The organism is Sphingomonas sp. SUN039 (assembly GCF_024758725.1).
GTDB lineage: Bacteria > Pseudomonadota > Alphaproteobacteria > Sphingomonadales > Sphingomonadaceae > Sphingomonas_O.
This window is the reverse complement of the sequence record NZ_CP096972.1, coordinates 166269-222813: the sequence shown is the minus strand read 5'-3', so window position 1 is coordinate 222813 and position 56545 is coordinate 166269. Positions and strand designations below refer to the sequence as shown.

Below are 56545 nucleotides of genomic sequence, written 5' to 3'. Positions count from 1 at the left end.
GCGCCACCCCGCACGGCTCGAATTTCTCGATATGGCCAGCGGAGCCATGTCCCGTCTGCGCGCCCGCGTTGCCTGAATACGACGATTCCGGCGGATAATCGGGCAGACAACAAAAAATATCGTTTTGACGCAGCGGAATAGGTCGTTTGAAACGTTAGCGGCAGGTGCGTCGGCGGCCTCTCCCGGATCTCACCGCCGACGTACGACCGCTTTCGTCCGCCACACCTCTTGGCATCGCCCCAAGCCGTCCTATATGACTAACACAGTCAAAGGAGATGTCATGGCTATGATCGACCGCAACCGCGCCAATGCCGACGCTACCGGTACGACCATCCTCGTCTATGTCGCGTGGTTTTTCCTCGGCATGTTCGGCGTCCACCGGTTCCTGACCGGCCATGTCGGCAGCGGCGTCGGGATGCTGCTGCTCAACGGCCTCGGCTGGCTGACCTTCTGGTTCGGCCTCGGCTTCCTGATCTGGGGCGTGCTCGGTATCTGGTGGCTTGTCGACGCGATCCTGATCCCCGGCATGGTCCGGGGATAGGACGACGCGCTACTTCGCGTAGAAATCCTGCACGACCTGCCACGCTTCCTCCGCGCTTTCGACGAAGGTCATCAACTCGATATCCTTGGCGGAAATCACCCCCTCGGCGGCAAGCGCGTCGAAATTCACCACCCGGTGCCAGAATTCCTTGCCGAACATGATCACGGGCATCGGCTTGATCTTGCCGGTCTGGATCAGGGTCAGCAGTTCGAACGTTTCGTCGAACGTCCCGAACCCGCCGGGAAACACCGCGACGGCGCGCGCGCGCAACAGGAAGTGCATCTTCCTCAGCGCAAAATAGTGGAACTGGAACGACAGGCCCGGCGTCACATATTCGTTCGGGGCCTGCTCGTGCGGCAGGACGATGTTGAGCCCGACCGATTCGGCCCCGACGTCCAGCGCGCCGCGGTTGGCGGCCTCCATGATCGACGGCCCGCCACCTGAACAGACAACGAAGTGACGCATGCCCGCTTCATCGACGGGCGTGGTGCTGGCGAGCGCCGCAAGTTTGCGCGCTTCGTCATAGTAACGCGATTTGGCCTCCAGACTCGCAGCGACTTGCGGGTCGGGATTGGTCGATTTCACGCCGGGTTCGGGAATGCGCGCCGAACCATAGAATACCATCATCGACCCGATCTTCGCCTCGTCGAGCAGCAGCTCGGGCTTGAGCAGTTCGAGCTGGAACCTGACCGGACGCAATTCCTCGCTAAGCAGGAAATCCATGTCCTGAAAGGCGAGCTTATAGGCCGGATGTTCGGTCTGCGGTGTGGAGACGCCGTGCTTGGCAGTTTCGGCTTCGGTGGCGGCGCGCGGAAAAACCCGCGACGGGATACGTGTTTCTGTCATTTGCACCGCCCTAGCGGCAGAATGGCCGTCCGCCCATATCGAAATGCAGATGGTCGTGGTGCTGGGCGTTGTAGTCCGGGCTGAGCACGGTGGTGAAGCGGCGGCATCCGCTCGCACGGACGGCACGCAGGAACATCGCCGCCTCGCCGTCGCCGAACCACCAGTCCTTGACCGACAGCCGCCGCCCGTCGTCGAGCACGAACGCACCGATATCGACCGCATTGGCATGGGCGTGCTCGGACAATTTGCCGGTCGCGGCGCCGTTGACGTTGCGGCACGAATAGGTGCCCATGCTTTCGATCCGCACGACCCGCGCGTTCAGAAACTGGCGCGCCGGACCCTGGATGTCCTGCTGCACCCAGTTGGTGAACGCCTCGCCCAGGCCGCACGTCATCGCACCCAGATTGGCGACCGGCGTGCCGATGTCCGTCAGCTGGATCGCCCCGACCGCATCGCAGCCGCCGCCGAACGTCCGGTCGGGCAGCAAGGTGTAGCGCGACACGATCCGGTCCATCCGCGCGATGCACTGGCGGAGCGCAACGGGGTCGCCCCCCCGCACCGGTGCCTGCACCACCGGACGGCGCGACGGCGGGCGCGGGCCGGAAATACATGCGGCAAGGGCAAACGGGAGCAAGAGAGCGGCGCGGCGCATGGCAATGGTCTAGCTACGCTTTCAGTCTTCGTCATTCCCGCGAAAGCGGGAATCCAGCTTCTTCTTCTTTCAACCGGTCGCAAACAAGAAGCTGGACCCCCGCTTTCGCGGGGGTGACGGGAAGGAGGTTGACCTCCCCTCACCAGTCTCTATGAGCGCCCCCGGGCCACGCGGTCCCAACGCCGCGCTGCTCTCTGTGAGGAGAGAATACATGACTGAGTTACCCCGTCCCGACGCCACACCTGCGCGTCCCCATTTCAGCTCCGGACCCTGTGCCAAGCCGCCCGGCTGGGATGCTGCACGTCTGGCGACCGAATCGCTCGGCCGCTCGCATCGCTCCAAAATCGGCAAGGCGCGGCTGCAGCGCGCAATCGACCTGACCCGCGAAGTGCTCGGCGTCCCCGACACGCACCGCATCGGCATCGTCCCCGGCAGCGACACCGGCGCGTTCGAAATGGCGATGTGGACGATGCTCGGTGCGCGGGGTGTGACCACGCTGGCGTGGGAGAGCTTCGGCGAAGGCTGGGTGACCGATGCGGTCAAGCAGCTGAAGCTCGATCCCGTCATCCTGCGCGCCGATTACGGGTCGCTGCCCGATTTAGGTGCGGTCGATTGGGATACCGATGTGCTGTTCACTTGGAACGGCACGACCAGCGGCGTCCGCGTGCCCGATGGCGAATGGATCGACGCGAACCGCGCGGGCCTGTCGTTCTGCGACGCGACCAGTGCTGTGTTCGCCTACGACCTGCCGTGGGACAAGCTCGATGTCACGACCTTCTCGTGGCAGAAAGTGCTGGGCGGCGAAGGCGCGCACGGCGTCATCATCCTCGGGCCGCGCGCGGTCGAGCGACTGGAGAGTTACACCCCCGCCTGGCCGTTGCCGAAGGTGTTCCGGCTCGTGTCGAAAGGCGCGCTGGCCGAAGGCGTGTTCAAGGGTGAGACGATCAACACGCCCTCGATGCTCGCGGTCGAGGATGTTATTTTTGCGCTCGAATGGGCGCAGTCGCTCGGCGGGCTCAGCGGCCTGATGGCGCGCAGCGATGCCAATGCGGCGGCGCTGGACAACATTGTGCGCGAGCGCTCGTGGCTGCGGCATCTTGCCGCCGACCCGGCGACACGGTCGAAGACGAGCGTGTGCCTGCTGGTGGAGGGCGCTGACGAGGCGCTCATCAAGAAGTTCGCGGGCCTGCTCGAGGCCGAGCATGCCGCCTACGACATTGCCGGATACCGCGATGCACCGCCGGGCTTGCGGATTTGGTGCGGGGCAACGGTCGATACGGCCGATGTCGAAGCGCTGGGGCCGTGGCTCGATTGGGCCTGGGCGCAGGTCAAGCAATAGGCCTGTGCTCGTGCGAAAGCAGGAGCCGTGGAACCGCAGCACAATTTCCCGTCGACAGGGCTCCTGCTTTCGCAGGAGCACAGCAATTCGAAAGATATCATCATGCCAAAAGTCCTTATTTCCGACAAAATGGATCCCAAAGCCGCACAGATTTTCCGCGAGCGCGGCGTCGAGGTCGACGAGATCACCGGCAAAACCAAAGACGAGCTGATCGCGATCATCGACCAGTACGACGGTCTGGCGATCCGGTCCGCCACCAAGGCGACCAAGGAAGTCATTGCGGCGGCCAAGAACCTGAAGGTCATCGGCCGCGCCGGGATCGGCGTCGATAACGTCGATATCCCGGCGGCCTCCGCTGCGGGCATCGTCGTCATGAACACGCCGTTCGGCAATTCGATCACCACCGCCGAACACGCGATTGCGCTGATGTTCGCGCTCGCGCGGCAGCTGCCCGAGGCGGATGCATCGACCCAGGCGGGCAAGTGGGAAAAAAACCGCTTCATGGGCGTCGAGCTGACGTCGAAGACGCTCGGCCTCATCGGCGCGGGTAATATCGGCTCGATCGTTGCCGACCGGGCGCTGGGCCTCAAGATGAAGGTCGTAGCGTACGATCCGTTCCTCACCCCCGAGCGCGCGGTCGTGCTCGGCATCGAGAAGGTCACGCTCGACGAGCTGCTGGCGCGTGCCGATTTCATCACGCTGCACACACCGCTGACCAACGAGACGCGCAACATCCTGTCGGCGGAGGCGCTCGCCAAGACCAAGAAGGGCGTCCGCATCATCAATTGCGCGCGCGGCGGCCTGATCGACGAAGCGGCGCTCAAGGCGGCAATGGATTCGGGGCAAGTCGGCGGCGCGGCACTCGACGTGTTCGTCGAGGAACCCGCGACGGCCTCGCCACTGTTCGGCACGCCGAACTTCATCTCGACCCCGCATCTCGGCGCATCGACCAGCGAAGCACAGGTCAATGTCGCGATCCAGGTCGCCGAGCAGATGGCCGATTTCCTGATGACGGGCGGCGTTACCAATGCGCTCAACATGCCGAGCCTGTCCGCCGAGGAAGCGCCGAAGCTGAAACCCTATATGGCGCTCGCCGAACGGCTGGGTAGCCTTGTCGGCCAGCTCGCGCACGACAATCTGACCAAGATTTCGATCGAGGTCGAGGGAGCGGCGGCGCAGCTCAACATCAAGCCGATTACGGGCGCGGTGCTGGCGGGCCTCATGCGGCGCTATTCGGACACGGTGAACATGGTCAACGCGCCATTCCTCGCTAAGGAACGCGGGCTGGACGTGCGCGAAGTACGGCATGACCGCGAAGGCACCTACCACACGCTGATCCGCGTTTCGGTCCAGACCGAAGCGGGTGAAAAGTCGGTGGCGGGCACGCTGTTCGGGAATGAAAGCCCGCGCCTGACCGAAATCTTCGGCATCAAGGTCGAGGCCGATCTGGCGGGCGACATGCTGTATATCGTCAACGAGGACGCGCCTGGCTTCATTGGCCGGCTGGGTTCCACCTTGGGTGAGGCGGCGATCAACATCGGCACCTTCCACCTCGGGCGGCGCGATGCGGGCGGCGAGGCGGTCGTCCTTCTGTCGGTCGATGCGCCGATCCCCGAACCCGTGCTATGGCAGCTGTGCAAACTGCCGGGGGTGAAGACGGTGAAGGCGCTTAAATTCTGATGGGCGCAGGCGGACTCCTGCCGCAAGGCCTGCGCGACCGCCTCCCCGGTGAGGCGGCGACGCAGGCGCGCACCGTACGCGCGTTGCTCGATAGCATCGAGGGGCGCGGGTACAACCGCGTGTCGCCGCCGCTTGCCGAGTATGAAGACGGGCTGGCCGCGCGGCTGAAATCGTCGCGCACCGACCTGGCGCGCTTCGTCGATCCGCTGTCGCAGCGCACGCTGGCGATCCGGCCCGATATTACGCCGCAGATCGCCCGGATCGTCTCGACGCAACTGGCCGAGGTGCCGCGACCGTTGCGGCTGGCCTATGCGGGGCCGGTGCTCAAACTCGGCGCGACGCAGCTCAATCCGCAGCGCGAGGCGATGCAGGTCGGGGCCGAACTGATCGGCGACGATTCGGTGGCGGCGGCATGCGAGATTACCGGCATTGCGGTGGCCGCATTGAAGGCGGCGGGGGTCGAGGGCATCACGGTCGATCTGACAATGCCCGATCTGGTGCAGACACTGGCGGGACTGCTCCTTTCGCCCGGCGAGATTGCCGACCTTGATGCGCTGCTCGACATGAAGGATGCAGGCGGTCTGGCGGAGGCGGGTTACGCAAGCTGGCTCCCGCTGATTGCAGCGACCGGCCCTGTAGCGCCCGCGCTCGATGCACTCCGCAAGTTCGATCACGCAGGCCTGATGACCTCGCGCATCGCCGGGATCGAGGCAATTGCGGCGGAACTGGCTGGAAGCGGTGTCCGCGTCACCCTCGACCCGACCGAGCGCCACGGCTTCGAATACCACAGCTGGTTCGGCTTCTCGCTGTTCCTGTCCAGCGGCACGAACGCGGTCGGGCGTGGCGGATGCTACACCATCGCGCATGGCGACGGGCATGACGAGGCGGCGACGGGGTTCTCGGTCTATCCGGACGGATTTGGGTAGGTTTCTGCAACGCAAGTGCGCTCTTCGCCGAGCGCCAGCGAGGTGCTCCTTCGAGCGTTAGCGAGAAGCACTTGCTTACGGCAACAGACCTCGCTCCCGCTCGGCCGGGCTTCTCGCTAGCGCTCGAAGAAGTGCGAAACCCAACTTCTCGCCGTACCGGCTCAGCGCCCGAAAACCCGCTTCAACCACGCATCGACCGTCGCGGTCGCCGGATAGCTCGGGTCGCCCAGACGGCGGTTGATTTCGGCATGGCCCTGCAACCCCTCGCCCAGAAAGCTGCCGGTCTCGACCCGGCTGCCGCCCGATTTCAGCGCCGCGCTCAGCGTATTCGCCTGCCGCACCCCATCGGGCCGCTGGACATGGAGCAGCAGGAATTCGGGCGCATTGGGTGCGGCGGCTTGAAACGTCGGCGACAGTGCCTTTTGCCGCGCGGGGTCGGTGCCGAACGCCTGCCCATAGGTGCCCTGCATCATCTGCGGGCCGTCGGTCATTTGCGCGGGCACGTCATAGGCCGCGCCGTCGATAGGGATCACGCCCGCCACATCGGCAAACGACAGCCCCGCGCCTTTCAGATAACGCTCGTCGGTGCCGACCAGCGCGACGAGATGCGCGCCCGCGCTATGGCCCATCAGGACGACACGCCGGGGATCGACATCGGTCCGCGCCAGCAGCGCCTTGACGGCGGATGCGACGTCCGCCGCCTGCTGCTCGACCGTGGCTGCGGGCACGAGGCGGTAGTTGATCGACGCGAAGGCATAGCCCTCGGCGGGGAAATGCGCGGGCTTGAACTGGCCGGTCGCATTGTCCTTGCTCCCGCGTTTCCAGCCGCCGCCGTGGACGAAGACGATCAACGGGGACTTGCCGCCCGTCGCCGAGGGCCAGAAATCGAGCACCTGCGCCGGGTCGCTGGCATAGGACAGAGTCTGCGCGCCCTTGGGCAGGGGCGCGGTGTCGCCCATCCGCTTGGCGACCGCCGACAGGATTTCGCCCCGGCACCCGTCCGACAGCGCCTGATATTTCTGCGTCAGGCAGGTGCGGATCCCTTCGCGCCCGCCCGAAAAGCCGCACAGCTTGATGACTTCGCGGCGGCACTCGCGCGAGACGCCCGCGCGCTGGGCATCGGCCGCGCCGGCGGCAAGGGTGGCGGCAAAGGCGCCGGTGAGCAGAACGACGGGCAATCGGTGCATGGGCGTAACGTCCTCGAACAATCCTGCCGCGTCAACGCAGCAAGCGCGTCCGCCCTTCGCGCCCGCCTATTGAGGCGGCGGAGGCGGCGGGGGCGCGTCATCGCCGGTACTTCCGGCGCGCCATTTCTCGCGCTCGGCGCGCATGTCGCCACGCATTCTCTCGCGCGCTGCGCGCAAGTCGGCCAGTTCCTTCTTGCACCCCTCGCTGAGCTTGTCCTGGCTCGTCATGACGCACTGCATCCGCGCGCGGCGGTCGCCATCGGCAGCGACGGGGCACAGTTTCTCGACCTCGGCGCGGCAGGCATCGGACAACATCGGGCGCGGCGGCGGCGTCTGGGCGATGGCGGCAGTGGTGGCGGTCAGGCCGATCAGGGCTAGCGGCAAACGCATGCGCGTAATCCTCAGTCTGGAGAAACGGAGCAGGCGTTAAAGCACAGCGACCTGACCTGAAAATGAACGCTTAGGGCTTCGACCGCAGGATCGCATGACAGGTCTAGGCTCACTTCTCGCCCGTAAACCGCTTCACCTTGTTGGGCAGTTCCTTGCCCTTGGTCCGGCGCGACGGCACCTGCACCGGATTCTTTTTCTTCCATGCTGCCCAGGTCATCGGGCCGTCGGGCGTGTCGATCATCCGGTCGTCGAGCGAGTCGGTCATGACGTGGGGTCTCCTCGCAACGCTCTATATCGTCATTCCCGCCTTCGCGGGAATGACGAGGTGTGGAAGCTCTAATCTACTTCCAAAAAAGTGGACGCCGCGCGTCGTCGGCAATACGGACACCCGCGAACACCCTGACGACAGCAAAAGTGGAGACCTAGTGGCCAACGTCACCGTAATCGGCGCGCAATGGGGCGACGAGGGCAAGGGCAAGATTGTCGACTGGCTCGCCAGCCGCGCCGATGTCGTCGTCCGCTTTCAGGGCGGGCATAACGCGGGCCATACGCTCGTCGTCGGCAATCAGGTGTACAAGCTCAGCCTGCTTCCCTCGGGGATCGTGCGCGGGACGCTGTCGGTGATCGGCAATGGCGTGGTGCTCGATCCGTGGCATTTTCGCGATGAGATTGCCAAGCTTGCAGGGCAGGGCGTGACCATAACCCCCGACAATCTGCATCTGGCCGAGACCTGTCCCCTGATCCTGCCGTTTCACCGCGACCTCGACGGACTGCGTGAGGATGCGAGCGGCGCGGGCAAGATCGGCACGACACGGCGCGGCATCGGCCCGGCCTATGAGGACAAGGTCGGGCGGCGCGCGATCCGGGTCTGCGATCTGGCGCATCTCGACGATCTGGAGCCGCAGCTCGACCGCATCTGCGCGCACCATGATGCGTTGCGTGCCGGGTTCGGTCAGCCGCCGATCGACCGCGACCGCGTCGTTGCCGACCTGCGCGAGATTGCCGATTTCATCCTGCCTTATGCAAAGCCCGTCTGGCTGACGCTCAAACAGGCGAAATCGGCGGGGAAACGGATGCTGTTCGAAGGGGCGCAGGGCGTGCTGCTCGACGTCGACCACGGCACCTATCCGTTCGTGACCAGTTCGAACACGATTGCGGGAACCGCTTCTGGCGGATCGGGCCTTGGACCAAGTGCGGCCGGGTTCGTTCTCGGCATCGTTAAAGCTTATACGACGCGGGTCGGCAGCGGCCCGTTTCCGACCGAGCTGGAGGACGAAACCGGGCAACGGCTGGGGGAACGCGGGCATGAGTTCGGGACGGTCACCGGACGCAAGCGGCGGTGTGGCTGGTTCGACGCAGTTCTCGTGCGGCAGTCGGCGGCGGTCAGCGGCATCACCGGCATAGCCCTGACCAAGCTCGACGTGCTCGACGGGTTCGAGACCCTGAAAATCTGCACCGGGTACCGGCTCGGCGACCGCATACTCGATTATCTGCCGCCGCATGCCGCCGATCAGGCGGGCGTCGAGCCGGTGTACGAGGAAATCGAGGGCTGGTCGCAGTCGACGGCGGGCGCGCGGTCATGGGCGCAACTGCCCGCACAGGCGATCAAATATGTCCGCCGTATCGAAGAACTGATCCAGTGCCCGGTGGCGCTGGTCAGCACTTCGCCCGAGCGCGAGGACACGATCCTGGTCCGCGACCCCTTCGCGGATTGAGGTGGGGAGACGTCAGGAAAATCTCCTCTTCGAGCGTTAGCGAGAAGCCCGGCCGAGCGCGAGCGAGGTCTCTCGCCGGAAGCGATGTCTTCTCGCTGACGCTCGAAGGAGCACCTCGCTGGCGCTCGGCGAAGAGAAAACTTACGCTATCAAATCCACTTACTTCGCCGCAGGTGCCGCCGCGTTCGCCGGTGCCGTCGCATTGGCAGCGGCTTCGCCTTCTGGCGCGGCGGGCAGCGGAATATTCGAACCCTGTGCGTTCAAATAGACCAGCAGGTTCGCGCGATCCTCGGGCTTCGACAGGCCGGCAAAGCTCATCTTGGTGCCCGGCGCGAACGCCTTGGGCGAGGTGAGCCAGGCGTTCATGCTCTCGAAATCCCACTTGCCGCCCTTGCCCGCCAGCGCGTCGGAAAATGCGAACCCGGCCTTGCCGTGCCCGATTTCCTCACCGAGCGTGGCGTAAAGGTTCGGCCCAACGCCATTCGCGCCGCCCTGTGTCACCGTGTGGCACGACGCGCATTTCTTGAAGACTTCGGCACCCTTGGCCGCGTCGGCAGTGGGCAGCAGCGATGCAATCGCGACCGGCGCTGCGGCAGGTCCGCCCTCGCCCGTCTCTTCGACACCTTCGACGACATAACCCATTTTCTCGGGGCGGCCCGAATGGAACATTTCCGTGCTGACGAGCGTCGCGCCGAGCGCCACGATCGCGGCACCGAGGCCCATCATCGCGATGATATTCTGCCGGTTGTCCATAGGTCGCCGAATGTCCTGAATGCTAAGCGGTTCCGATTGCCGCCGCCCTTATAACCGCCGCCCGCCAACCGCAAGCGCGCTTGCGGCGGCGCACCATCATCCCTAGGCGCGCTCCCGAGATGCAGAACTATCCCGCCCCCGCCTTGCCTATCGTTGCCGCGATGACTGCTGCCGCTGCCGACGCCCCCGAACGCACCGTGTCGTTCCAGGGTGCGCCGGGCGCGAACTCGCAGATCGCCATCGAACAGGCGTTTCCCGACGCACTGCCCCTGCCCTGTTTCGCGTTCGAGGATGCCATCGATGCGGTGAAGGAAGGGCGCGCCGATTGCGCGATGATCCCTATCGAAAATTCGCTGCACGGCCGCGTCGCCGACATCCACTTCCTGCTCCCCGAATCGGGGCTGATCATCACCGGCGAGCACTTCCTGCCGATCCGCTATGCGCTGATGGGCATGGGGCCGCTGTCGGGCGTCAAACAGGCGACCAGCCATCCGCAGGCGTTGGGCCAGTGCCGCCACTGGCTGCGCGCACGGGGCATCCAGCCGGTGCCCTATTCGGACACGGCGGGCGCGGCGGCGCTGGTGGTCGAGGGCGGCGATGCCTCGGTCGCGGCAATCGCACCGCCCCGGGCGGCCGCGATCTATGGCCTCGATATCCTCGCCGAATCGCTGGAGGATTCGGACGACAACATGACGCGCTTCGTGATCCTCGCCCGCGAGGCACCGGCACGGACTTTGCCGGACGATGTGATGACCACGCTCATCTTCGAAGTGAAGAACGTCCCCGCCGCGCTCTACAAGGCGATGGGCGGCTTTGCGACCAACGGGGTCAACATGACCAAGCTGGAATCCTACCAGCGCGGCGCAAGTTTCTCGGCGACCGAATTCTTCGCCGATATCGAGGGGCACCCTGACGATCCTGCCGTCGCCCGTGCGCTGGAGGAACTGGCGTTCCATTCGAAATGGGTCCGCGTGCTGGGCACCTATCCGACGGCGATGAAGCGGGGTTAGCCCACCCACGCCTTCAGCAAGCTATGCGCGATGGCAAACGGCGGCGGTGCTTTGAACCGTGCATCGGGGTCACCGGCCAGTGCCGCAATCGCCTCGTCGCGCGTCACCCACATCGCATCCTCGAGCTCCTTTGGATCGATGACGATCTCGTCGGCCAGCGCCTCGGCGATACAGGCGATCATCAGCTGTGCGCCACCGAACGGCCAGGGCTGACTCGCGACATAGCGCACCGCGCCGCACGGCACGCCTGCTTCTTCCATGATCTCGCGCCGCACGGCTTCCTCGATCGATTCGCCGGGCTCGAGGAATCCGGCAAGCGCGGAATAATTGCCCGGCGGAAAGCGCGGCTGGCGACCGACCAGAGCCTTCCCCTCGAACTCGGCGAGCATGATGACCACGGGATCGGTGCGCGGGAAATGTTCGGTGCCGCACGCGTCGCACTTCCGTCCCCAGCCCGCGCGGAACAGCGTCGTCGTCGATCCGCAGCGCGGGCAAAACCGGTGCGTGTTATGCCACGCGATCAGGCTGAGCGCGGTGCCGAACGTCGCAGCATCCTCTGCCGCCAGCATCCCGAGCGCGCGGAACATCGCTGGCGAACGCATTGGTGCTGGCACTTCGTTCTGCACCACCTCGACAAAATGCGGCCGGTCGTCGAGCAGGCCGAGCAGCACCAGTTCGGCATCCTCGGCCACCGTCGCCAGGCTGCCCCAGACCAGGCCGCCCTCGTCCGACACCTGCGGCATCAGCCCTTCGAGCAGCAGCACCCGCGCCCGCCAGTCGCCGAGCAGCGCGGCAAAGGCTTGCGGGTCGCTGCGGATATGATCGACCCGGTCGAGCGGGCTGCCGGTAAAGCCGGTCACAGGCTGGTATAGACGCTCTTGCCGAAGTCCTTGCCGAACGGCAGCGCCTCTCCCGGCATATACTGGACGTAACCCGAAGCGCGGATGCCGCGCGTCGGGTCGACCCAGGCGATCGTGCCGGCCGCGCCGCCCCAGCCGAACGTGCCGACCCCCGAGCCGAGCGGATCGTCCTTCAGCGTGACCCGCCCGCCCGCGCCGAAACCCTGTCCCGTCACATAGGTGTTCTCGGTCGCGACGCCGGGATTGAGCAGGTTGGACATGCCCAGCCGCGCGGTCTCTTCCTTCATCACCCGCGTGCGGCCCACTTTGCCCTTGCCCGCCAGCATCAGCAGGAACCGGTCGTAATCGCGCGGGCTCATCACCAGTCCGCCGCCGCCGAGCGGAATCATCGATTTGTCCGCGAACGCCGAATCGGTCGGCGGATCGATCGGGAACAGCTTGCCGCCGACAATTCCGTAGTTCGTCGTCAGCCGCGACAGCTGCGATTGCGGCACGACGAACCAGCTCGACGTCATGCCGAGCGGCCCGAACAGCCGTTTTTGCAGGAACGCCTCGAACGGCATGCCGCTGGCGATCTCGATGACAGCGCCCAGCACATCGAGCCCCGCCGAATAGCTCCAGCGCGTATCGGGCTCGTACATCAGCGGCAGCGTCGAGATGCGCTTGCCGAATTCCTGCAAGCTCGGCGGCGGCGTCACCTTGGGTAGCCCCGGCACCGGCTTGTTGCTCACCGGTCCGCCGGTCAGGCCCAGCCGTGCATATTCCTTGAGCAATTCGCCCTTGCTGGTGATGATATAGCCGAGGCCGCCCGAGTGCGTCATCAGGTGGCGGATCGTCAGCGGCTTCGACGCGGGCTTCGCGTCGAGGCTTTTCATCTGGTCGATAATGACCATCGGCTTGGCAAAGCCCGGCAGGAAGTCGCCGACGCTCTGGTCGAGACGCAGTTTGCCGTCCTCGATCAGCATCATCGCCGCCATGCCCGTGATCGGCTTCGACATCGAATAGACGCGGTAAAGGCTGTCGGCATCCACCGCGCGCTTGCTGTCCACCGCGAGCGTTCCCGACATCAGGAAATCGGCGTCGTCGGTGCCGCGCGCCACCGCCCCGACCAGCCCCGGCAGCTTCTTCGTCGCGACATAATCGTCGAGCAACGCCTGAACCTTGTCCCAGCCGCCGCGATTCATGCGCGCCAGTGCCCAGCCCGGTGTCGCCGCCAGCGCACCGAACAGTGCCGCCGAACCCAGAAACTGCCGCCGATCTACGCGCGCGTCGAACATCAAACTCTCTCCCTCATCGCGACCGCTGCGGCCTTGGCAAACAGCGTCGGCAGACCCGCGTCGGCGAGCTTCGTTAGCGGCCACCATTGTGCGCCCGGTGGCAAAACGCAACCGGGATCGAGCGACGCTACGGCGACCGTCATCGTCAGGCGGAAATGGGTGAAGATATGCGTGATAGTACCGAGCGACACTTGTGCTCCCGCGAAGGCGGGAGCCCAGTCGACGGGCAGAACGGCTGTGGCCTGGGCTCCCGCCTTCGCGGGAGCACTAAGGGTGCTGGGCAACGCCAACATTCCGCCCAGCAGCCCCTTGGCCGGACGGCGCACGAGCAGCACTTGCCCCTCGCGCTCGATCCACCACGCCGTCGCCGTCCGCTCGGGCTTGAGCGCTTTCGCCGCCCGGCGCGGATAGCTGCCGGGATCGCCACTCGCATAAGCGCCACAGTCCTGCATCAGCGGACAGTCGCCGCAGCGCGGGTTCCGCGGCACGCACACCGTCGCGCCCAGATCCATCATCGCCTGCGCAAAATCGCCGCAGCGCGTATCGGGCGTGATCGTCTCCGCCAGCCGCTTCAGGTCCGGCTTCACCCCCGGCAGCGGCGTATCCACCGCAAACAGCCGCGCGACCACCCGCTCTACATTGCCATCGACGACCACCGCACGCTGCCCGAACGCAATCGCCGCGATCGCCGCCGCCGTATAGGGTCCGACCCCCGGCAATCCGCGCAAACCCGCCTCGTCCGCCGGAAACCCCTCCGCCGCCAGCACCCGCGCACAGGCAACCAGATTGCGAGCCCGCGAATAATATCCGAGCCCCGCCCACGCCGCCATGACATCGCCTTCGTCCGCCGCTGCCAGCGCTGCGACGGTCGGCCAGCGGGCCGTAAAGCGCTCGAAATACGCTTTCACCGTGGCGACGGTCGTCTGCTGCAACATGATTTCGGAAAGCCACACCCGGTACGGATCGGGCGAAGGCGCGCCCGGAGGACTGCGCCATGGCAAACGCCGCGCATTCGCGTCGTACCACGGCAACAGCTTTTCGGAGGTACGAGACATATCGACGGACACGCTTTGCTTGTGGCATGGAGCGCCGCAATGGCGAAACGACCGACCTCTCTTCCCGAGCCGACCCGTGCCAACCGCGCGCGCGCGGTCGCCGATATCGTCCCCGATATCGGACGGACGGCATTCCGCAAATTCGGCTTCGTCCAGTCGTCGGTGGTCAGCCGCTGGAGCGAGATCGTCGGCGAGCGTTATGCCCATGCCTCCGCCCCCGAATCGATCCGCTTTCCCCATGGCAAGCGCGAGCAAGGCGTCCTGACCGTCGTCGCGACCGGCGCGCACGCCCCGATGATGCAGCATGTCGCGCCGACCCTGATCGAACGGGTGAATCGCTTCTTCGGCTATGCGGCGGTCGTGAAAGTGGTCATCCGGCAAGGCACCCTGCCCGCGGCACCGCGCCGCGCGACCCCCGCACCTTCGATACCGATCCCGACCGACCTCGGCGATTCGCTTCGCACGATTGCCGATCCCGAACTCAAGACCGTCCTCGAATCGCTCGCGCGCGGCGTCGCGGCGGCGCGGCACGTCCCCGTTCTCGGAAAGATCAGTTGATGCGCGTATTGCTCGGCCTGCTGGCCTTGTTCACCCTCGGCGCGGCGAAGCCGGTCGACTGGACGAAAACCGTCTCGCGCACGCCGGCGGGTTCCTATGTCATCGGCAATCCGGCGGCGAAGGTGCGGCTGGTCGAATATATGTCCTACACCTGCCCGCATTGCGCCGAGTTCGCCGCCGAGGCGACGACACCGCTGATGCGCGACTATGTCGCCCGCGGGCTTGTCGCGTTCGAGCCGCGCAACGCCGTGCGCGATCCGCTCGACCTTGCCGCCGCAATCGCGACCCGCTGCGGGCTTCCCGCGCGCTTCCCCGGCCATCACGAAGCGGTGTTCGCCGCGCAGCCGCAATTGTTCGACGGCGCGTCGAAGTTCGACCCGGCACCCACTGCCAGCAAACCGGTTGCAGGCATGAAGGCTTTGTCGCGCGCCAGCGGCCTGACCGCGATCATGGCGAAGCGCGGCGTGGCCCCGGCAGCGCTCGATGCCTGTTACGCGAGCAAGGTCGCACAGGCACCGGTGCTGGCCATGACCAACGATGCGTGGAACACCCGCAAAATTCCCGGCACGCCGGCGTTTTTCCTGAACGGCGCGGCGATCGAAACGAACACCTGGGGCGGTATCGAGCCTTTGCTTCGCACCGCCCTCCACCTGAAACCGAAAGCATGACGATGACGATGAACAAGATTTTGGTAGCCGGTGTCGCGCTGCTGGCGCTGGCGGCCTGTAATTCGGGCGCAAACAATTCGAGCGTTGCAAGTTCGGGCCCGGTCGCGGCCGTCGCCCCGCCCGCAGGCACCGAATGGGTAACGACGGTCGCGGCGACGCCCGAGGGCGGCTTCCTGATGGGCAACCCCAATGCACCGATCAAGCTGATGGAATACGGGTCGGTGACCTGCCCGACCTGTCAGGCGTTCGCGATTCAGGGCATGGAGCCGCTGAAGCAAAAATACGTCGCGACCGGCAAGGTCAGCTATGAATTCCGCAGCTTCCTGATCCACGGGCCCGACGTCATGGCGAGCAGCCTGCTGCAATGCGGCGGGGCGGGTCCGTTCTTCGCGCTGCTCGAAGCGAGCTACAACAATCTGAACGACTGGCAGGGCAAGATCATGGCCGCCCCGCAGGCCGATCTGCAACGCATCCAGAGCCTGCCGGTCGCGGCGCAAAACGTCGAACTCGCGCGGCTTAGCGGCCTCGACCAGTTCGTCGTCCAGCGCGGTGTCGGCAGCGAGGCCGCGCAGAAATGCCTCACCGATCCCGCCACGCCCGAAAAGCTGGTCAAGCAGCGCGACCGGGCGACGACCGAATTCGGCGTCAACGGCACCCCGACCTTCTTCATCAACGGGTCGGTCGTGTCGAATGTGTCGTCGTGGAAAGACCTGGAACCGATGCTGCGCGCGGCGGGAGCTTAAAGCGATTGAAGTAGGCACCCCTCTTCTTCGAGCGTCAGCGAGAAGCCCCATCGAGCGCCAGCGAGATAACGCGCTCAACATCGCAGGGTTCTCGCTATCGCTCGAACGGGCTTCTCGCTGACGCTCGAAGAAGAAGCTGTTTGCGCCTCATGTCATCCGGGTCAAAGCTATCCACAGTTTTCGCGCGCGCTCCCCGTGACGCCCGCGTGACAGCGCGCTAGCTTTGCTCCCAAGGGGCCAGGTTCATTGAAGATCGCGCGCGTCAAATTGTCGGGGTTCAAGTCGTTCGTCGACCCGGTCGAATTGCGCGTGATGAACGGGCTGACCGGCGTCGTCGGCCCCAATGGCTGCGGCAAATCGAACCTTTTGGAAGCGATCCGCTGGGCCATGGGCGAGGGATCGCCCAAGTCCTTGCGCGGGTCCGGCATGGAAGACGTGATCTTCGCGGGCACCGCCACCCGCCCGCAGCGCCAGTTCGCCGAAGTCTCGATCCTCGCCGAACGCGATGACGACGAAGTCGAAGTCACCCGCCGGATCGAACGCGGCGCGGGGTCGGCGTACCGGATCAACGGGCGCGACGCCCGCGCGCGCGACGCGCAATTGCTGTTCGCCGATGCCGCGACTGGCGCGCATTCGCCCGCGCTCGTCAGCCAGGGCAAGATCGGCGCAATCATCGCCGCCAAGCCCGCCGAGCGCCGCGCGATGCTTGAGGAAGCGGCGGGCATATCCGGCCTCCACGTCCGCCGCCGCGAAGCCGAAATCCGGCTGAAAGCGACCGAGACCAACCTCGCGCGCGTCGCCGAAGTGGTCGCGGAGATGGAGGCGCGCGCGAATGTGCTCCGGCGGCAGGCGCGCTCCGCCGAGCGCTACCGAAAGCTCTCCGACGCGATCAAGCTCGCCGAGGGCAAGCTGATCTATGCGCGCTGGCGCGATGCGGCAGCGGCGGCAGATGTTGCGCGCGCCGAGGCGACGCTCGCCGAAGACCGGGTCGTTGCCGCTGCCGAAGCGCAGCGCGTGGCCGCTGCACTTACCCGCGACGCGACCGACAAGCTTTCGGCGTTGCGCGCCGAGGCGCAGGGCGCGCGCGATGCCGCCGCCGATGCGCGCCATGCGCTCGCCAGCGCCGAGGGTGAGTTGCGCGCGGTCGAGACGCGCATCGCCAATATCGCCGCCGAGCGCGACCGCCTGTCCGCCGACCGCGACCGCGAGGGCGAGCTGGCGACCGACGCGGGCGAGGCGCTGGCCCGACTCGCCGACGAAGTCGCGTCGCTCGCCACCCGCATCGCCGCCGCCGACGGCGAACGGGCCGATCGGGCAGCGGCGGTTGCGGTTTCGGAAGTCACGGCACGCGAAGCCGAACTCGCCCTCGCCCAGGCGACCGCCGAAGCCGCCGAACGCGGTGCCGAGCGCCGCGTTGCCGAAGCCGCGGTTGCCGCGGCCCGCGCGCAACTCGATCGTGCCGAGCGCGACCATGTCCGCGCGCTGGGCGAGCGCGATGCGCTGACGCCGCTGGCAACCGTCGAGGCGGCGCACAGCGAGGCGGTCGCTATCCGCGCGACAGCCGAAGACGGGCTGAACGCGTCGATTGCCGCCCTCGAAGCCGCCGAGGCCGCGCGTGAATCGGCAGCAGGCGCCCTGGCCGCCACACAGATCGCCAAGTCCGAATCCGCCGCCGCCCTCGCCGCGCTCGAAAGCGAAGCCCGCGCGCTCGCCCCGGCCCGCGAGGCGAAGGGCACGCTCGGGCTGGTCAGTGCGGCGCGGGGCTATGAAGCCGCCCTCGCCGCTGCGCTCGCCGACGATCTTGCCGCTGATGTCGGCAGCAGCTCGACCGCCCCCCGCCGCTGGGCGGGGGCGGACATCACGGAGGGCGATCCGGCCCTCACCGCCGGACCACCGCTTTCAGATTATGTTAAATCACCGCCCGAACTGGCCCGCCGCCTGTCGCAGATTGCCGTGGTCGATATGGACGAGGATAGCCAACTTGCCGTCGGCCAGCGGCTCGTCACCCGTGACGGCAAGCTGCGCCGCTGGGACGGCTTCGTCAGCGAAGGGACCGGCGCCGCCGAGGCCGAACGCCTCGTCCGCCGCAACCGGTTGACCGAGATCGAGGCCGAACTCCCCGCCGCCCGCGACGCCGCCGGACAGGCTGCCCTCGACGTCGAGGCCGCCCGCTCGGGCATCGACGCCGCCACCCGGGCGATGTCCGAAGCGCGACAAGGCCGCGATGCCGCCGATGCGGCCCTCCGCACCGCGCTGCGCGGCATCGACACCGCTGCCGCTGCGGTCGAGCGGGCGCGCGCCGCCCACGCGCAGCTGGCCGAGCGCCTGACCGTCATCGCCGCCGAGCAAAGCAATGCACGCGCCGACCTTGACGCAGCGGAGGCTCATCGCGCAGCCCTTCCCGCCGACGATCAGGGCGCGCAGCTCTCGGCGCTCGATGCCGCTGCCCGTACCGCCCGCGATGCCGTCGTCGCCGCCCGCGCGCAGCTTGCAGCGCTCGATTCCGCCGTCGATGCCGACCGCGCCCGTCAGGCGGCGGCAACCGCCGAAGCCGAAAGCTGGAAAGCGCGCAGCGGCAAGGCAGCGAAGCGGATCGAGGACATGGCCCGCCGCGCTGCAGCGCTCGATGCCGAGGCCGAAGCGCTGGAGAGTGCGCCCGACGCCGCCGCGCGTGCGGTGCGCCGCGCGACGGGCGCTGCGGAGGACGCCAGCGCTGCTGCCGACGCCACGCTGCGCGCCGAGCGCGAGGCCGAGGCGATCCTGCGCGACCGCGAAGCCGAAGCGGCGCGGGTCGGCGAAGCGCTGGCTGCCGCGCGCGAAGACCGTGCCGGCGCTGCTGCCCGTGCCGAGAACCAGGAGCTGCGCCGCGTCGAAATGGGCCGCGTTTCCGGCGAACGCTTCGAATGCCCCCCGCCGGTGCTGCCCGAAAAGCTGGGCTTCGAGGTCGATTCGGTCGGTGAGGCATCGGTCGAGTCCAAGGGTCTCGAAAACCTGACGATGGAGCGCGAACGGCTCGGCCCGGTCAATCTGGTGGCCGAGCAGGAACTCGCCGAACTCGACGCCTCGCGCGAGAACAACGCCGCGGAGATGGCCGAACTGACCGAAGCAACCCACCGCCTGCGCGGCTCGATCGGCAGCCTCAACCGCGAGGGGCGGCTGAAGCTGCGTGCAGCCTTCGAGGCGGTCGACGGACATTTCCGCGAGCTGTTCCGCACGCTGTTCAACGGCGGCGAGGCGCATCTGGAAATGATCGACAGCGACGATCCGCTCGATGCGGGACTCGAAATCATGGCGCAGCCGCCGGGCAAGAAGCTGACCTCGCTCACGCTACTCTCGGGCGGCGAGCAGGCTCTGACCGCGGTCGCGCTGATCTTCGCGCTGTTCCTGACCAACCCCGCGCCGCTCTGCGTTCTCGACGAGGTCGACGCCCCGCTCGACGATGCCAATGTCGAGCGCTTCTGCGACCTGCTCGACCGCATGACCCGCACGACCGACACCCGCTACCTGATCGTCACGCACAATGCCGTGACCATGGCGCGCATGCACCGACTCTATGGAGTGACGATGGTCGAGCAGGGCATCAGCCGGTTGGTGTCGGTCGATCTTGGCGGGGCAGTCGACTTGCTGGCGGCGGAGTAGTCAGCGGACGCGTTTGATCCACATCCCGTCGTCGCGCTTCTCGGTCGCGAATTGCGGAATGGCGGCGATCAGTTGCGACAGGCGCGAATAGCCATAGCTTCGGGCGTCGATCGAGGTGGTCGCAGTGGCGCGCTGGCCAACCTCGGCGAGGCGTGCCCAGCCCTTTTCGTCGCGCTTTGCCGCTTTCCACGCGGTCCCGACCGCGTTGAGCAATTCGTCGGGAATGGACTGCGCGCCCGCAACCGGCACGGCGGCTTCGAGCGGGGTCTCCACCGCCTTGACCTCGTCGGTGAAGACGAACCGCGTGCACGCCTGGCGGAAACTCTCGGGCGCCTTCGCCCCGCCAAAACCATAGACCGGCAGCCCGTCCTGGCGCAGCCGCATCGCGAGCGGCATGAAATCGCTGTCCGACGACATCAGCCCGAAGCCGTCGACGCGGCCCCGATAGAGCAGGTCCATCGCATCGATCAGCAGGCGCATGTCGGTCGCGCTCTTGCCCTTGGTCACGTCGAACTGCTGTTGCGGCTCGATAGCATAGCGATGAGTCAGTGCCTTCCAGCCCTTGAGCGACGCCTTCTCCCAATTGCCATAGGCGCGGCGAATATTGACGGTGCCGAGTTCGGCGAGGATCGCCAGCACATCCTCGAACCGGTCGGGCGACGCATTATCGGCGTCGATCAGCAGCGCGATGTTCTTCGGTGCCTCGCTCATGACGGACGCCTCCTCAATTTGTGCCAGACGAACCATGCCGCCGCCGCCAGCACCACCGCGACGATGACGACGTCGAGCGAATGCAGCACCGCTTTAACGCGCGGATCACTGTTCCATGCCGCGCCCAGCTTCATGCCGACCCAGGCGAGACCGAAGCACCACGGCCAGGAACCGATGAAGGTGAAGATGTGGAAGCGCAGATACGGCATCCGCACAACACCCGCCGGAAAGGCGATGAACGTGCGGATCACCGGCAGCATGCGCCCGATCAGCACCGCCCAGTCGCCGAACCGCGCAAAGAAGCGGTCGGCCTTGTCGATGTCATGCGCGTCGATCAGCACGTAGCGGCCGTACCGCTCGACGATCGGCCGCCCGCCGTGCTTGCCGACTTCATAGGCGATAGCCGACCCGATATTATTGCCGATCGCCCCCGCTGTCGCGACGCCCCACAAGGTGAAATGCCCTTGCGCGACCAGATAGCCGGCAAACGGCATGATGATTTCGCTCGGCAACGGAATGCACGCGCTCTCGATGGCCATGAGCAGAGCGACACCGGGATAGCCCATCGCGACGATGACGGCAGTGGTGAAGCCTGCAAGCCAGCCGATAATGTGTTCGATATACGCGCTCATACTTGTCCCGGTCCGGCTGCTCGATTAGCGGGCGGACCTAGCCGAGGAGTGCCGAGCATGGAACCCGTTCACGTCGCCTTCCTGCTCTTCCCCAATGTCACACAGCTTGATCTGACCGGCCCCGCTCAAGTGCTGTCGCGGCTGGGCAATGCGAAGATCGATCTGGTGGCGAAGACCCGCGATCACGTGCCGACCGACGCACAGTTCGATTTGTTACCCACCGCGACCTTCGCCGAAGTGACGCACGCCGATATTCTCTGCGTCCCCGGCGGTTTCGGCACGGTCGCGGCGATGGAGGATGCCGAAACGCTCGACTGGGTCCGCCGCATCGGCACCGACGCGACCTGGGTGACGAGCGTTTGCACCGGCTCGGTCGTCCTCGCCGCAGCCGGATTGCTGACGGGCTACAAAGCGACATCGCACTGGGCGTCGCGCCACCAACTCGCGTGGTTCGGCGCGGAACCGGTGGCCGAGCGCACAGTGTTCGACCGCAACCGCGTCACCGGCGGCGGCGTGACGGCGGGCATCGACTTTGCGCTGGCACTCACCGCTGCAATCCGGGGCGAGGATCACGCCAAATTCGTGCAGCTCAGCATCGAATACGACCCCGCCCCGCCGTTCGACAGCGGTACGCCCGACAAGGCCGATGCCGCCACGCTGGCGCGTTACAAGGCGATGGTTGCGGCAAACGCCCCCGACCGCGAAGCGCGCGTCAAAGCCATCGCCGACACCCTCGGGTTGTAATTACACAATAACTCTGCCATATCGTGTTGCAGCGCAGCGAAGCGATATCCGTTTTCGCAAGATCGGCCAGCGTGATTTTCCGGTACCCCGGACAGGCTCGATCCCTTTGACGCTCCCAGCCAATCGGCTTCCCTTTTCACGCGGGTTGTCATCAACCCCGCTCGTGTCGAGCGCGTCATCCGGCGTGCGCGAGCACTCGAAAGATTCACATGACCAAATTTGCCGACCTCGGCCTGTCGCCGCAAATCCTGTCCGCGCTTGCGGCCAAGGGCTATGACACGCCGACCCCCATCCAGGTCCAGTCGATCCCGTCCTTGATCGAAGGCCGCGATCTTTGCGGCATCGCCCAGACCGGCACCGGCAAGACGGCGGCGTTCGCGCTGCCCAGCATCATGCGCCTGACCGCCAACCCCAAAGCGCGTCCGCCCGGCGGCTGCCGCATGCTCGTCCTCTCGCCGACGCGCGAGCTGGCGGCGCAGATCGCCCAGTCGTTCGAGGATTATAGCAAAGGCCAGCGCCTGAGCGTCGGCGTCGTCTTCGGCGGCATGCCGATCGGTCGCCAGATCAAGATGTGCGGCGCGGGTCTCGACGTCCTCGTCGCGACGCCCGGCCGCCTGATCGACCTGATCGAACAGCGCGCACTCAACCTGCGCCACGTCGAAATCTTCGTCCTCGACGAGGCCGACCAGATGCTCGACCTCGGCTTCATCCATGCGCTGAAGCAGATCGACCGCTTGCTGCCCAAGCAACGCCAGTCGCTGTTCTTCTCGGCGACGATGCCCAAGACGATTGCCGAACTCGGCGCACGATTCCTGAACGATCCCGTGCATGTCGCAGTGACGCCGGTCGCCTCGACCGCCGAGCGCGTCGACCAGTACGCCACGTTCGTCAATCAGGCGGAAAAGCAGGCGCTGCTCTCGATCGTGCTCAAGAACGAGCCGATCGACCGCGCGCTGGTGTTCAGCCGCACCAAACACGGCTGCGACCGCATCGTGAAACATCTGGCGGCGGCGGGCATCCGCTCGGCGGCGATCCACGGCAACAAGTCGCAGAATGCCCGCACCGACGCGCTCGATGCGTTCAAGCGCGGTGACATCCGTATCCTCGTCGCGACCGATATTGCCGCACGCGGCATCGACGTGTCGGGCGTCAGCCATGTCTTCAACTTCGACCTGCCCAATGTCCCCGAGCAATATGTGCACCGCATCGGCCGCACGGCGCGCGCCGGCGCAGCAGGGATTGCCGTCAGCTTTGTCGCGGGCGAGGAAAAGGGCTGGCTGCGCGACATCGAGAAGCTGACCGGCGTCAAGCTGCAAACCGCGCCGCTGCCCAATGACTTCGCGACCAAGGCAGCCGCGCTGCCCAAGCCCGCGTTCGTCCGCGAAGCCCCGCACGGCGGGCGCGATGCCGGTCGCGGCGGTCGCGGTGCCCCCGCTCCGACGGGCGAAAAGCGCCGCTTCGCGCCGAAGCGCGCGCCGGGTGTGGGGACGCACCGTGGCGCTGTGAAACGCTCGGGCGGCGGCGGACGCTAACGCTCGAATACCAAGCTTACATTTATCGTTGGCCCGGACTCGATCCGGGCCGACGACGTTTATCTTGGTACATTAACCTGAACCTCATGCCGGCCCCCTAACGCCTAGAGCGTCAGGAAACCGCACATGAAATTCGTCAAACTCAAATCGCGCGGCGGCGACTATATGGTCGTCGTCGCTAACATCGCCTATCTCCGCACCGACGAAAACGAGCAGACCAAAGTCGGCATGGTCGGCGGCGACGCGCTGCTGGTTGCAGGGACGATCGACGAGGTCGCAGCGACCGTTTTGGCAGGCTGACCGTTCGCATTCATCTGGCGCACATCTGCTTCCCCCGATAGGCGGGAGCGATGACTTCATTTGCCCGGCGCTTCGCCACCCCGCTTGCCCTTCTCCTTGCGCTTACGCTTGTCGCCCCGGCCAATGCCCGGACGACCGCGAAGGGACCGGTGCCCAAAGCTGCCGCCGTCAAGGCACCGGCGACCAAGGGTTCGGGCAACGCGCTTGCGACCCCCTGGCTTTATCGCGGCAGCGACATTCCGCCCGACCGCGAATGGGTGTTCGGCGAGCTGCCCAATGGCCTCCGCTATGCCGTCCGCAAGAACGGGGTGCCGCCGGGGCAGGTTTCGATCCGCATGGCGATCGACGCCGGATCGCTGCACGAGCGCAAGGGCGAGGCGGGTTATGCGCATTTCAACGAGCATCTGAGCTTTCGCGGCTCGAAATACGTGCCCGACGGCGAGGCCAAGCGGCTGTGGCAGCGGCTGGGCGCAACCTTCGGGTCGGACACCAATGCCTCGACCACGCCGACGCAGACCATCTACAAGCTCGATCTGCCTGCCGCGACGCCCGCGGGGCTGGAAGAAAGCGTCAAGGTGCTCTCGGGCATGATGGCTTCACCCGACATCACCCAGGCCGAAGTCGATGCCGAACGCCGCACCGTGCTTGCCGAACTGCGTGAGGGGTCCGGAGCCGAGCAGCGCGCCGGTGACGCCTCGCGGGCGCTGTTTTTTGCAGGGCAGGCGCTGGGCGACCATTCGCCCATCGGCGACACCGGTTCATTGGGGGCCGCGACTCCGGCGACGCTGCGCGCGTTCCACGATCGCTGGTACCGGCCCGAGCGTGCGACACTCGTCATCGTCGGCGATGTCGAGACCGCGAGCTTCGAAACGCTGATCCGCAAATATTTCACCGAGTGGAAAGGCAAGGGGCCGACCCCGCCCGATCCCGATTTCGGCAAGCCCGATACGGCCGCGTCGCGCACCGCCGTCGTCGTCGAACCCGGCCTGCCGACCATCGCCAGCCTCGCCGTCTTGCGTCCTTGGTTCCCCAAGAACGACACCGTCGAATACAATCGCGGCAAGTTGACCGAGAGCCTCGCGCTGCGCCTCATCAGCCGTCGACTCGAGGAGCGCGCGCGCGCCGGGGGCAGCTTCCTGTCGGCAGGGGCCGATCAGGAGGATGTTGCGCGTTCGGCCGATGGCACCTTCGTCCAGATCGTCCCGCTCGGCGATGACTGGCAGGCGGCGATTCGCGACGTTCGTGCGGTTATTGCCGACGCCCTCGTCAATCCACCGGCGCAGGCCGATATCGACCGCGAGGCAGGCGAGTTCGCTGCCGCGCTCCAGCAACAGGTCGAACAGGCCCGGACGCAGGGCGGCGGCGGCCTCGCCGACGACCTGGTCGAGGCGGTCAATATCCGCGAAACCGTGGCCAGCCCCGAAGTGGCGCGCGACGTGTTCTCCAACATGAAGGACCGGCTGACCCCGGCAGGGATGCTCGCCGCCACCCGGCGCATGTTCAGCGGTGCGCCGATACGGGCGGTGCTGACCCTGCCCAAAGCCTCGCCGGAAGCATCGACGCAGTTGCTAGCCGCCCTGACCGCGGAGCCAAAGCCCTTGTCCTCGGCGTCGCGCGCGCCGGTCAGCTTCGACCGGGTGCCGAAACTGGGAACCCCCGCAACCATCGTCAAAAAGACACCGATCACCGAACTCGGGCTGCAGTTCGTCGAACTGTCGAACGGCGTGCGCGTCCAGATTTTCGCCAATCCGGCGGAGGCCGGTCGCGTCTACGTCACCGCACGCTTCGGCAAGGGGATGCAGGCGCTGCCGACCGACCGGCCGACCGATGCCTGGGCGGCGGGCAGCGCACTCGTCGCCAGCGGTATCGGCGACCTGAAGCAGGACGAACTCGACCGGCTGACCAGCGGGCGGCGGATCAACCTGGGCTTCGGCATCGGCGACGACGCCTTTTCGCTGACAGGGACCACCCGCGCCGCCGACCTCGACGACCAGTTACGGCTGATGGCGGCCAAGCTCGCGGTCCCCGGCTGGGATCCGGCGCCGGTCCTGCGCGCAAAAGCCGCGATGACGATGGGCTATGCCACGGCCAATGCGTCGCCGGGCGGCGTCCTCAACCGCGAACTCTCCGGGCGTCTTCACGGCGGCGACCCGCGCTGGATGTTCCCGACTCTGGCTCAGGTGCAGGCAATGACGCCCGCGTCGTTCCGGGCGCTGTGGGAGCCGCTGCTGAAGACCGGCCCGATCGAGGTTTCGGTATTCGGCGATGTCGATGCGGACAAGGCAATCGCCGCCGTCGCTGCGACTTTCGGGGCCCTGCCCCCGCGCCTGCCCGCCATCGTCACGCTGGCCAGCGCCACGTCGAAAGGCGTGGCACCGTCCGCGACGCCGATCGTCCTCACCCACACCGGTCCCGCCGACCAGGCGATTGCCGTGCTCGCCTGGCCGACGGCGGGCGGACAAGCCGACATCTACGAGAGCCGCAAGCTCGACATCCTCGCCGCGATCTTCAACGACCGGCTGTTCGACACTCTCCGCGAAGGGGAAGGCGCGAGCTACAGTCCCAATGTCGGGAGCAGCTGGCCCGCCTTCATGCCCGGCGGCGGCAGCTTTGTGGTGACGTCGCAGCTGAAGCCGGCCGGGGTCGACCGCTTTTACGCGCTTGCCCGCCAGATCGCGGCGGACCTCGCGTCGAAGCCCGTCACCGCCGACGAACTGCTCCGCACCGTCGGCCCGATGCGCCAGTCGATCGCGCGCGCATCGAGCGGCAACAGCTTCTGGCTGCAGCAATTGCAAGGCGCCTCGACCGAACCGCGCCGACTGCAATCGCTGAGCACATTATCGGGCGACTATGCCCGGATCACGCCCGAGGAATTGCAGGCAACCGCGAAACGCTGGCTGGATCCAGCCAAGAGCTTTGCCATGGTGGTGGTGCCGGTAGGGAAGTGATCAAAGGCCGCGAAAGGGGTTCTCGAGCGCAAGACCGTCGATGACTTGATCGTGCGTCCAATCCTCGGACAGCAGCTTCGTACATCCCGCATCCAGCGCCGCCGCCATAACCGCTGCGTCCCAGTAAGAGAATTTGTGGCGCTCGCGGATGTCGAGCGCACGGTCGAGCGTCGCAAGCGTCGGCTCGAAAATCCGGAACCGTCGCCAACTGTCGATCAGCGCGCAGGCGTCGGCGTGGCTCAAATTTGCCCGTCGCGTAACGCGCGTGGCATTGACATAGAATTCCTGCAACACCTGCAACGACAGGACGACGCCCGTGGTTGTCCGGAGCAAACCGCGCGCCACGCCGGTCTTCGCCAATGAGGAATCGTCGGCCCCGCTGGCATACATCAGCACATTGGTATCGAGAAAAATCACGACGCTGCGTTATGGTCGTCGGAACTTCCGTCACGATAGAGCACCTCGCGCGCCGATGTTGCAAATCCCTCATCGACGCGCCGCTCGCGTCGCGAATCCAGCCGCGCATAAAGTTCGCCCTCTTCGCGCAACCGCCGCTGGGCGTCGGTTTCGCCATAGGCAAAGGACGAGATCGCTTCGCGCACAAGCGCCGTCACAGTCGTGTCATGCTCTGCCGCATAGAGCCGTGACTTGCGATACAGGTCATCATCGACAGTGACTGTGATGTTTTTCATTTTTCCACAGTATCACTGTGGTCGTCACATCACAACACATACTTCGACAGATCCGTGTTCCGCGCCACGCTCGCCAGTTGCTGGTCGACATAGGCCGCGTCGACCGTCAGCGTCGTGCCCTGCCGGTCCTCGGCATCGAAACTGATGTCTTCGAGGAGCTTTTCCATGACCGTCGACAGCCGCCGTGCTCCGATGTTTTCGAGGCTCGCGTTGACCTCAGCTGCGGTGCGCGCGACGGCGGCGATGCCGTCGTCGGTGAAGGCTACAATCACCCCCTCCGTCTTGAGCAATGCACTGTATTGCGTCGTCAGCGAGGCCCGCGTGTCGTTGAGAATACGCACGAAATCGGCCTCGGTCAGCGCCTTCAGCTCGACACGGATCGGCAATCGCCCCTGAAGTTCGGGCAGCAGGTCGCTGGGCTTGGCGACATGAAACGCGCCGCTCGCGATGAACAGGATGTGGTCGGTCTTCATCGGCCCGTATTTGGTCGCGACCGTCGTGCCCTCGATCAGCGGCAGCAGGTCACGCTGCACGCCTTCGCGGCTCACGCTCCCGCCGCGCACGTCGCTGACCGCAATCTTGTCGATCTCGTCGAGGAACACGATCCCGTTCGCCTCGGCATCCGCCAGCGCAACCCGCGCGACATCGTCCTGGTCGAGCCGCTTGTCGGCTTCTTCCTCGGTGAGTTTCGTCCAGGCCGCAGGCACGGTCATCTTGCGACGCTTCAACTGGCCGCCGCCCATCGCCTTCGACATCATTTCGGTGATGTTGATCATCCCGACATTGCCGCCGCCGGGAATGTCGAACGGCATTTGCGGCGCGGCATCGACCTCGATCTCGATCTCGGTTTCGCTAAGCGACCCGTCGTCGAACCGCTGCTTGAACGCCGCGCGCGTGGCCTCGCTTGCGCCCTTGCCGGTCAGTGCATCGAGCAGGCGCGCCATCGCAGCCTCCTCGACCTTGTCCTTCACCGACGCACGGCGGCGTTCCTTCTCCAGCCGGATCGCTTCTTCGACCAAGTCGCGCGCGATCTGTTCGACGTCGCGGCCGACATAGCCGACTTCGGTGAACTTGGTCGCCTCGACCTTCACGAACGGTGCATCCGCGAGCTTCGCCAGCCGCCGCGAAATCTCGGTCTTGCCGCAGCCGGTCGGCCCGATCATCAGGATATTTCTAGGGCTGACTTCGTCGCGCAGGTCGAGCGGCAATTGCTGCCGCCGCCAGCGGTTCCGCATGGCAACCGCGACCGCGCGCTTGGCGTCGGCCTGTCCGACGATATGCTCGTCGAGCGCACGGCAAATGGCTTTCGGGGTCAGGGCGTCGTTCATGTCGGACTTTCGGTAAAGTTAGGCCGCGTCGAGCACTTCGACCGTCAGCCGGTCGTTGGTGTAGACGCAAATCTCGCCCGCAATCTTCATCGCGCGGCGGCACAGGGTCTCGCAGTCGGGCTCGTATTCGTCGAGCGCGCGGGCGGCGGCGAGCGCGTAATTCCCGCCCGACCCGATCGCCGCGATCCCGCCCTCGGGCTCCAGCACATCGCCGTTGCCGGTCAGCACCAGCGTCACGTCCTTGTCGGCGACGATCATCAGCGCTTCGAGGTTGCGGAGGTATTTGTCTGTCCGCCAGTCCTTCGCCAGCTCGACCGCCGCCCGCATCAACTGGCCGTTATGCGATTCCAGCTTGCGCTCCAGCCGTTCGAGCAGCGTGAACGCGTCCGCCGTCGCGCCCGCAAAACCCGCAATAACGCTGCCGTCGCCGATCGGGCGCACCTTGCGCGCGTTGGGCTTCATTACGGTCTGGCCCATCGAGACCTGACCGTCGCCGGCGATGACGACTTTGCCGTTCTTGCGTGCGGAAACGATGGTGGTGCCGTGCCACGCGGGCATGGAATTGTCGGTGGTGCTCATTGGCCACAATGTGTGGCCCGCGCCTAGGCTTTCAAGCCCCCCGCCAATGCGTAGGCCTGTGTCCCACGTGTCAGCACGCGATCACCCTCGACGATGTCGGCAACGTCGAACTCGGCCTGCCCCTCCAACGCTGCATAGAGCGGCCCGAAGTCGGTCTCCACCGTCACCCGCAGCAATTCGTCGAAACTCGGGATGACGAAATAACCCTGCTGGTAATCGTCGATGCGGTACTCGGTCCGCATCACGCGGTTCAGGTCGAAGCCGATCCGGTTCGGCGACGGGTCGTCGAGCGCAAAGATGCTTTCGCCCCGGCTCGACACGATGCCCGCGCCGTATATCCGCAGCGCCCCCGCCTCCTCGACCAGCCCGAATTCCACCGTGTACCAGTAGAGCCGCGCAAGCCGCTTCAACGCCCCCAGCGACCCTGCGCGCTGGCCGCCGCGCCCATAGGCGGCCATGTAATCCGCAAACACCGGGTCGGCGAGCATCGGGACATGGCCGAACACGTCGTGGAAGACGTCGGGTTCCTCCAGATAGTCGAGCTGGTCCGCCCGCCGGATGAAATTGCCGGCGACAAAGGTGCGGTTCGCCAGATGGTCGAAGAACACCGCGTCGGGCACCAGCCCCGGCACCGCAACCACGCGCCAGCCGGTCGCGGCCATCAACCGTTCGGACAACTCGCTGAAATCGGGAATGCCGGGCTTCGACAGGCGTAGTACATCGACACCGCGCAGAAAGGCGTCCGACGCACGGCCGGGCAGCATCGCCGTCTGGCGCGCGAACAGCGTGTCCCAGACCGCGTGCTCGTCCGCCGTGAAGCGGTCCCAGTCCTGCGGGACCGTCCAGTCGGCAGCGGCTTCGGCGGGGCGTTCGAGCATGGTGGCTTCCATGCAACTAGCCTACACTGCCCTGCATGAAGCCGCAAAAGCTGATCCGCATCGCCCCCACCTTCGTGCTGATTCCCGTCGGCCTTTATCTCGCCGCAGCCGCCATCCTGGCCCACATTCCCGCGAACGCCAACTGGCGCGAACCAGCAACAGGCACCACCATCTTCATCCAAACCAACGGCGTGCACACCGGCATCGTCCTGCCCGCAGGTCCGGGCAAATGGCGCGCGTTCGGCTGGGGCGACCGCGATTTCTACCTGAACACCCCGCGCTGGCAGGACATCCGCCCCGGCACCGCGCTGTCGGCGCTGGTCGGCAGCGGCGATACATTGGTCCATGTCGATGAACTGGGCGATTTCCTGCCTGATGAAAACTGGCGGCCGATCCGTCTGCGCGCGCACGAATACGCCCGCCTGCACGCCTATATCGCCGCGACCGTGCGCCTCGGCCCCGCGATTCCCGGCTATACCCCGACAGACCGCTTCTACCCCGCACGCGGTCGCTACAGCGCGTTGAACACCTGCAATGTGTGGACCGGTGGCGCGCTCAAGGCGGCGGGCGTCCGCACTGGCATCTGGACGCCGTTCGCGGGCGACGTCATGCGCTGGGTGCCGTGGCCGCCCGCTCGCCCTATTTTACTCCCAACTGGCCCAGCATGAACGCGTAATATTCCGCCGTCTCGCGATAGCTGCGAAAGCGGCCCGACTTGCCGCCGTGACCGGCCTCCATGTTGACGCGGAACAGCAGCGGGTTGGTATCGGTCTTGGTTGCGCGCAGCTTCGCCACCCATTTCGCCGGTTCGTAATATTGCACTTGGCTGTCCCACAGGCCGGTGCCGACGAACAGCGCGGGATAGGTCTTGGCCGCGACCTGATCGTACGGGCTGTAGCTCAGCATGTAATCGTAGGACGCCTTGGTCTTGGGGTTGCCCCATTCGTCCCATTCGCCGGTGGTCAGCGGGATCGTTTCATCGAGCATCGTCGTCACCACATCGACGAACGGCACCTGCGCGATCATCACCTTATAGTCCTCGGGCGCCATGTTCGCGACCGCGCCCATCAACAGCCCGCCCGCGCTGCCGCCCCGCGCAGCAACACGGTCCTTTGCCGCGTATTTTTGCGCGACGAGATAGCGGGTGACATCGACGAAATCGGTGAAGGTGTTCTTTTTGTTGAACATCTTGCCGTCGTCGTACCAGCTGCGCCCCATTTCCTGACCGCCGCGGATGTGCGCGAGCGCATAAACCATGCCACGGTCGAGCAGGCTGGTGACGCTCGGCGACCAGGTCGGATCGGTCGAAGCGCCATAGCTGCCATAGGCATATTGCAGCATGGCGGCGGTGCCGTCGCGCTTGAAGCCCTTTTTGTAAACGACAGAAACCGGGATCCGCACCTTGCCGTCGCGCGCGGGTACCCAGACGCGTTCGGTGACATAGTTCGCCGCGACATACCCCGGTGCGGGGTTCTCCTTGAGCAGCTTGCGCGCGCCGGTCCGGGCATTGACCTCAAAGGTCCGTGTCGGCGTCGTCAGCGAGGTGTAGGTGTAGCGCAGCCAGTCGGTGCCGGGTTCGGCATTGGTGCCGAGCGACATTGCATAAGCGGGCTCGTCGCTGGCGATGAAACTGCTTTTGCCCGCAGCCGTCAGCGTCCGCAGGCGCTTGAGACCGCCCGATCGTTCGTTGATCGCTGTAAAGCCGTCGAACAGCGCGTAATCGTCGATGAACACCTTGGGGTCGTGCGCGACCATATCGCGCCATTTCGTCCGGTCGCCCCAGGCGGTGCCGTCGGCCAAGGTCATTAACCGGTAGTTGGGCGCATTCCAGTTCGTCCGGACCACCCAGCGACCGCCGAGATGATCGGCCTGATAGAGGAAGTCGCGCTGGCGCGGCGCGACGACGGCGAAGCTGCCCGGGGCCGCAGCAGAGGTGCAGCGCGATTCCGAGCTGACCGTGCTCTGGACACCGATGCAGATGAACCTGTCGTCCTTGGTCCGGTCGATCCCCATGTAAAAGGTGTTGTCCTTCTCCTCATAGACGACCGTATCGGCGCTCGCGGGAGTGCCGAGGACATGCCGCTTGACCTTATTGCCGAGCAGCGTCGTCAAATCTTTGTCGATGTAGAAAAAGCTCTTGCCGTCGTTCGCCCACACCGCGCCGGGCTCGGCGTTGGTGACTGTATCGGAGAGGATTTCGCCGGTCTTCAAGTTCTTGACACGGATGACATATTGCCGCCGCCCGACATCGTCGGTGGCAAAGGCGGCGAGCCCGTTATCCTGGCTGATGTCGACGCTGCTCAGCGCGAAATAGCCCTTCCCCGCCGCCATCGCATTCTGGTCGAACATCACCTCCTCGGGTGCGGTCATGCTGCCCTTGCGCCGTGCGTTGATCGCGTAATCCTTGCCGGTTTCGAAGCGGGTGTAATAATAATAGCCGCGCTTTCGGTAGGGGACGCTGGCGTCGTCCTGTTTGATGCGGCCGACGATCTCGTTGTAAAGCGTTTCCTGCAGCGGCTTGGTGGGGCCGAGTACCGCATCGGCATAGGCGTTTTCTGCATTGAGGTTGGCGAGCATTTCCGGATTTTTGCGGGTGTCGTCGCGCAGCCAGTAGTAATCGTCGTTGCGCGGCGGAGCGCCCGCAGGGCCGGTGATAAGGAACGGCTTTTTCGCGGCGACCGGTGGCACGACGGTCTGTGCCAGGGCAGCAACGGGTATCGACAGGACCAGCGCGAGCGCAGTCGTCAAACGAAGCGACATGGATTTCCCCTTGAACGAGTCGGTGCCGGAACCCGGCAATTGCCGAATGCTATCAGGCGGTTGTGCTCGCCACAATCGCGGCCCGTCAGCCCTCAATCCGCAAAAATCGCGCCGCATTGTCGTGCAGTATGTCGCGCTTCTGTGTCTCCGTCAGAAACGGTGCACCGCGAATCCCGGCAATGGCCGTGTCGATCGTGCCGGGCCAGATCATCTGGTCGCTGCCGAACATGATCCGCTTTTCAAACCCCGCGTCGATCAGGCGCTTCAGATAGGCGTGAAAATCGGAACGGCGAAATGCATAATCGATGATGCCCGTATCCACATAGACCTGCGGATGCGCGTAAAGCAGCGCGATCATGTCGTCCGCGAACGGCCACCCGGCATGCATGACGTAAAGGCGCAGACGCGGATGCCGGACCAGCACCTCCTCGAGCAGGGTCGCCCGGCTCATCGCGATCCGCATCTTGGGCGACGCGAAATAGGCGATTCCCGGAGGCCCCGGGCCGACATGGATACCGACAGGAATATCGAGCTCTTCGGCCAGCGCGTAATAGGATTCTAGACGGGGGTCGTTCGGCGGAATCCCGTCGTACTGCGCGACGATTTCGCCGAGCACTTGCAAATGCCCCGCCTTATGGGCAGCGCGCAGGGCCGCGATCGAGGGCAGTTCGACATTGCCGATGGCGCTGATGACCCGGTCGCCGCCCGCCGCTTTCCATTCGGCAACGCGGTTTTCGCTGCCGCTGACGACGGCGAGCATATTGTGCTTCGCCAACTGGGCCAGGCTTTGCTGCCGCAGCGCGTCGAGTGTCGGCGCCGACAGAACGGGATGCTCACACTTCGGCGCGGCCGAGAAATCCTGGAGATAGGCCGCAATCGGCTGTCCCGGATCGCGTGCGGGCCAGATGTCATAAGGTGCGCACATGGTGACCGGCGGCGGCCCATAACCGTCGATCGCTTCCTCCGCATGCATGTGCATGTCGATGATCGCGTAGCGCGGTGCGGCGAGCGCGGGGGCCGCTAACAAGAGGGCCAAGATCGTCACGAAAAGGCGCACAATGTTTTCCCTTCTCACGGCCATTTATGCAGCCGTTCCCGTTACAATTGCGGCCCAGCCCGCTTCGTCGATGACTTCGATCCCGAGTTCAGCAGCTTTTTTCAGCTTCGATCCCGCCCCCGGACCCGCAACGACAAGGTCGGTCTTGGCGCTGACCGAGCCCGCCGTCTTCGCACCCAGCGCCTCGGCCTGCGCCTTGGCTTCGTCGCGGCTCATCGTCTCCAGGGTGCCGGTGAACACGATCGTCTTGCCGGTAACGGCGGACGCCTTGACGTTCGAGACATAGGGCGGCGGCGCGACTTCGCCGAGCAGGTCATCCCAGGCGGCGCGATTATGTTCCTCGTGGAAGAAATCGACCAGCGCCTTGGCGACGACCGGGCCGATGCCCTCGACCGAGGAAAGTTCGGCGACTGCATCTTCATGCTGCGCCACTTCGGCAACACGCTCGACCGAACCGAAAGCGCGGATCAGGTCTTTCGACGTACCGGCGCCGACATGGCGGATGCCGATGCCGAACAGGAATTTGATCGGGTCGGGCGCGCGCTTCGCCTCGATACTCGCCAGCAAATTATCGACCGACTTCTCCTTCCACCCCTCGCGCGTCAGCAATTCGTCGCGGTGGGTTTTCAGGCGGAAAATATCGGCGGGGCTGTGCAGCCAGCCGAGCCCGAAGAATTCGACAATCGTCTTGTCGCCGAGCCCTTCGATATCGAGCGCGCCGCGCGACACGAAATGCTTCAGCCGCTCGATGCGTTGCGCGGGGCAGATCAGGCCGCCGGTGCAGCGGATATCGACTTCGCCTTCTTCGCGTACCGCGTCGGACTGGCATTCGGGGCAGGTCGTCGGGAAGACGAACGCGGGGCGATCCACCCCGGGCGTCAGGTTTTCGAGCACTTGCGGGATGACGTCGCCCGCGCGCTGGATGCTCACGCGGTCGCCGGGGCGGACCCCGAGCCGCGCTATCTCATCCTTGTTGTGGAGGGTCGCATTGGTCACGACGACGCCACCGACGGTCACGGGTTCGAGCCGCGCAACCGGCGTCAGCTTGCCGGTGCGGCCGACCTGGATGTCGATGCTGATCAACGTCGTCTGCGCGCGCTCGGCCGGAAATTTGTGCGCGATGGCCCAGCGCGGCGCCTTGGCGACAAAGCCCAGCCGCGCCTGCCAGTCGAGCCGGTCGACCTTGTACACGACGCCGTCGATGTCGAACGGCAGGTCGGCGCGCGCCGATTCTATGCTGCGGTAATGCTGCAAAATTGCTGCAGTGCTGTCGGCGCGGATCAGGCGGTTACTGACCGGCAATCCCCAGCTTTCGATGGCGCGCATCACGTCATACTGCGAATCCGCCGGAAGCGCCGAAGCCTCTCCCCAGCCGTGCGCGAGGAATTTCAGCGGCCTAAGTCGCGTGATTCCGGGGTCTTTCTGGCGCAGCGACCCCGCGGCGGCGTTGCGGGGGTTGGCAAACACCCGTTCCCCTTCCCCTCGCGCGTTCAGCGCGGCGAAATCGGCTTTCGACATGTAAACTTCGCCACGGATTTCAAATAGTTGCGGAATGTCGATCCCGGTCAGCCGCTCGGGAATATCGGCAATCGTCCGCACATTGGGCGTAACGTCCTCCCCGACCGCCCCGTCGCCGCGCGTCGCGGCCTGCACCAGCACGCCATTTTCGTAGCGCAAGGAACAGCTTAACCCGTCGATCTTCGGCTCGGCGGTCAGTGCAACCGGCGCATCCTCCGCCAGATTGAGAAACCGTCGCACCCGCGCGACGAATTCCGCCACTTCCTCATCGGCAAAGGCATTGTCGAGGCTGAGCATCGCGCGGGCGTGGGTGACTTTCGCCAGTGCCGAGGTGGTCGGTGCCCCGACCAGCTTCGACGGCGAATCGGCACGCACCAGATGCGGAAACTGTGCCTCCAACGCCGCATTCTCGCGGGTCAGCGCGTCATATTCCGCATCCGAAACCTCGGGCGCGTCATTGTCGTGATACAGCCCGTTATGCCGCGCGATCTCTTTGGCGAGACGCATCAGTCGGTTGGCGGCTTCGGCTTCGGTCAGTGCCATCGCTCGTCACATTCACTGATTGAGAGGTAGTGCGGTTCGGTTTCCCAGTGGGTGAAGTATCCGAACTGGCATCGTCGAACTGATCCGTCCACGTTCGTTATCGCGATCACGGCGGCGGCTTCTACCACATCGGTGCGGGCGACCGCGTATCCAGCAATAAGTGGCGTCGAACGCCAAGGTTCTCCAACAACAGCAAAAGCCGCTGATTTCGCGTTTGGACCAGCATGAACCACAAAAAAATGTGGCGGCGCGATCCATAACGAGAACAACAGATAGGTTCCTAAGATCACAAGCGCGGCAATCGTCAGCGGACGATTCACGCCGCCACCAGCCGCGCCGCCTGCGCCCTTGCCTCGTCGGTCACCTCGGCCCCCGACAGCATCCGGGCGATTTCCTCGCGGCGTTCGCTGGCGTCAAGGGTGCGGAGGTTCGTACGTGTCACCAACCCGTCTGAGTTCTTCGCGATCAGCAAATGATGGTCGCCGCGCGCTGCGACTTGCGGGCTGTGTGTCACCACCAGCAGCTGCGTCTTTGCAGCCAGCCGCGACAGGCGTTCGCCGATGGCGCTCGCCACAGCGCCGCCGACGCCGCGGTCGATTTCGTCGAAGATCATCGTGGCCGCCGCGCCTTCCTCGGCAAGTGCCACCTTCAGCGCGAGGATGAAGCGCGACAGTTCGCCGCCCGACGCGATCTTGAGCAGCGGCCCGAACGGTGCGCCGGGGTTGGTCGAGACTTCGAACTCGACGCGGTCGGCCCCGTTCTCGCTCTCCGGCCCGCCCGCGACAACGGTTTTGAACCGCGCCGCATCGAGCTTCAGCGGCACGAGTTCGCCCGCCACTGCCGCGTCGAGCCGAAGCGCTGCTGTCCGGCGCGCCTCGGACAGGGCGTCCGCCGCCGCGCGATATGCCGTTCGCGCGACCTTCGCATCGCGTTCCAGCGCCGCCAGGCCCTCGCCGCCCGCTTCGATGGCCGACAATTTCCCCCGCAACTCCGCCGCCAGCGCCGCCAGATCGTCGGGCTGGACACGGTGCTTGCGCGCCATGGCACGCAGATCGAACAGCCGGGTTTCCTCCGCATCCAGCCGCGCGGGGTCGAACGACAGCGCCTCCGACGCAGCGCGCAGATAGTCCTCGGCGAACGACCCCTCGATGATCGCGCGGTCGACCGCGCCCAGCGCCTCGGCGAGTTGCGGATGGTCGCCCGCAATCCGGTCGAGCGCGCGCGCCGCCTGACGCAGCTTCGACAGCCCCCCGTCGGCGGCGGCGACCAGCGTGTCGATGGCCTCCAGATCGTCGGCGATCTTCGCGCCCTTTTGCATCGCCGCGCGCGAAGTGGCGAGCGCCTCTTCCTCGCCCGCTTCCGGCCCCAGCGCATCGAGTTCGGCGACCGCATGGGTCAGCCAGTCGCGGTCGGCCTCGGCATTGGCAAGCGCATCCTGCGCCTCCGCCAGCGCGGCATCGGCGGCGCGCATTGCGGCAAAACTGGTGCGGACGGGCGTCAAATCTACCCGCGCAAAAGCATCGATCAGCGCGCGGTGTCCGGCAGGCGCGAGCAATCCCCGGTCGTCATGCTGGCCATGGATTTCGACCAGTCCCTCGCCCAAGGTCCGCAACAGCGCGCCCGACACCGCGACATCGTTGACGAACGCGCGGCTGCCGCCGTCGGCCTTGACCGTGCGGCGGACGATCAGCGGTTCGTCGGGTTCGGGACCGATGCCGTTTTCAGTGAGCAATACGTCGGTGACGGCGTCGCGCTCGAACGTCGCGGTCACGCTCGCCGCACCCGCCCCCTGCCGCACCAGTCCGCTCGCGGCGCGCGACCCGAGCGCCAGCCCGAGCGCATCGAGCAGGATAGATTTCCCCGCGCCCGTCTCGCCAGTAATGACGGTCAGCCCATCGGCGAAATCGAGGTCGAGCGCCTCGATCAGCACGACATCGCGAATGGAAAGCGCCAAAAGCATCGCGGCACGTTTAGCGAACAAAATCCGGACCGCAAAGGCGACTTGGCAAAGCCAAGTCGTCGGTCCTCGCGTCGGCGAGGCCGGCCGGTCGTGTCGCGAATGCTGGATTTAGCTCCGCTAAATCCTAGCGCGTCACGACGGATGCTTCTGCATCAGTTCGAACGACCGCTGATACCATTTGCTGCCCGGATAGTTCGCGCCCAGCACTGCCGCCGCCTTCTTCGCTTCCTCGGGGATGCCGAGCGCGAGATAGCTTTCGGTCAGACGCTGCAGCGCCTCGGGCGTGTGCGAGGTCGTGTCGTATTCGTCGACGACCTTGCGGAAACGAACCACTGCCGCCAGCCATTGCCCGCGCCGCTCGTAAAAACGCCCGATCTCCATTTCCTTGCCGGCAAGGTGATCGCGGATGAGGTCGATCTTCAGCCGCGCGTCCGCCGCATAACGCGAGTCGGGGTAACGCCGGATGATGTCGTTCATCGAATCGAGCGCTTGCTGGGTGATCTTCTGGTCGCGCGTCACGTCGCTGATCTGCTCGTAATAATCGAGCGCGATCAGATAATAGGCGTAGGGCGCATCCTTGTTGCCCGGATGGATCGACAGGAAGCGCTGCGACGATTCGATCGACTTCTGGTAATCGCCACCCATGTAATAGCTGAACGCGCTCATCAGCTGCGCGCGGCGCGCCCACACCGAATAGGGATGCTGGCGTTCGACCTCGTCGAACAGGATCGCCGCCGTCGTGTACTGGCTGCGGTCGAGCCGGTCCTTCGCCGCCGAATAGAGCGTGTCGACGTCGCGGGCGACATAGCCGATGTCGCCCTTCTTGCGGTTGGTCGCGCAACCGGCGGTGAAGACGATTGCGGCAAGCGCGGCAAGGGTGGCGGTACGGCGGAGGGGGTTACGCATTAGCGGGGTCTTAGCGGGGTTGGCGGACGACGCCAAGCGCTAAGCCAACAGTGGAACCGAACGCCCGTCGCGGCTATTGACCGGACTATGCCTGCCAAACGCCTGACCACGCTTCGTGTCGAAAAACCCTGGGGACGCCACAAGCTGTGGCCGGGATTCGGCGATGTGCCCGATGGCGGTGCGGCGGTCGGCGAAATCTGGTTCGACGCCAAAGACGTCGCCGACCCCGAGTTGATGGTCAAATACCTCTTCACCAGCGAGCGGCTGTCGATCCAGGTTCACCCCGACGATGCAACCGCTCGCGCCGCCGGATACAAGCGCGGCAAGGACGAGGCGTGGCTGGTGCTCGCTGCCGAACCCGATTCGACAATCGCTTTGGGTACGCGCGAGGTCACCAGCCGCGAGGCGCTGGCGGCGGGCGCACTCGACGGCGCAATTGTCGATATGGTCGACTGGAAGCCGGTGAAGGCAGGGGACGTCATCTATTCGGCCGCAGGGGCGGTGCATGCCATCGGCGCGGGGATCACGCTGATCGAGGTGCAGCAGAATGTCGATCTGACCTATCGGCTGTACGATTACGGCCGCCCGCGCGCACTGCATCTGGAGGCAGGGATTGCGGTAAGCAATCCGGTACCGTTCGTGGCCCCGCCGGTGCCGGGCGAGATCGCCCCGGGGCGAACGATCCTGTGCGAGGGCGGCAAGTTCGTGCTCGAACGCTGGTCGTGGGACGGCGCGCGGACGGTGACCTTGCCGGACGGCGTGTCGGGCTGGCTGGTGCCGGTGACCGGCGGCGGTACGGTCGACGGCGCGGCGTTTGCGGCGGGCGAGTGCTGGATGGCTGACGGGTCGGTGGAAATCGCACCCGACGCGGGGAGCGATATACTGTTCGCCTATCCGCTCAAGGACCGGGTGGATTTGTTCGCCTGACACGCACCGAGGTGCAATTTTTACGCTCTTCGGGCTAAGTCGCGACAATGCTCCGCGTCCTGACCCTGTCCACGCTATTCCCCGACGCGACGCGACCCACCTTCGGGCCCTTCGTCGAACGGCAAACGCTGGGCCTCGCCGCGCATCCCGACGTCGAGTTGCAGGTCGTCGCGCCGATAGGTTTGCCGCCGCTGGGCCGCTTGCACCCGCGCTACCGCGCGCTTGCGGGACTGCCGCAAACCGAGACCTGGAAAGGGCTGAGCGTCCACCGTCCGCGCTTCACCCATCTGCCCGGACTTGGCGGACGCGATGCCAAGGCGCTGGCCAGCGCGTTGAGGCGACCGCTCACCGATTTGCGCACGACCTTTCCTTTCGACGTGATCGACGCACAGTTCTTCTGGCCCGACGGCCCTGCGGCGGTCGCGCTCGGCAAAGAGTTCGGCGTACCGCTATCGATCAAGGCACGCGGCGCGGATATCCATCATTGGGGCAGCAACCCGGCGACCGGCGCACAGGTGATCGCGGCGGGGCAAGCGGCAGACGGGATGCTTGCGGTGTCCGCCGCGATGAAGGCGGATATGGTCGCGCTCGGGATGCCCGGCGATAGCATCGCAGTGCATTACACCGGCATCGACAAGACCGTGTTCGATGTGCGCGACCGCGCGGCGGCAAAGGCGGCGCTAGGCGTGGCGGGGCCGCTGATCGTCAGCGTCGGCGCGTTGATCGCGCGCAAGGGACAGGGATTTGTCATCGACGCCCTGCCCGCTCTTCCCGGCGCCACACTGGTCTTGATCGGCAAGGGTGAGGACGAGGCTGCGCTCGGGGCGAAGGCAATCGCGCTGGGCGTGGCCGACCGTGTGCGCTTCACCGGCGCATTGCCTCAAGCCGTCATCGCCGACTGGCTAGCGGCGGCGGACGTGATGGCGCTGCCGTCCGCGTCGGAGGGTCTCGCCAATGCCTGGGTCGAAGCGCTGGCGTCGGGCACACCGGTCGTGACATGCGACGTCGGCGGCGCGCGCGAACTGATCGACCGGCCCGAAGCGGGGCGGCTGGTGGCCCGCGACGCAGCTCAAATTGCAGCAGCCGTCGAGGAGCTACTCGCCAATCCGCCCGAACGCGCTGCGGCGGCGGCGACGGTCGACCGTTTCAGCTGGGAAGCGAATACGGCGGCGCTCTACGCGCACCTCCGCAGCCTCGTCGAACGTCGAAGCTAGACCTGCCCCTCGTCGCGGCGCGTCATCCGTTCGGCACCGCTGGCTGCCTTGGCCTCGATCTTGCGGTCGAAATTTTCGGGCTTCAGGCCGAGCGCCACCAGCAACGACGACGAAACATAGATCGACGAATAGGTGCCGACGACGATTCCCAGCATCATCGCCGCCGTGAACCCGCGCAGCACATGGCCGCCGAAGACCAGCAGCGACGTGAGCGCCAGCAACACCGTCAGAGAGGTCATCACCGTCCGGGGCAGCGTCTCGTTGACCGACAGGTCGATCAGCGCGCCCATGTCCATCTTGCGGTATTTCCGCATGTTCTCGCGAATACGGTCGTCGATGACGATCTTGTCGTTGATCGAATAGCCGATGATCGTGAGGACCGCTGCCACGATGTTCAGGTCGAATTCGAGCTGGGTGATCGCGAAGAACCCAAGCGTCATCAACAGGTCATGCCCGATGGCGACAAAGGTCGACACGCCGAACTGCCATTCATAGCGCAGCCAGCTGAACACCGCGATGGCGAACACCGCGATCAGCACGGCCAGGATGCCATTGCGGATCAACTCGTCCGAAACCTTGCCGGACACCGAGTCCTGCTTGGAGAATTTAGCTCCCGGAAACTCCGCTGCCAGCGCCGCGTTCACCTTGGCGACAACGGCATTGGTCGCGCCAGCATCGGTCGAAGTCGGCGGCGGCAGCTTGATCGACACGGTCTTGGGGTCGCCGAACTGCTGCAAAGATGCCTCGCCGACGCCCAACCGGTCGACCACTTCGCGGACCTTGTCGAGCGAGGGCGGCGCGGTGAACGTCTCCTCGATCATCAGCCCGCCGACGAAATCGACGCCGAGGTTGAGACCCTTATAGGCGACCGCCGCGACCGACAGGATCGACAGCAGCAGGGTCAGCCCGAACGCCCAGCTTTTCAGCCGGACGAAGCCGATATTGGTGTTGTCGGGAACGAGTTTGAGCAAACGCATGGGCGGGCCCGATCAGATATGGAGGACAGTCGGACGGCTGCGGCGCAGGTAGCGCGCGGCGAGCATCCTTGTGAAGAAAACGGCTGTAAAATAGGATACGAATATCCCGATCAACAACACCACGGCAAAGCCCTTGACCGGGCCCGAGCCGAGCAGCAGCATGACCACGCCCGAGATGAAGTGGACGGTGTTCGCCTCGAAGATCGTGCGGCTCGCTTCCTTATAGCCGAGTTCCACAGCCTGCATCGGGTTGCGCCCGCGCCGCTGTTCCTCGCGGATGCGCTCGTTGATCAGGACGTTCGCATCCACCGCGGTGCCGATGGTCAGCACGAAACCGGCGATGCCCGGCAGGGTGAGTGTCGCGCTGAGGAACGCCATCACGGCAAGGATGATGAACACGTTCACGATGACCGCAAGGTTCGCGTAGACGCCGAAGCGGCCGTAGGTGACGAGCATGAAGACGATGACCGCGAGCGTTGCAATGGCCGAGGCAATCACACCCGCGCGGATCGAATCCGCCCCCAGCTGCGGCCCGACGGTGCGTTCCTCGATCACTTTCAATGGCACCGGCAATTTGCCCGAGCGCAGCTGGATCGCCATGAAATTGGCAGATTCTACCGTGTAGTTGCCCGTAATCTGCGCCGAGCCGCCCAGAATCGGAGTCTCGATGCGGGGCGCTGACAAAACACTGCCGTCGAGGATCATTGCAAACGGCTTGCCGACGTTCTCCTGCGTGACGCGCGCGAATTTCCGCGATCCCTGGCTGTTGAACTTGATGTTCACCACCGGCGCGTTGTTCTCCGGGTTAAAACCCTGCGTCGCATCCGACAGCTCATCGCCGTTGATGATCACACGCCTTTTGACCGCGATAACGCCTCCTGCACTTTCCGGATAAGGCAGTATCTGGCTTCCCGGAGGCGAATTGCCCTTGGCGATTTCGGCGGGGTCGGCGGTCAGGTCGACCAGCTTGAACTCGAGCTTGGCGGTCTTGCCGAGCAGTGATTTCAGCGCCTGCGGATCCTGCAAGCCTGGCACCTGCACGATGATGCGGTCAGATCCCTGACGAATGATCGTCGGTTCGCGCGTGCCCAGCTCGTCGATGCGGCGGCGCACGACTTCGGTTGCAACCTGCATCGCGCTTTCGACCGCCGCGCTCAGGCCAGCCTGCGTCGGCGTCATCGTAACGCGCGTCGAATCGACGACACGCACATCGAAATCGCGCTGACCGGTGACGCCCACGGGGCTGGTCAGCGTGCGAACTTTCTCGACCGCCGCATCGACCTGCGTCGGGTTACGCACGAAGAAACTCAGCGCGCCGTCCGACGTCGAAATATCGCCGATCTCGATTTCGGGCGTCGCGCGCCGCAATTCGGTGCGGGCCGCATCTTCCATCAGGTCGAGCCGCTGCTTGGCGACGTCGCCGGTTTCCGCCTCGAGCAACAAATGGCTGCCACCCGAAAGGTCGAGGCCCAGATTGATACGCGGCGCGCTGCCGATGCCCAGCTGCTTCGCGGTTGCTTCAGGCATGAGACTGGGAATCGCGAGCAACACGCCCACGATCAGGATCAGCGTGATCGACCAGACTTTCCAGCGCGGGAAATCGAGCATCTCAGTCGTTCGCTGCCTTGCCCGGCGTGTTGGTCACAACATCCGCCAGCGTCGCCTTGACCGCTTTCACGCGGACATTCGGCGCGATCTCGACTTCGACCGTGTCGGCATCGACCTTGGTCACCTTCCCCATCAATCCGCCACCGGTGACGACCTGATCGCCCTTCTTCACCGCTTCCAGCTTGGCCCGCTGATCCTTGGCGCGCTGTTGCTGCGGGCGAAAGATCAGGAACCAGAATACGACGAAGATGAGCAACAGCGGCATCATCTGGACGAAGAAGGCCGACATGCCGTCAGGCGCAGCAGCACCGGCGGCTTGGGCATAGGCGGGGGATGTGAACATCGGTGTAAATTAAGCCTGTAATCGGGGAAGGCGCGCGACTAACAGAGGGGGCAGCCCCGCGCAACCGGACGTTAACCCAGCGCGCAAAGGGGTCGGGGTCGGAATGGAGTTGAGACCGTGTTATTGGTCATGGGGTATTTGAGGGTCCGCAACGCCGACATCGCGCGGCTGCATTTGCCCATCGAAAGACAGGTAGCCGCCGTCCGCGAATTCCATGGTTGCGAGCATTACAGCATCGGCCGTGACGTGCTCGAACCCGATCTGCTTCGCGTGGCCGAACGCTGGCGCACCCGTGCGGCACAGGCGGCGCACATGGTCGGCGATCATATGGTCGAATTCAACATCGGCATGCGCGCGGCAAGCGTCGTCGCGACAGCGATCGAAAGCTATGAAAGTGGCATCGTGCGGCGTTTGCTGCAAATTCCCGCGACCAGCTTTCGCCCCGAATATGAGGACAGGAACACGGTTGTGGTCCTGGGCGACGTCCGCTGCGCCAGCGGCGAGATCGACCGGATGCAGGAAGCGATAGACACCCAGGTAAGGGCGACGCGCGCCGAGGACGGCTGCGAACTCTACGCTTTTTCGCGCGATGTGCTCGACCCCGAGGTGCTGCACATCGCCGAAAAATGGCGCGACCACGCGGCGCTGACCGCGCATTTCGCCACGCCGCACATGGCGGTGTTCAATGCCGAGCTTGGGGCGGCAAAGGTCGTGAGCATGAGCGTCAAGGCCTATGATGCGGAGGGGGAACGCGTGCTGGTGGAGCGGTAAGGTTGTAGCTTAATAGCGAGAACCCACGGTGCGGTTTGCGCCGTGTTGAAGGCAATATGGAGCGATGCCGATGCGGTCCCTGGTTCAATTCCGTCAAAATGGCACGCGGGGCGTTGCTGCCCTAGACGACAGCGGCGACGCATGGCGGGTCGCCGGTTCCAGAACGACACTGGAACTGGCCCAAGAGGCATTATCTCAACGCGCGACGCTTGGCGAGATCGCCATGGCACGCCGATCCAACGCGATCGATTTGACCGAGGTCGAGCTGCTGTGTGCCATCGACCATGACGACACGGCACATCTTCTCGTGACCGGGACTGGCCTGACCCACCTCGGATCCGCCGAAGGACGCGACAAGATGCACAGGGCCGCAGAAGCGGGCGGCGCGACCGACTCGATGCGCATGTTTCTCGAAGGCCTGGAGGGCGGAAAGCCTGCACGAGGCCAAATCGGCCAGCAGCCCGAATGGTTCTACAAGGGCGATGGCTCGATCCTGGTCGCGCCGAACGCGGCGCTCACGATGCCCGGCTTTGCCAATGACGGCGGAGAAGAACCGGAGATTGCGGGTATCTATGTAATTGATGCCGACGGACGACCGTGCCGTTTGGGATTCGCCTTGGGCAACGAATTTTCGGATCATATGACCGAGCGTCACAACTACCTTTGGCTCGCGCATTCCAAACTGCGACAGGCGGCCCTCGGGCCCGAACTTCTGCTTGGAGAGTTGCCGTCGGACGTGCGCGGCATCTCGCGCATCTTGCGCGACGGCACCGTGCTTTGGGAGCGGCCCTTCCTGACCGGCGAAAGCAATATGTCGCACAGCATCGCCAATCTTGAACATCACCACTTCAAGAATCCGGTGTTTCGCCGACCCGGCGACGTTCACGTTCATTTCTTCGGCACGGCGACGCTCTCATTCGCCGACGGGATCGCGCCACAGGCAGGCGACATCTTCGAGATCGAGGCGGACGCCTTCAGCTTTGCCGTGCGCAACCCTCTGGCCCGCCAGCCCGCCGACGCGATCGTAACAATTTCTGCGCTTTGACTGGGCATAGCCCTCGTCCAAGCCTCCAATCGTCACCAGCAATCCCTTTCCGGTCCCCCGTACCCCTCGCAAAGTGCGTAGCGCCCGGTATAGGCTGTCCCAACCCTATGCACGTGAATGGCGACCGCGAGCGCTCAAGCCGCACGGGCCTGCCAACGTTCGCGCTTGCGGTAGAGCGTCGAGGCACTGACCCCCAATTCACGCGCCGCGATCGTCAGGCTGCCATCGGCACGCGCGACCGCACGTTCAATCGCCAGCCGTTCGATATTGTCGAGTGTCTGCGGCGCATCATCGACAACGGCGGGCAGCGTGGCCCCTTCGGGTCGGGCGCGTGGAAAAGCGGGGCGCAGGTCGGCCGCGTCGATCGGGCTTCCGCTTGACAGGATGACGGCGCGGCGCACCGCATTCTGCAACTCGCGAACATTGCCGGGCCAGTCATGCTGGCGCAGATAGGTACGCGCCGCCTCGCTGAAACCGGTGCGCGCGCGCTGCTCTTCCTTCGCAAACCGCTCAGCAAAGGCTTCGGCGATTAGCAGCACGTCGGTGCCACGTTCGCGCAGCGGCGGCAGGTGCAGCGGCATCACTGCGAGCCGATAGAACAAGTCTTCGCGGAACCGCCCCTCCAGAATTTCGACGACGGGATCGCGGTTAGTTGCGCAGACGACGCGCACGTCGACCTTTTCCGCTGTGCTGCTGCCGACGCGCTGGATCATGCCTGTTTGCAGGAAGCGCAGCAGCTTGACCTGGAGTTTGATGTCGAGTTCGCAGATTTCGTCGAGGAAAAGCGTACCGCCGTCGGCCATCCGTGCCGCGCCGATACGATTCTCGGTCGCGCCGGTGAACGCGCCCTTGGCGTGGCCGAAGATTTCCGATTCGAGCAAATTTTCAGGAATCGCCCCGCAATTTATTGCGACAAAGGGCCTGGCTCGGCGATCGCTCGCATTGTGCAGCGCTTCAGCGGCGACTTCCTTGCCCGTCCCGCTCTCGCCGGTGATGAAGACCGTCGCCGATGACCGCGCTATGCCGTCGATCACCTTATAGACCGATTGCATCGGGATCGAGCTGCCAATGAAACCCTGAAACCCCTTGCGATCGTTCGCCCGTCGGCCCGAGCGGGTATTGCGGCGCTGGACCGCTTCGGCGACCGCGTGGGCACAGACCTCGACCAGCCTGTCCCGCGTCACCGGCTTCACCAGGAAATCATGGGCGCCGCGCCGCATCGCATCGACCGCATTCTCGACCGCGCCCTTGCCGTCGATCGCGATCACGCTTGCCTGATCGCCCGCCTGCACGACAGAAGCGAGTAATGAGAGAGCGTCGCCGCCCACCGTCGTCAGCGCAATCAGGATAGCATCCCAGCCCTTGTCGAGCAGCGCCACCGCCTGTGCGCTCGACGGCGTTCGATGAACATCGAAGCGGGCCCGCTCAAGCGCCGCCACCATTTCGGCCGCATCGGCCGCACAATCGTCGATAATTAGGATCCGTCCCTTGCCCGTCATGTCCTGCCCCGCACTTTGGTTACGGGTGTGTTGACTATTTGCATTTTGCAAAGCGAGCCTTGCGCTTGCGTCCGTTCCGACTGCGATCTGCCATGGAATTGTGCCGATATGGAGGTTTCGCCGGGCAGAACGCAAAGGCCGGCCTGAATTGGCACGAAGCTTGAACCGGAGGTTCCAGGACTGGCTTGGGGACTGCAAAATGCGAATTTCACGAACAGCGACGCTGGCCGCATTGGCTTCGCTCGGCGGTTGTACCACAGGGCGTCTCCCGGAGAACCGCCCAGCAAGCGCGTGGCAAGCGCCGCAGGGACCGACTGCACTTTGCTCTCCTGCCCAGCCCATGCCGGCCCCCGCAGCAAATGGCCTGCCGAGCGGTGCACGGCTCGCACCCGGTGACCGCCTCCGGATCGAGCTGCTGGGAGATGCGGATCGCGTGACGGGCAATTATGTCATCGCCGCCGACGGGCAGGTTACGCTTCCGGGGCTTGGTCCCGTCGCCGTCGTGGGACTCGCCCCGGAAGCGGCGCAACATCGGCTCTCCGACGCCTTGCTGGCGGCAGGACAGGTCCGGGCGCTGCGCAACGCTGTTGCACTGCGCCTTGTCGAGGCGACCGCGATCAAGCTGCCCGTCGCGGGTGCGGTCTTCGCCAGCGGCATCGTCGCGGTCGGTGAGCGCAGCGAGGTGCAGCGTATGGGCTTGCGCGATGCCAATGGCGACATGAACGGCGGTCGTACGCTGACGGCGGCGCTGCGTGCGGCGGGTGGGGTACGCCCCGACGCCGATTTGCGCCGGATACACCTCGAACGTGGCACCATGGTCTATACCATCGATGTTTCGGGCGCTCTCGACGGCGCACCGGTCGACGATGTCGAGCTGGCGGCTGGCGACCGGATCACCGTGCCGTCACGCGGCTGTTTCGATGCGGCACTCGTCCGCCCTTCTTCGGTCACGCTAGGCGGCGTGCGCATTTATATGTCGAACCTGTCACGCCCGGCCAACAACAACGCCGGCGGCGCTGTCGACGCGCAGAGTACGAGCCTGCCCTATGGCACCCGGCTGCTTCAGGGTCTCGCCAGCATGAATTGCGTCGGCGGTTCGGCGATGAACGCCGGGCGGCGCGCGGTGCTGATCTCGCGCAATCCGCTCAACGGCCAGAGCATTGTCGTCGAACGGCGCGTCGAGGAACTGGTACGCAGCGCCGATCGAGACGCGCTCGACCCCTATCTGATGCCCAACGATGCCATCGCCTGCTACGACAGCCGCTGGATGAACTTCGCCGATGCGGTCGGCTTCGTGGGCAGTACAGCCGGCGCCATTACACCCGCAATCGTGCTGAGCCGGGCCGCGCGATGAAGCACGAGCCGCTTTCGCCGCCCGCGCCACCTGCGCCCGATACGACTCGGCGGCTGGTACGCGGTTGGCGGCTGGTTCGCGACGGGCTGCCCTCGTTTGGCCGCTACCGCCGCTATGCGCTTACGCTCGGCCCCTCGCTCGCCGTAATCTGGGCGCTCGCCGCACTCTATGTTGTCGCGACACCGCCGCGCTACACCAGCCGGATGACGTTTATCCTGCCCGGAACCGGCGTCGGCGGATCGATCAACGTCGAAACGATCGGGCAGGCGACGACGACGACCGCCTCGCCGTTCAGCGGATCGACGCTCAGCCCGACCGAAAGCTACAAGCGCCTGCTTGCCGCCGACGTCACGCTGCGCGCGGCGGCCCGGCTTGCGGGCGACGATCCGTTCGCTTTCCCCAAGCCGGTCGTCACCCTCACCGATCAGACCAATCTGATCGAGGTCACCTTAAGCGGGCATACCGCTGCCAAGGCGCATGCCCGCGCCGAAGCACTGCGCCGCGCGTTCCTTGCCGGGCTCGATGCACTCCGCCAGGACGAGGCGGCGACGCGCGAGGCCAATGACCGCCGCCAGATCGCCGCGCTCCAGGGCAAAGCCCGCGACGCGCAGCAGCGTGTGCTTGCCTTTCAGGGGCGCACCGGCCTCGTCTCGCTCGACCAGTTCAACAGCCGCATCTCCGCGCTCGACACGCTGCGCGACCGAGAGCGCGTCGCGCGTACGACGCAGCGCGCCCAAGCGGCGACCACGAGCCAACTGTCCGGCGCTCTCCAGATCGGTCCGGCCGAGGCGCGGCGCGCAATGATCCTGAAAGCCGATCCACTCTTCCGCTCACTGCTCGATCGTTATGCCGAGGTGGCGACGACGGCGACCGACAAGGGGTCGGTGCTCGGCCCGCAGCACGCGACGGTCGAAGAGCTCGACGCACGCAAGTCGGGCGTGCGCGATGCGCTCATCGCGCGCGGCCGTGCGCTGACCGGTCTCGACGGGCGCACGCTGATGACGTTCGCCGATCTGTCAGTCAGCGACGGCCGCGAGCGGCTGTTCGAGGCGCTTGTGTCGCGTCTTGGCGACAGCGCGGGCGCGCGCGCCGCCACCGCCGAGATCCGCGCGCAGATCGGCCAGCAGAATGCCGAGACGACTGCACTCGCCGGCACCGCCGCGCAACTCGCCGACCTCGTCCGCGAACAGCGTGTCGCCGAAGCCGTTTTTTCGTCGGCGCTGGCGCGGCTCGACACCAACAAAGCCGATCCGTTCGCGTCATACCCGCTCGTCCAAACGCTCGAGGCGCCGTCGCTGCCGATCAAGCCGTCCTCGCCCTCGTTGCTCCTCGCGCTCGCCGGCGCGATCGGCGCATCGGTCCTCCTCATCGTCGGATTCCTGCTGCTATGGCTTCGCCAACCGATCATCCAGCGTCTCTTGCCGAACGCCTGATCGCGGGCACGATCGCCGCGACCTGGGTCTTGTGGCTGATCGGCGGGCTTTACTTTGCCGGGCCGCTGCTCGGGTGGACGCTCGGGGCAATGGCATGCGCGCGGCTTTACCTCGGTCACGCGCGCCCGCCCGGCGCGCTCGTCATGCTATGGCTCGGCGGGATGGCAGTGATGCTCGTCGCCCTGCTCGTCGGCCACATCGAAAACGATCTCGGCGCGGCGCAGACGCTCAAATCGGTTGCGGGCTGGGCCAAGGGCTGGGCACTGCTCGCGCTGTTCCCGCTCGCGGGGGCGGTACTGCCGATCCGTAGCAGCGTCATCGTGCGCGCAACCTGCCGCCTCGGCGCGCAGTCGCTCGCGCTGATTCCGATCTTTGCGGTCGCGCCCTATGTCGGCCTGCCCAAAACGCTCTGGGTCTCGCCCCTGGTCGTGCTCGGGGGTTCGGGCCCCGAATATTTCTCGACAATTCTGTACACCTTTGAGCCGGGAACGAGCGCGCCCCGTTGGCAGTTTTTCGCGCCCTGGTCCCCCGCGATCGGGTTCGTCGCGGCCATCTCCGCGCTGATCGCGGGCGAAGAGCGGCACCGCGGGTGGCGGGCGATCGGCATTGCCGCCGCACTTGCCATGGCGCTGATGTCGCAATCGCGGCTGGCCCTCGTCGCGATCGTGCTCGCCTGGCCGACGGCCTGGCTGGTCGCGCGCTTCGCCCGTCCTTCGACCTGGTTCGCGGCAGCGCCGGGCGCGCTGCTCGCCGGGTTCTTTGCTCAAAGCCTTCTCGCGCTCGCCCAACAGGCTACGAGCGATTTCAACGGCGCAAGGGCGGCCTCAAGCCGAGTGCGCGCGACGCTGGGCCGGATCGCGGTCGAGAGGTGGCGCAACGAAGCGCCATGGTTTGGCCATGGCATTGTCGAACGCGGACCTCATCTTGTCGAATATATGCCGATCGGCAGCCATCACAGCTGGTTCGGCCTGTTGTTCGTCAAGGGGCTGGTGGGTGTGCTCGCACTCGCCGTGCCGCTGTTCGGATCGCTGATCCTGACGGCCGTAGAGGCCGGCCGGTTGCACGAAGCACGGCGGGCGCTCGCGTTGCTGTTTGTGCTGTTGCTTTATTCCTTCGGAGAAAACCTCGAAGTACTCGGCTATCTGATCTGGCCGGGGCTCATCCTGATCGGCACAGCGGCGCGCAGCGATGCCAAGCGGGGCACGGCGCGTTCGTAAAGCGCGAGCCACTGCGCGACACGGTCTGCGGCGGCGGTGGCAAGGCTCGCGCGCCCCGCCTCCCCCATGCGGCGCAGCGGCAGCGTGGGCAGCAGGGCGAGCGTACGGGCCAGAGTGGCGGGATCGCTGCAGTCGACGACGAGGCCCGCCTGTCCGATGTGCGCCGCGAGCGCAGGCCCATCTGCGACGACGATCGGACGCGCCGCCGCCTTTGCCTCCTCGGCGACCTGGCCGAACGTCTCCCAGCGTGACGGGATGACCACCGCGTCGCACCCACCGAGGAATCCCGGCACGTCCTCGACTCTCCCGGCGAACGTGACATGCGACAACCCTTCGGCGGCAGCACGCAGCGCCGCATCCTCAGGCCCGAAGCCGCCGAGCACGAGCCGGAAGCGGTCGGGCGGCAGGCGACGCATGGCTGCGATCAGCACGTCGAACCGCTTGATCGGATCAAACCGGCCGTAGGCCGCGAGCACGAGCGGCCCGGCGGTTGCGTGCGCGACCGGGGCTACGGCATCGAGCCCGGAGACGCTTCCCCAGGGGTTGATCACATGGGTACGCGCTGCGACCGAGGGCACGGCGGCGCGCATCCAGCCGGCCTGGGCGTCCGACACGCAGACGACTTCATCGAACGGCGCCAGCGCCAGCGCAAGCATCGTCCGGAAGCGTGTGCGGTTCGGCACCTGCGCGGCTTCGAAACAGCCGATGTAACTGTGCTCGACATGAACGAGCCGCGCGCGCGGATGGCGCAGCTTGAGCGACCACAAAAAGGGGATCATTGCCCAGCACGGCGCAAAATGAGTGACAATGAGGTCGGCAGGATAGCGGGGCGACAGCCGTCGGCGCGGTTCGACCCGGATCGTCTCGATCGTGCCGATTCTGGCGAATTCGGGACGGTCGAACATGCGCAGGCCGCGCATCACCCCGCCGAAATTGGTGTCGTCGATCAGATGGGTGACGCGGATCGAAGTCATGCTGCAGCCCCCAGATAAAGTGTGCCGAGCGCGCGGAACGCGGGCGCTGGCATGTAGCGCAAAGCAAAGGCAGCGAGCGCGGTAATTGCGGTCTTGACCGGCTCGGCGATCAGGATCGCCGGATCGCGCATGAGCGCCTGGCGTACGAGCGCGGCAGCAAAGGGGCCATCGCCCAGCTGGACCGCGCGGCGGGCGAGATAACGGAGCTGGTACGCGGCCGCCCGGTTGCCGTGCCGCGCGACAAGGTCAGGCGCATAGCCCGCCAGCTTGTCGACCGCGCGCTGCCAGCTTTCGAACTGGCGAACGATGTTCGCCGACAGGCCGCCCCTGACGATGCGATAATCGGTCAGGAGGCCGGCGATCCCCTCGAAACGGCAGCCATGTCCTGCCGCCATACGCAGCCACAGCTCGATATCCTCCGACTGCCGGAAGCTTTCGTCGAACCAGCAGCGCCGTTCCGGCGTGTCGGGGTGCGCGAACGCGACCCGGTGGAGCGCGGTCCGCCGCAGCACCGCCGCCGATCCGTTGCCGACCGGATTGCGCGTCAGGAAATGCGCCGCTGTGACGTCGGCAAGGCGGGGCCGCATTGCGACACGGAGCGGCCGTCCTGCCGCATCGATCATTCGCGATCCCGCATAGCTAACGTCAACCGTGCGATCCGCCTCGAGATGGATAACGTGGAGCATCAATTTGTCCGGATGCCAGCGGTCATCGCCGTCGAGGAGCGCAATGTATCGCCCACGCGCCTCCGCGATTCCGGTGTTGCGTGCGCCCGCCAAGCCCCGGTTTGCCTGCGAAACGACGCGGATCCGCGGATCGCCGAACGCCCGGCAGAGTGCAACGCTTTCGTCGTCACCGCCATCGTCGACGATGATAAGCTCGAAATCGTCATAGCGCTGAGCGAGCACGGAGGCGACGGCCTCGCCCACAAATGCCGCAACATGGTAGACCGGCATCACCACCGAAACCATTGGCGCGTTCGTCATCGGCTTATCCTTCAGGCAAAAAGGCGCGCGCGCAGCGCGGCGGGGAGGAGGGGACTGGCAAGCGCAGCGACAAAGGTCAGCAGGCCACGCGCGGGGGAATCGAAATATGCAGTGCCGTGTGCGCGCAGGCCCGACCAGGCGTAGCCGAGCGCGACCGTTCCTGGCGCCCCGCTCCTCAGCGTGCGGCGCGCGAGATAGCGGCAGAACACCGCCTGCGCGCCCGCGTATTCGCGCCCGCCATAGCGCGCGGCCAGCGCCATCCAACCTCGGTGCATCGCGGCAAGATCGACCGAAAGCCCGTCCTCGCTGTTGCGATAGCCGACGAGGATTTGATCGATCCCCTCGATCCGATGGCCGTGCGTAACGGCACGCAATTGCCATTCCTGATCCTCGGCATGGCGCATTTCGGAGTCGAATCCCCCGATGACTGCAAAGGCCGCGCGATCGACGACGAGGTTCGAGGTCGTGCAAACCGGATTTTCGCCCAGTAGCGCCGCCACGGTCAGCCCCCCCTCCGGCACAGTCGAATGCGAGCGCGCATCGAGCGTGCGCGCAGTGCCGTCGACGAACGCCACGCGCGCGAAGCTCGCCGCAAGGTCGAGTTGCCCGGCGTGGAAGGCGGCGTGCGTCGAGAGCTTGTCTTCATGCCACAGGTCGTCGGCGTCGAGGAAGGCGAGCAATTGCCCCGCCGCCATGTCCGCGCCGAGGTTACGCGCGGCCGAAACGCCGCCATTGCCCTTGGAAATCACTCGACAGCGGATATCGTCGCCGATGGCTGCGCGCGCGGCGGCGACGGTCGCGTCAGTCGAGCCGTCGTCGATGACGATCAACTCCAAATCGTGGAAGCTTTGCGCGCGAACAGTGGCGATCGACGCGCCGATTGTCCGCGCCGCATTATAGGCCGGGATGATCACCGAGAAGCGCGGACCGCTCATACCGCCGCCTCCGCCGGTACCGGACGGCGCGGCCAGGCGAGTATCAAGGCCGCCGGCACAACGACAAGCGCGAGGCCCGCGACATAGCCCATCGCCGCACCATCAAGGCCATGTCCACTGCCCAGCCACAGCCCGCCGATCGCCGCCGCCGCGCTGGCAAGGCTGATCGCGGCGTCAAGCCCGGTCCGCCGTGACGCGCGCAGCGCCGCCGTCATCGCCGCGCCCGCGACCAGCGGAAGCGCGCCGAGACCAAGCAGCGAAACCAGCGGTGCCGCCTCCGCCCAATGAGCGCCGAAAAGGATCGGCACGTAGAATGGTGCGAGCAGCACCTGGGCGAGGATGACGGGCAGCATCGCCGCGAGTCCGAACGCCATACCTCGTCGCGTACGCCGCGCGATTTCGTCGGGACCGCGCGCCGCGCACAAATGCGGGAAAAGAACGATCGTGAATGCCGACACGAACGAGGCCGTAATGCCGAGCCCGGCCCCGAACGCGAAGTAGAAGAGGCCGAGAGCTTTGATGCCGAGCGTTGCGCCCACGACCAGATTGCCAAGTTGCGCGCGGGCGGCGGCCCCCAGCTCGCTGCCGAGGACGCCCGCGCCATAGCGCATAAAGCTGGCGAGGGGTGCCGGTTCGATCCCCGTGGGACAGCGCCACGGCCGCGCCCGCCGGGTCAGGATCGTCCAGAGCGGCGCGGTCATCAGCTTGGGCAGCACAATCGCCCAGGCACTCGGCCACAAGGCGGCGAGCAGCATCGTCAGGATATGGTCGCAGATCGTCTGCGCGGTCGCGTTGCGCGCAGTGACTGCAAGCCGCCCGTCGCGCATCAGGAGGAAGACCTGAACGAGTCCGGGTGGCATGATCAGATAAACAAGCGCGAGCACCGCGAGCATCGCGGCGGGCACCGGCAGGGCAAAGCCTGCCCACAGCACGCCTGCCACCGACAACTGGACGCCGGCGACCGCCGCACACCAAAACCAGAACAATTGGGCCGCACGGACGCAGACTGCGTCGAGCTCGGCATCCGCTGCCGCGATAATACGCTGGCCGATCCCCGCATTGGCGAGCACGCGCACCAGCTCGAACAGCGAGAGCGCGAGCGCCGCTGTGCCGAGTTCGACCGCATCGACATGGCGCGCGATGACTACGATCGCGACGATGCGCACCGCCCGCGTCGCGATCTCGCCGCCACCATAGGCGGCGAGACCGCGCGCGAGCACGGCCAGATCAGGGGAACGCCGCGCGAAATCGGCGTATGGGCGGGTGAGGAGCGCGATCATCACGAGCTCCTATCCAAATTCCGTGCCAAGCCTGTCGCACGGGGCATCCATCCGGCGCCGCTCTTGCATTTTGCAAAAACGGCTGCGTTTGGCATGCGCAATGCAATCGCGGACTGCAACGCTCCCGGTCGGTTAACCATCGAGGCGCGCCGAACGCCTCAAATCCGCATTTCTGGCACGTCCCCTGAACTGGCACCCGCGTCAATCGTCACAGGGACTTGTTGCTCCATGACCGCTTTCACCATGCCTTCGCCCGTCAGTTTCGCCCCGCGCATCGCGCGGCCTGCCGCCACCCTCTTCGGCCTGAAGCTTGCCGCGCGAACGCGCGCCGACGTGGCCGACGATCTTGTGCTGCGCGCGCTGATCGGCACACCTACCGTCGTCAGTTTCGTCAACGCGCATTGCGTCAATATCGCCGCGCGCGATCCGCGTTACCGGCGCGCCCTCAAGAAATCGGACATGCTGCTGCCCGACGGGATCGGGATACGGATCGCCGCCGGGCTTGCGGGCGTCCGCCTTGGCGAGAACCTCAACGGCACCGACCTGTTTCCCGAGCTATGCGCGCGCGCCACTGATACCGGCGTGCCGATTTTCCTGCTTGGTGGCCAGCCCGGCGTTGCCCACGCGGCGGGCTCGGCGATGCGGGCGCGCTTCCCGGACCTCAAGGTCGCCGGAGCGATGCACGGCTTTTACGCGCCCGAGGCGGAGGAAGCGGTGCTCGATGCGATCAACGCGTCCGGCGCGAAGATCGTTCTCGTCGGCTTTGGCGTGCCCAGGCAGGAGCGCTGGATCGCGCACTTCGCCGATGCACTCGCGGCACCCGTTGTCATGGGCGTCGGGGGGCTGTTCGACTATTATGCCGGGCGCATTCCTCGCGCACCGCTGGCGCTGCGCCAGACGGGTCTCGAATGGGTATGGCGGCTGGCGCAGGAACCGCGCCGGATGGCACGGCGCTACCTCGCCGGCAACGGGGTGTTCCTCGCCCGTGCTTGCGCCCATGCCCTTGCCGTGCGCGACCTTGCCGGGCTGGGCCGCCGGATGATCAAGCGCGGGCT

54 protein-coding genes (2 of these 54 only partly in view) are annotated in these 56545 nt (G+C 65.8%); 24 read left to right on the top strand and 30 right to left on the bottom strand.

Annotated features, from left to right (window positions below; translation table 11 throughout):
- A protein-coding gene (locus M0209_RS01145) for a lipopolysaccharide biosynthesis protein (RefSeq protein WP_258886342.1) crosses the window boundary here: on the top strand, window positions 1-76 show its 3' portion. Its footprint begins 1406 nt before the window's first position; the window shows 76 of its 1482 coding nt (coding positions 1407-1482); its start codon lies beyond the left edge, outside the window; it ends in the stop codon at window positions 74-76.
- A 204-nt stretch (window positions 77-280) separates the two neighbouring features.
- Entirely contained in the window at window positions 281-541 is a 261-nt protein-coding gene (locus M0209_RS01140) for a TM2 domain-containing protein (RefSeq protein WP_258886341.1), read from the top strand.
- A gap of 9 nt (window positions 542-550) precedes the next feature.
- Here M0209_RS01140 and M0209_RS01135 read toward each other — a convergent pair whose 3' ends face one another.
- Complete coding sequence (locus tag M0209_RS01135) at window positions 551-1387, bottom strand: LOG family protein (protein WP_258886340.1); 837 nt, start codon at window positions 1385-1387, stop codon at window positions 551-553.
- A 10-nt stretch (window positions 1388-1397) separates the two neighbouring features.
- Window positions 1398-2039, bottom strand: coding sequence for an extensin family protein (locus M0209_RS01130; RefSeq protein WP_258886339.1), 642 nt, complete (start codon window positions 2037-2039; stop codon window positions 1398-1400).
- 211 nt (window positions 2040-2250) lie between these two features.
- On the opposite strand from M0209_RS01130, the gene M0209_RS01125 reads away from it, so the two are divergent.
- The 3 genes from M0209_RS01125 (at window position 2251) to M0209_RS01115 (ending at window position 5984) form a co-directional block, all read left to right on the top strand.
- A complete protein-coding gene (locus tag M0209_RS01125) occupies window positions 2251-3378 on the top strand; it encodes a phosphoserine transaminase (RefSeq protein ID WP_258886338.1) in 1128 nt (375 codons plus the stop codon).
- Between the two features lie 102 nt (window positions 3379-3480).
- On the top strand, window positions 3481-5058 hold the full coding sequence (serA, locus tag M0209_RS01120) for a phosphoglycerate dehydrogenase (protein ID WP_258886337.1): 1578 nt from the start codon (window positions 3481-3483) through the stop codon (window positions 5056-5058).
- Window positions 5058-5984 (top strand): ATP phosphoribosyltransferase regulatory subunit, encoded by a 927-nt coding sequence (locus M0209_RS01115; protein ID WP_258886336.1) that lies wholly within the window; start codon window positions 5058-5060, stop codon window positions 5982-5984. Before serA ends, M0209_RS01115 begins: the two co-directional genes overlap by 1 nt.
- Before the next feature lie 161 nt (window positions 5985-6145).
- Here the strand turns inward: M0209_RS01115 and M0209_RS01110 are convergent, their stop codons facing one another.
- The 3 genes from M0209_RS01110 to M0209_RS01100 form a co-directional block, all read right to left on the bottom strand.
- Window positions 6146-6943, bottom strand: a complete 798-nt coding sequence (locus M0209_RS01110) for an alpha/beta hydrolase (protein ID WP_258889531.1) — start codon at window positions 6941-6943, stop codon at window positions 6146-6148.
- Window positions 6944-7237: 294 nt separating this feature from the next.
- Window positions 7238-7561 (bottom strand): hypothetical protein, encoded by a 324-nt coding sequence (locus M0209_RS01105; RefSeq protein ID WP_258886335.1) that lies wholly within the window; start codon window positions 7559-7561, stop codon window positions 7238-7240.
- A 109-nt stretch (window positions 7562-7670) separates the two neighbouring features.
- Complete coding sequence (locus tag M0209_RS01100; protein ID WP_258886334.1) at window positions 7671-7826, bottom strand: hypothetical protein; 156 nt, start codon at window positions 7824-7826, stop codon at window positions 7671-7673.
- Window positions 7827-7986: 160 nt separating this feature from the next.
- Between M0209_RS01100 and M0209_RS01095 the strand changes: the two genes are divergently transcribed.
- Window positions 7987-9276 carry an adenylosuccinate synthase gene (locus M0209_RS01095; RefSeq protein ID WP_258886333.1) on the top strand — a complete coding sequence of 430 codons (1290 nt, stop codon included), beginning with the start codon at window positions 7987-7989 and terminating at the stop codon, window positions 9274-9276.
- Window positions 9277-9435: 159 nt separating this feature from the next.
- Here the strand turns inward: M0209_RS01095 and M0209_RS01090 are convergent, their stop codons facing one another.
- Window positions 9436-10029, bottom strand: coding sequence for a cytochrome c family protein (locus M0209_RS01090; RefSeq protein ID WP_258886332.1), 594 nt, complete (start codon window positions 10027-10029; stop codon window positions 9436-9438).
- A 119-nt stretch (window positions 10030-10148) separates the two neighbouring features.
- On the opposite strand from M0209_RS01090, the gene M0209_RS01085 reads away from it, so the two are divergent.
- Window positions 10149-11039: a prephenate dehydratase gene (locus tag M0209_RS01085; RefSeq protein ID WP_258886331.1), complete on the top strand. Its 891-nt coding sequence runs from the start codon at window positions 10149-10151 to the stop codon at window positions 11037-11039.
- On the opposite strand, the gene nudC is transcribed toward M0209_RS01085, so the two are convergent.
- From nudC to mutY, 3 genes are read right to left on the bottom strand one after another with little or no spacing between them, the layout of a single operon-like run.
- Window positions 11036-11899 (bottom strand): NAD(+) diphosphatase, encoded by an 864-nt coding sequence (nudC, locus tag M0209_RS01080; RefSeq protein WP_258886330.1) that lies wholly within the window; start codon window positions 11897-11899, stop codon window positions 11036-11038. The genes M0209_RS01085 and nudC overlap by 4 nt on opposite strands.
- Window positions 11896-13176 (bottom strand): serine hydrolase, encoded by a 1281-nt coding sequence (locus M0209_RS01075; protein WP_258886329.1) that lies wholly within the window; start codon window positions 13174-13176, stop codon window positions 11896-11898. Before M0209_RS01075 ends, nudC begins: the two co-directional genes overlap by 4 nt.
- The gene (mutY, locus tag M0209_RS01070) at window positions 13176-14231 is read right to left on the bottom strand and encodes an A/G-specific adenine glycosylase (RefSeq protein ID WP_258889530.1); all 1056 of its coding nucleotides are present in this window, start codon (window positions 14229-14231) and stop codon (window positions 13176-13178) included. Before mutY ends, M0209_RS01075 begins: the two co-directional genes overlap by 1 nt.
- Before the next feature lie 39 nt (window positions 14232-14270).
- Between mutY and M0209_RS01065 the strand changes: the two genes are divergently transcribed.
- From M0209_RS01065 to smc, 4 genes are all read left to right on the top strand, one after another.
- On the top strand, window positions 14271-14789 hold the full coding sequence (locus M0209_RS01065) for a DUF721 domain-containing protein (protein ID WP_258886328.1): 519 nt from the start codon (window positions 14271-14273) through the stop codon (window positions 14787-14789).
- Complete coding sequence (locus tag M0209_RS01060; protein WP_258886327.1) at window positions 14789-15457, top strand: DsbA family protein; 669 nt, start codon at window positions 14789-14791, stop codon at window positions 15455-15457. Before M0209_RS01065 ends, M0209_RS01060 begins: the two co-directional genes overlap by 1 nt.
- Window positions 15454-16200 (top strand): DsbA family protein, encoded by a 747-nt coding sequence (locus M0209_RS01055; protein ID WP_258886326.1) that lies wholly within the window; start codon window positions 15454-15456, stop codon window positions 16198-16200. Before M0209_RS01060 ends, M0209_RS01055 begins: the two co-directional genes overlap by 4 nt.
- Window positions 16201-16446: 246 nt before the next feature.
- Window positions 16447-19839: a chromosome segregation protein SMC gene (gene smc / locus M0209_RS01050; RefSeq protein WP_258886325.1), complete on the top strand. Its 3393-nt coding sequence runs from the start codon at window positions 16447-16449 to the stop codon at window positions 19837-19839.
- Here the strand turns inward: smc and M0209_RS01045 are convergent, their stop codons facing one another.
- Window positions 19840-20550, bottom strand: a complete 711-nt coding sequence (locus M0209_RS01045; protein WP_258886324.1) for an NYN domain-containing protein — start codon at window positions 20548-20550, stop codon at window positions 19840-19842.
- Entirely contained in the window at window positions 20547-21182 is a 636-nt protein-coding gene (locus M0209_RS01040; RefSeq protein ID WP_258886323.1) for a DedA family protein, read from the bottom strand. The genes M0209_RS01045 and M0209_RS01040 overlap by 4 nt, the downstream gene beginning before the upstream one ends.
- Before the next feature lie 57 nt (window positions 21183-21239).
- Between M0209_RS01040 and M0209_RS01035 the strand changes: the two genes are divergently transcribed.
- The 4 genes from M0209_RS01035 (at window position 21240) to M0209_RS01020 (ending at window position 26706) form a co-directional block, all read left to right on the top strand.
- Window positions 21240-21926 carry a DJ-1/PfpI family protein gene (locus tag M0209_RS01035; RefSeq protein WP_258886322.1) on the top strand — a complete coding sequence of 229 codons (687 nt, stop codon included), beginning with the start codon at window positions 21240-21242 and terminating at the stop codon, window positions 21924-21926.
- A gap of 209 nt (window positions 21927-22135) precedes the next feature.
- A complete protein-coding gene (locus tag M0209_RS01030; RefSeq protein ID WP_258886321.1) occupies window positions 22136-23458 on the top strand; it encodes a DEAD/DEAH box helicase in 1323 nt (440 codons plus the stop codon).
- Window positions 23459-23584: 126 nt separating this feature from the next.
- Window positions 23585-23758 (top strand): hypothetical protein, encoded by a 174-nt coding sequence (locus tag M0209_RS01025; RefSeq protein ID WP_258886320.1) that lies wholly within the window; start codon window positions 23585-23587, stop codon window positions 23756-23758.
- Between the two features lie 50 nt (window positions 23759-23808).
- Entirely contained in the window at window positions 23809-26706 is a 2898-nt protein-coding gene (locus M0209_RS01020) for a pitrilysin family protein (RefSeq protein ID WP_258886319.1), read from the top strand.
- Here M0209_RS01020 and M0209_RS01015 read toward each other — a convergent pair whose 3' ends face one another.
- Genes M0209_RS01015 through phhA form a run of 5 tightly spaced genes read right to left on the bottom strand, consistent with a single transcriptional unit; the run spans window position 26707 to window position 30195 of the window.
- Entirely contained in the window at window positions 26707-27123 is a 417-nt protein-coding gene (locus M0209_RS01015) for a PIN domain-containing protein (protein WP_258886318.1), read from the bottom strand. It lies immediately after the preceding gene.
- Window positions 27120-27398, bottom strand: coding sequence for a hypothetical protein (locus tag M0209_RS01010; protein WP_258886317.1), 279 nt, complete (start codon window positions 27396-27398; stop codon window positions 27120-27122). The genes M0209_RS01015 and M0209_RS01010 overlap by 4 nt, the downstream gene beginning before the upstream one ends.
- 29 nt (window positions 27399-27427) lie before the next feature.
- Window positions 27428-28726 (bottom strand): ATP-dependent protease ATPase subunit HslU, encoded by a 1299-nt coding sequence (gene hslU, locus M0209_RS01005; RefSeq protein WP_258886316.1) that lies wholly within the window; start codon window positions 28724-28726, stop codon window positions 27428-27430.
- A gap of 18 nt (window positions 28727-28744) precedes the next feature.
- A complete protein-coding gene (gene hslV, locus M0209_RS01000; RefSeq protein WP_258889529.1) occupies window positions 28745-29284 on the bottom strand; it encodes an ATP-dependent protease subunit HslV in 540 nt (179 codons plus the stop codon).
- A 44-nt stretch (window positions 29285-29328) separates the two neighbouring features.
- Window positions 29329-30195 carry a phenylalanine 4-monooxygenase gene (phhA, locus tag M0209_RS00995; protein WP_258886315.1) on the bottom strand — a complete coding sequence of 289 codons (867 nt, stop codon included), beginning with the start codon at window positions 30193-30195 and terminating at the stop codon, window positions 29329-29331.
- 23 nt (window positions 30196-30218) lie between these two features.
- On the opposite strand from phhA, the gene M0209_RS00990 reads away from it, so the two are divergent.
- Window positions 30219-30851, top strand: a complete 633-nt coding sequence (locus M0209_RS00990; protein WP_258886314.1) for a DUF2459 domain-containing protein — start codon at window positions 30219-30221, stop codon at window positions 30849-30851.
- Here M0209_RS00990 and M0209_RS00985 read toward each other — a convergent pair.
- The 6 genes from M0209_RS00985 to M0209_RS00960 form a co-directional block, all read right to left on the bottom strand.
- Window positions 30823-32943: a S9 family peptidase gene (locus tag M0209_RS00985; protein WP_258886313.1), complete on the bottom strand. Its 2121-nt coding sequence runs from the start codon at window positions 32941-32943 to the stop codon at window positions 30823-30825. The genes M0209_RS00990 and M0209_RS00985 overlap by 29 nt on opposite strands.
- 85 nt (window positions 32944-33028) lie before the next feature.
- On the bottom strand, window positions 33029-33988 hold the full coding sequence (locus M0209_RS00980) for an amidohydrolase family protein (RefSeq protein ID WP_258886312.1): 960 nt from the start codon (window positions 33986-33988) through the stop codon (window positions 33029-33031).
- Between the two features lie 36 nt (window positions 33989-34024).
- Window positions 34025-36061, bottom strand: coding sequence for an NAD-dependent DNA ligase LigA (gene ligA / locus M0209_RS00975; protein WP_258886311.1), 2037 nt, complete (start codon window positions 36059-36061; stop codon window positions 34025-34027).
- Window positions 36052-36381 (bottom strand): hypothetical protein, encoded by a 330-nt coding sequence (locus tag M0209_RS00970; RefSeq protein ID WP_258886310.1) that lies wholly within the window; start codon window positions 36379-36381, stop codon window positions 36052-36054. The genes ligA and M0209_RS00970 overlap by 10 nt, the downstream gene beginning before the upstream one ends.
- Window positions 36378-38021, bottom strand: coding sequence for a DNA repair protein RecN (recN, locus tag M0209_RS00965; RefSeq protein WP_258886309.1), 1644 nt, complete (start codon window positions 38019-38021; stop codon window positions 36378-36380). The genes M0209_RS00970 and recN overlap by 4 nt, the downstream gene beginning before the upstream one ends.
- Before the next feature lie 132 nt (window positions 38022-38153).
- A complete protein-coding gene (locus M0209_RS00960) occupies window positions 38154-38927 on the bottom strand; it encodes an outer membrane protein assembly factor BamD (protein ID WP_258886308.1) in 774 nt (257 codons plus the stop codon).
- A gap of 87 nt (window positions 38928-39014) precedes the next feature.
- Between M0209_RS00960 and M0209_RS00955 the strand changes: the two genes are divergently transcribed.
- Together M0209_RS00955 and M0209_RS00950 are read left to right on the top strand one after the other, a co-directional pair.
- Complete coding sequence (locus M0209_RS00955) at window positions 39015-39854, top strand: class I mannose-6-phosphate isomerase (protein ID WP_258886307.1); 840 nt, start codon at window positions 39015-39017, stop codon at window positions 39852-39854.
- A gap of 47 nt (window positions 39855-39901) precedes the next feature.
- Entirely contained in the window at window positions 39902-41068 is a 1167-nt protein-coding gene (locus tag M0209_RS00950; protein WP_258886306.1) for a glycosyltransferase, read from the top strand.
- On the opposite strand, the gene secF is transcribed toward M0209_RS00950, so the two are convergent.
- Genes secF through yajC form a run of 3 tightly spaced genes read right to left on the bottom strand, consistent with a single transcriptional unit; the run spans window position 41065 to window position 43996 of the window.
- Entirely contained in the window at window positions 41065-42045 is a 981-nt protein-coding gene (gene secF, locus M0209_RS00945) for a protein translocase subunit SecF (RefSeq protein ID WP_258886305.1), read from the bottom strand. The two genes, M0209_RS00950 and secF, sit on opposite strands and share 4 nt — an antisense overlap.
- A gap of 12 nt (window positions 42046-42057) precedes the next feature.
- Window positions 42058-43653: a protein translocase subunit SecD gene (gene secD, locus M0209_RS00940; protein WP_258886304.1), complete on the bottom strand. Its 1596-nt coding sequence runs from the start codon at window positions 43651-43653 to the stop codon at window positions 42058-42060.
- 1 nt (window position 43654) lies between these two features.
- Entirely contained in the window at window positions 43655-43996 is a 342-nt protein-coding gene (gene yajC, locus M0209_RS00935) for a preprotein translocase subunit YajC (RefSeq protein ID WP_258886303.1), read from the bottom strand.
- Between the two features lie 129 nt (window positions 43997-44125).
- Between yajC and M0209_RS00930 the strand changes: the two genes are divergently transcribed.
- Window positions 44126-44767, top strand: coding sequence for a putative quinol monooxygenase (locus M0209_RS00930; protein ID WP_258886302.1), 642 nt, complete (start codon window positions 44126-44128; stop codon window positions 44765-44767).
- A 64-nt stretch (window positions 44768-44831) separates the two neighbouring features.
- Window positions 44832-45812, top strand: coding sequence for an AraD1 family protein (araD1, locus tag M0209_RS00925; protein ID WP_258886301.1), 981 nt, complete (start codon window positions 44832-44834; stop codon window positions 45810-45812).
- Between the two features lie 134 nt (window positions 45813-45946).
- Here araD1 and M0209_RS00920 read toward each other — a convergent pair whose 3' ends face one another.
- The gene (locus M0209_RS00920) at window positions 45947-47311 is read right to left on the bottom strand and encodes a sigma-54 dependent transcriptional regulator (protein ID WP_258886300.1); all 1365 of its coding nucleotides are present in this window, start codon (window positions 47309-47311) and stop codon (window positions 45947-45949) included.
- Between the two features lie 340 nt (window positions 47312-47651).
- Here M0209_RS00920 and M0209_RS00915 point away from each other — a divergent pair, with 340 nt between their 5' ends.
- The 3 genes from M0209_RS00915 to M0209_RS00905 are packed head-to-tail and all read left to right on the top strand — an operon-like array spanning window position 47652 to window position 51315.
- Entirely contained in the window at window positions 47652-48665 is a 1014-nt protein-coding gene (locus tag M0209_RS00915) for a polysaccharide biosynthesis/export family protein (RefSeq protein WP_258886299.1), read from the top strand.
- The gene (locus M0209_RS00910) at window positions 48662-50098 is read left to right on the top strand and encodes a hypothetical protein (protein WP_258886298.1); all 1437 of its coding nucleotides are present in this window, start codon (window positions 48662-48664) and stop codon (window positions 50096-50098) included. Before M0209_RS00915 ends, M0209_RS00910 begins: the two co-directional genes overlap by 4 nt.
- Complete coding sequence (locus tag M0209_RS00905; protein WP_258886297.1) at window positions 50053-51315, top strand: O-antigen ligase domain-containing protein; 1263 nt, start codon at window positions 50053-50055, stop codon at window positions 51313-51315. The genes M0209_RS00910 and M0209_RS00905 overlap by 46 nt, the downstream gene beginning before the upstream one ends.
- Here the strand turns inward: M0209_RS00905 and M0209_RS00900 are convergent.
- The 4 genes from M0209_RS00900 to M0209_RS00885 are packed head-to-tail and all read right to left on the bottom strand — an operon-like array spanning window position 51237 to window position 55490.
- Window positions 51237-52289, bottom strand: coding sequence for a glycosyltransferase family 4 protein (locus M0209_RS00900; RefSeq protein ID WP_258886296.1), 1053 nt, complete (start codon window positions 52287-52289; stop codon window positions 51237-51239). The genes M0209_RS00905 and M0209_RS00900 overlap by 79 nt on opposite strands.
- The gene (locus M0209_RS00895) at window positions 52286-53275 is read right to left on the bottom strand and encodes a glycosyltransferase (RefSeq protein WP_258886295.1); all 990 of its coding nucleotides are present in this window, start codon (window positions 53273-53275) and stop codon (window positions 52286-52288) included. Before M0209_RS00895 ends, M0209_RS00900 begins: the two co-directional genes overlap by 4 nt.
- Before the next feature lie 11 nt (window positions 53276-53286).
- Entirely contained in the window at window positions 53287-54210 is a 924-nt protein-coding gene (locus M0209_RS00890; protein ID WP_258886294.1) for a glycosyltransferase family A protein, read from the bottom strand.
- The gene (locus M0209_RS00885; RefSeq protein WP_258886293.1) at window positions 54207-55490 is read right to left on the bottom strand and encodes an oligosaccharide flippase family protein; all 1284 of its coding nucleotides are present in this window, start codon (window positions 55488-55490) and stop codon (window positions 54207-54209) included. The genes M0209_RS00890 and M0209_RS00885 overlap by 4 nt, the downstream gene beginning before the upstream one ends.
- A 228-nt stretch (window positions 55491-55718) precedes the next feature.
- On the opposite strand from M0209_RS00885, the gene M0209_RS00880 reads away from it, so the two are divergent.
- Window positions 55719-56545: the 5' portion of a WecB/TagA/CpsF family glycosyltransferase gene (locus M0209_RS00880; RefSeq protein WP_258886292.1), read on the top strand. The gene runs 574 nt beyond the window's last position; the window shows 827 of its 1401 coding nt (coding positions 1-827); the start codon lies at window positions 55719-55721; the stop codon falls past the right edge of the window.

Bases quoted from the DNA above. Each gene is read 5' to 3' on its own strand.
- M0209_RS01140 (WP_258886341.1), top strand. From the start codon at position 281: ATGGCTATGATCGACCGCAACCGCGCCAATGCCGACGCTACCGGTACG.
- M0209_RS01135 (WP_258886340.1), bottom strand. From the start codon at position 1,387: ATGACAGAAACACGTATCCCGTCGCGGGTTTTTCCGCGCGCCGCCACC.
- M0209_RS01130 (WP_258886339.1), bottom strand. From the start codon at position 2,039: ATGCGCCGCGCCGCTCTCTTGCTCCCGTTTGCCCTTGCCGCATGTATT.
- M0209_RS01125 (WP_258886338.1), top strand. From the start codon at position 2,251: ATGACTGAGTTACCCCGTCCCGACGCCACACCTGCGCGTCCCCATTTC.
- serA (WP_258886337.1), top strand. From the start codon at position 3,481: ATGCCAAAAGTCCTTATTTCCGACAAAATGGATCCCAAAGCCGCACAG.
- M0209_RS01115 (WP_258886336.1), top strand. From the start codon at position 5,058: ATGGGCGCAGGCGGACTCCTGCCGCAAGGCCTGCGCGACCGCCTCCCC.
- M0209_RS01110 (WP_258889531.1), bottom strand. From the start codon at position 6,943: ATGGGCGACACCGCGCCCCTGCCCAAGGGCGCGCAGACTCTGTCCTAT.
- M0209_RS01105 (WP_258886335.1), bottom strand. From the start codon at position 7,561: ATGCGTTTGCCGCTAGCCCTGATCGGCCTGACCGCCACCACTGCCGCC.
- M0209_RS01100 (WP_258886334.1), bottom strand. From the start codon at position 7,826: ATGACCGACTCGCTCGACGACCGGATGATCGACACGCCCGACGGCCCG.
- M0209_RS01090 (WP_258886332.1), bottom strand. From the start codon at position 10,029: ATGGACAACCGGCAGAATATCATCGCGATGATGGGCCTCGGTGCCGCG.
- M0209_RS01085 (WP_258886331.1), top strand. From the start codon at position 10,149: ATGCAGAACTATCCCGCCCCCGCCTTGCCTATCGTTGCCGCGATGACT.
- M0209_RS01075 (WP_258886329.1), bottom strand. From the start codon at position 13,176: ATGTTCGACGCGCGCGTAGATCGGCGGCAGTTTCTGGGTTCGGCGGCA.
- mutY (WP_258889530.1), bottom strand. From the start codon at position 14,231: ATGTCTCGTACCTCCGAAAAGCTGTTGCCGTGGTACGACGCGAATGCG.
- M0209_RS01065 (WP_258886328.1), top strand. From the start codon at position 14,271: ATGGCGAAACGACCGACCTCTCTTCCCGAGCCGACCCGTGCCAACCGC.
- M0209_RS01060 (WP_258886327.1), top strand. From the start codon at position 14,789: ATGCGCGTATTGCTCGGCCTGCTGGCCTTGTTCACCCTCGGCGCGGCG.
- M0209_RS01055 (WP_258886326.1), top strand. From the start codon at position 15,454: ATGACGATGACGATGAACAAGATTTTGGTAGCCGGTGTCGCGCTGCTG.
- M0209_RS01045 (WP_258886324.1), bottom strand. From the start codon at position 20,550: ATGAGCGAGGCACCGAAGAACATCGCGCTGCTGATCGACGCCGATAAT.
- M0209_RS01040 (WP_258886323.1), bottom strand. From the start codon at position 21,182: ATGAGCGCGTATATCGAACACATTATCGGCTGGCTTGCAGGCTTCACC.
- M0209_RS01035 (WP_258886322.1), top strand. From the start codon at position 21,240: ATGGAACCCGTTCACGTCGCCTTCCTGCTCTTCCCCAATGTCACACAG.
- M0209_RS01030 (WP_258886321.1), top strand. From the start codon at position 22,136: ATGACCAAATTTGCCGACCTCGGCCTGTCGCCGCAAATCCTGTCCGCG.
- M0209_RS01025 (WP_258886320.1), top strand. From the start codon at position 23,585: ATGAAATTCGTCAAACTCAAATCGCGCGGCGGCGACTATATGGTCGTC.
- M0209_RS01020 (WP_258886319.1), top strand. From the start codon at position 23,809: ATGACTTCATTTGCCCGGCGCTTCGCCACCCCGCTTGCCCTTCTCCTT.
- M0209_RS01010 (WP_258886317.1), bottom strand. From the start codon at position 27,398: ATGAAAAACATCACAGTCACTGTCGATGATGACCTGTATCGCAAGTCA.
- hslU (WP_258886316.1), bottom strand. From the start codon at position 28,726: ATGAACGACGCCCTGACCCCGAAAGCCATTTGCCGTGCGCTCGACGAG.
- hslV (WP_258889529.1), bottom strand. From the start codon at position 29,284: ATGCCCGCGTGGCACGGCACCACCATCGTTTCCGCACGCAAGAACGGC.
- phhA (WP_258886315.1), bottom strand. From the start codon at position 30,195: ATGGAAGCCACCATGCTCGAACGCCCCGCCGAAGCCGCTGCCGACTGG.
- M0209_RS00990 (WP_258886314.1), top strand. From the start codon at position 30,219: ATGAAGCCGCAAAAGCTGATCCGCATCGCCCCCACCTTCGTGCTGATT.
- M0209_RS00985 (WP_258886313.1), bottom strand. From the start codon at position 32,943: ATGTCGCTTCGTTTGACGACTGCGCTCGCGCTGGTCCTGTCGATACCC.
- ligA (WP_258886311.1), bottom strand. From the start codon at position 36,061: ATGGCACTGACCGAAGCCGAAGCCGCCAACCGACTGATGCGTCTCGCC.
- recN (WP_258886309.1), bottom strand. From the start codon at position 38,021: ATGCTTTTGGCGCTTTCCATTCGCGATGTCGTGCTGATCGAGGCGCTC.
- M0209_RS00960 (WP_258886308.1), bottom strand. From the start codon at position 38,927: ATGCGTAACCCCCTCCGCCGTACCGCCACCCTTGCCGCGCTTGCCGCA.
- M0209_RS00955 (WP_258886307.1), top strand. From the start codon at position 39,015: ATGCCTGCCAAACGCCTGACCACGCTTCGTGTCGAAAAACCCTGGGGA.
- M0209_RS00950 (WP_258886306.1), top strand. From the start codon at position 39,902: ATGCTCCGCGTCCTGACCCTGTCCACGCTATTCCCCGACGCGACGCGA.
- secF (WP_258886305.1), bottom strand. From the start codon at position 42,045: ATGCGTTTGCTCAAACTCGTTCCCGACAACACCAATATCGGCTTCGTC.
- secD (WP_258886304.1), bottom strand. From the start codon at position 43,653: ATGCTCGATTTCCCGCGCTGGAAAGTCTGGTCGATCACGCTGATCCTG.
- yajC (WP_258886303.1), bottom strand. From the start codon at position 43,996: ATGTTCACATCCCCCGCCTATGCCCAAGCCGCCGGTGCTGCTGCGCCT.
- M0209_RS00930 (WP_258886302.1), top strand. From the start codon at position 44,126: ATGGGGTATTTGAGGGTCCGCAACGCCGACATCGCGCGGCTGCATTTG.
- araD1 (WP_258886301.1), top strand. From the start codon at position 44,832: ATGCCGATGCGGTCCCTGGTTCAATTCCGTCAAAATGGCACGCGGGGC.
- M0209_RS00920 (WP_258886300.1), bottom strand. From the start codon at position 47,311: ATGACGGGCAAGGGACGGATCCTAATTATCGACGATTGTGCGGCCGAT.
- M0209_RS00915 (WP_258886299.1), top strand. From the start codon at position 47,652: ATGCCGGCCCCCGCAGCAAATGGCCTGCCGAGCGGTGCACGGCTCGCA.
- M0209_RS00910 (WP_258886298.1), top strand. From the start codon at position 48,662: ATGAAGCACGAGCCGCTTTCGCCGCCCGCGCCACCTGCGCCCGATACG.
- M0209_RS00905 (WP_258886297.1), top strand. From the start codon at position 50,053: ATGGCTTCGCCAACCGATCATCCAGCGTCTCTTGCCGAACGCCTGATC.
- M0209_RS00900 (WP_258886296.1), bottom strand. From the start codon at position 52,289: ATGACTTCGATCCGCGTCACCCATCTGATCGACGACACCAATTTCGGC.
- M0209_RS00895 (WP_258886295.1), bottom strand. From the start codon at position 53,275: ATGACGAACGCGCCAATGGTTTCGGTGGTGATGCCGGTCTACCATGTT.
- M0209_RS00890 (WP_258886294.1), bottom strand. From the start codon at position 54,210: ATGAGCGGTCCGCGCTTCTCGGTGATCATCCCGGCCTATAATGCGGCG.
- M0209_RS00885 (WP_258886293.1), bottom strand. From the start codon at position 55,490: ATGATCGCGCTCCTCACCCGCCCATACGCCGATTTCGCGCGGCGTTCC.